The organism is Streptomyces sp. CLV115, from assembly GCF_038448545.1.
Lineage (GTDB): Bacteria > Actinomycetota > Actinomycetes > Streptomycetales > Streptomycetaceae > Streptomyces > Streptomyces sanglieri.
In genome coordinates, this window is record NZ_JBCEWQ010000066.1 from 1 (window position 1) to 44,820 (window position 44,820).

A 44,820-nucleotide genomic window follows, 5' to 3' on the forward strand; every position below is an offset into this window, starting at 1 on the left:
GTGACTGAGGGGGCAGGGCGGGCCCGGGGGCACCCGCTGGTCAGCGGCGTGTGGGCCATTCACACGTTCGGGGGAGCCCTGCCCCGTTCCGGCGGTGACGCCGGAGCGTCCCGCGAGGCTCAGCGGTGTGAGAGAACCGGTCAGCGTCGACCCCGAGGCCCCCGAACCTCGGTGGGCGGTTCCGCCCGTGGGCGGCTGGACCGCCGATGACCTGGACACACTCCCGAATCTGCCTCCGCACACGGAACTGATCGACGCGCGCCTGGTCTTCCAGTGTCCGCAGACCTTGTTCCACTCACGGGCGATCAGCTTCTTCAGCGGGCGGCTGCAGTCGCTGGTGCCGCATGGCCTTGAGGTGGCGGCCCGGTTCACCATCGACATCGACCGCTGCAACCGGCCCGAGCCCGATGTGATCGTCGTGGGCGGCGAGGTCGTCCGGAACCTGGATCAGACCCGCTTCCCCGCCCGGTCCGTACAGCTGGCCATCGAGGTCGTCTCCCCGGAATCCCTCACCCGGGACCGGGAGACCAAGCCCGTGAAGTACGCGCGGGCGAGGATCCCGCACTACTGGCGGGTGGAGAACCACGACGGCCGGGCGGTGGTCTACGTCTTCGAGCTGGAGCCGTCGACCGGGGCCTACACCTCCACCGGGATCTTCCACGACCGGATGAAGGTCTCCGTCCCCTTCCCGGTCGATCTCGATCTCGCCGCGATCACCGCGCGCCGCCGGGCGGCGGACCCGCAGTAGGTCCGGCCGCCCGGTCCGCGCTCACTCGTACTCGGGCGGCTCCTCGTCCCAGCCGAACTCGGGGTCGGCTTCGGGGGCCGCCGGAGACGGTACGACTTTCAGGGCCGGAGCCGGGGCCGGGGCCGGGGCTCCCGTCTCCCCGAGCGAGGCCAGCACCTCCAGTACTCCCTCCCCGTACGTCGCCAGCTTCTTCTCGCCCAGGCCGCTGATCCCGCCCAGCGCGGACACGGAGTCCGGCCGCACCGTGGCGATCTCGCGCAGGGTCGCGTCGTGGAAGATGACGTACGCCGGGACGCCCTGCTCCTTCGCCCGGGCGCCGCGCCAGGCCCGCAGCGCCTCGAAGACCGGGACGGCCTCGGGGGCCAGCTCGGCGGCGGCCGCCTGCGACTTCGGCTTGCGGTCGGCCTTCGTGGAACGCGAGGCGGGCTTCGGTGCCTCCTTGCGCAGCAGCACCTCGCGCTGCCGGCCGAGCACGGAGCCGCTCTCCTCGGTGAGCACCAGCGTGCCGTACTCGCCCTCCACCGCGATCAGTCCCTGGGCGAGCAACTGCCGTACGACACCCCGCCATTCGGCCTCGGCCAGCTCCTCGCCGATGCCGAAGACCGAGAGCTGGTCGTGGTCGAACTGGATGACCTTGGCCGTCTTGCGGCCGAGCAGGATGTCGATGATCTGGCCCGCGCCGAACTTCTGCCCGCGCTCCCGCTTCAGCCGCACCACGGTCGACAGCAGCTTCTGCGCGACCACCGTGCCGTCCCAGCTCTCGGGCGGCGTGAGGCAGGTGTCGCAGTTGCCGCAGTCCGCGGTGGCGGGCTCCTGTCCGAAGTACGTCAGAAGCTGGGCGCGGCGGCAGCGCACCGTCTCGCACAGGGCGAGCATCGAGTCGAGGTGGGAGGCGGCGCGGCGGCGGAACTGCTCGTCGCCCTCGCCGCCCTGGATGAGCTTGCGCTGCTGGACGACGTCCTGAAGGCCGTACGCCATCCAGGCCGTGGACGGCTGTCCGTCACGGCCTGCGCGGCCGGTCTCCTGGTAGTAGCCCTCGACGGACTTCGGCAGGTCGAGGTGGGCGACGAAGCGCACGTCGGGCTTGTCGATGCCCATGCCGAAGGCGATGGTCGCGACGACGACCAGGCCCTCCTCGCGCAGGAACCGGGACTGGTGGACGGCGCGCGTGCCCGCGTCGAGCCCCGCGTGGTACGGGACGGCCTCGATGCCGTTGCGGCAGAGGTATTCGGCGGTCTTCTCGGTCGAATTGCGCGAGAGGCAGTAGACGATGCCCGCGTCCCCGGCGTGCTCGTCCTTGAGGAAGGAGAGCAGCTGCTTCTTCGGGTCGGCCTTCGGCACGATCCGGTACTGGATGTTGGGCCGGTCGAAGCTGGCGACGAAGTGCTTGGCGTCGGGCATGCCCAGACGCTGGGTGATCTCCTGGTGCGTGGCGTCGGTCGCGGTCGCCGTCAGGGCGATGCGCGGCACCTCGGGCCAGCGCTCGCCGAGGACGGAGAGGGTCAGATAGTCCGGGCGGAAGTCGTGCCCCCACTGGGCGACACAGTGCGCCTCGTCGATCGCGAAGACGGAGATCTCGCCGCGCGAGAGCAGCGCGAGGGTGGAGTCCAGGCGGAGCCGCTCCGGGGCCAGGTAGAGCAGGTCGAGCTCACCGGCGACGAACTGGGCCTCCATCGAGCGGCGCTCGTCGAAGTCCTGCGTGGAGTTGATGAAGCCGGCCCGCACGCCGAGCGCCCGCAACGCGTCCACCTGGTCCTGCATCAGGGCGATCAGGGGCGAGACGACGATGCCCGTACCCGCTCTGACCAGGGCGGGGATCTGGTAGCAGAGGGACTTGCCACCACCGGTCGGCATGAGCACGACAGCATCGCCGCCGGCCACCACATGGTCGACGATCGCTTCCTGCTCGCCGCGGAACGCGTCGTACCCGAATACCTTGTGCAGCGTCCGCCGTGCGTCGCTCTCGGTCACATCCATGGTCCCGCCCGTCGTGCCCATCGCTCTGTCCCCCGGGTCCGTCCCGCTCTGGTCCGTGTTGCCGCCGTCCCCTGCCACGATAGGCGCCGCGTACGACAACGCCGGACGGGCTTGACTTCTCAAGCCCGTCCGGCGGCGGTCGCTGCTGTGCGTCGGTGCGCTACCTCACGAAGACTCCCGCCTGGCTCGCCAGGTCCAGGAAGTACTGCGGGGCCAGGCCCAGCACCAGCGTGACCGCGACTCCCACCGCGATCGTCGTCATCGTCAGCGGGGACGGGACGGCGACCGTGGGGCCGTCCGCCTTCGGCTCGCTGAAGAACATCAGCACGATGACCCGGATGTAGAAGAACGCGGCGATCGCCGAGGAGATCACACCGACCACGACCAGTCCGCCCGCGCCGCCGTCCGCCGCCGCCTTGAACACGGCGAACTTTCCGGAGAACCCGGAGGTGAGCGGAATACCGGCGAAGGCCAGCAGGAACACCGCGAAGACCGCGGCGACCAGCGGAGAGCGCCGGCCGAGCCCGGCCCACTTCGACAGGTGCGTCGCCTCGCCGCCCGCGTCGCGGACCAGGGTGACGACGGCGAACGCGCCGACCGTCACGAAGGAGTACGCGCCGAGGTAGAAGAGGACCGACGAGATGCCGTCCGGGGTCGTGGCGATCACACCGGCGAGGATGAATCCGGCGTGGGCGATCGAGGAGTAGGCCAGCAGCCGCTTGATGTCGGTCTGGGTGATGGCGACGATCGCGCCGCCCAGCATCGTGACGATCGCGACGGCCCACATGACCGGACGCCAGTCCCAGGCGAGGCCCGGCAGCACCACGTACAGCAGGCGCAGCAGCGCGCCGAACGCGGCGACCTTGGTGGCCGCGGCCATGAAGCCGGTGACCGGGGTCGGGGCGCCCTGGTAGACGTCCGGGGTCCACATGTGGAACGGGACGGCGCCGACCTTGAAGAGCAGCCCGGTCAGGATCATCGCGCCGCCGATCAGCAGCAGCGCGTCGTTGCCCATGGTGTCGGCGAGCGCGGGGTCGATCTTGGTGACGGCACCGTCGACCACGTCGGCGATGGCCGCGTACGAGACGGAGCCCGCGTACCCGTAGAGCAGGGCGATCCCGAAGAGCAGGAACGCCGAGGAGAACGCGCCGAGCAGGAAGTACTTCACCGCGGCCTCCTGCGACATCAGCCGCTTGCGGCGGGCGACGGCGCACAGGAGGTAGAGCGGGAGGGAGAAGACTTCCAGGGCCACGAAGAGCGTCAGCAGATCGTTGGCCGCCGGGAAGACCAGCATCCCGGCCACCGAGAAGAGGACCAGCGGGAAGACCTCGGTGGTGGTGAATCCGGCCTTGACCGCGGCCTTCTCGCTGTCGCTGCCGGGGACCGAGGCGGCCTGGGCGGCGAAGGAGTCCACGTGCCTGCCGTGTGCGGCGGGGTCGAGCCGCCGCTCGGCGAAGGTGAAGACGGCGACCAGCGAGGTCAGCAGGATGGTGCCCTGCAGGAAGAGCGTCGGCCCGTCGATCGCGATGGCGCCCATCGCGGCGATGTGCGCCTTCGTCGTGCCGTACCCGCCGGCCGCCAGTCCGACGACCGCGGCGAACGCGGCGGCCAGGGCGACGACCGTGAGGAAGGCCTGCGTGTAATAGCGGGCCCGGCGCGGCACGAAGGCCTCGACGAGTACGCCCACGACGGCGACACCGATCACAATGAGGACCGGGGTCAGCTGGGTGTACTCGATGACCGGGGCCTTGAACTTCTCGACCGGGGCGGCCGATGTCACCCCGCCCGCCGTCGTCCACAGGCTGTGGACAGCTGTTGCGCTCACTTGGCGGCCTCCACCTCAGGCTGGGGGTCCTTCTTCTGGACGTCCGACATGGTGTGCTGCACCGCCGGGTTGACGATCTCCGTCAGCGGCTTCGGATAGACACCCAGGAAGAGCAGCAGCGCGATCAGCGGCAGGACCACCGCCAGCTCCCGGACCTTGAGGTCCGCCATGCCCTGGACCTCGGCCTTCACCGGGCCGGTCATCGTCCGCTGGTAGAGGACGAGGACGTAGAGCGCGGCGAGCACGATGCCGGTCGTGGCGACGATGCCCGCCGCCGGGTACGCGCTGAACGCGCCGACCAGGACCAGGAACTCACTGACGAACGGGGCGAGTCCGGGCAGCGACAGGGTGGCCAGCCCACCGATCAGGAAGGTGCCGGCCAGGATCGGCGCCACCTTCTGCACCCCGCCGTAGTCGGCGATGAGCCGCGAACCGCGCCGGGTGATCAGGAAGCCCGCGACCAGCATCAGCGCGGCGGTCGAGATCCCGTGGTTGACCATGTACAGCGTGGCGCCGGACTGGCCCTGGCTGGTCATCGCGAAGATGCCCAGGATGATGAAGCCGAAGTGCGAGATCGACGCGTAGGCGATCAGGCGCTTGATGTCGCGCTGGCCGACGGCGAGCAGCGCCCCGTACACGATGCTGATCAGCGCCAGGACGATGATCACCGGCGTCGCCCACTTGCTGGCCTCCGGGAAGAGCTGGAGGCAGAAGCGGAGCATCGCGAAGGTGCCGACCTTGTCGACGACCGCGGTGATCAGGACGGCGACCGGGGAGGTCGCCTCGCCCATCGCGTTGGGCAGCCAGGTGTGCAGCGGCCACAGCGGGGCCTTCACCGCGAAGGCGAAGAAGAACCCGAGGAAGAGCCAGCGCTCGGTGCCGGTCGCCATGGAGAGCGAGCCGTTGGCGCGGGCCTCGGCGATCTCGGAGAGCGAGAACGTCCCCGCGACCACGTAGAGCCCGATCACGGCGGCCAGCATGATGAGCCCGCCGACCAGGTTGTAGAGCAGGAACTTCACCGCGGCGTAGGAGCGTTGGGCCGCCGCGTTCTCGTCGCTGCCGGTGTGCGCCCGGTCCCCGAAGCCGCCGATGAGGAAGTACATCGGGATGAGCATGGCTTCGAAGAGGATGTAGAAGAGGAAGACGTCGGTGGCCTCGAAGGAGAGGATCACCATCGCTTCGACCATCAGGATCAGGGCGAAGAAGCCCTGGGTGGGGCGCCAGCGCGAGGACTTGGTCTCCAGGGGGTCGGCGTCGTGCCAGCCGGCCAGGATGACGAAGGGGATCAGCAGGGCGGTGAGCGCCATGAGCGCCACCCCGATGCCGTCCACGCCCAGTTCGTACCGGACGCCGAAGTCCTTGATCCAGGCGTGCGATTCGGTGAGCTGGTAGCGGTCGCCGCCGGGCTCGAAGCGGGCGAGCGCGATGCCCGCCAGGACGAGGGTGGCCAGCGAGAAGACCAGCGCCAGCCATTTGGCGGTGGTGCGCCGGGCGGCCGGGACGGCGGCGGTGGCGACCGCGCCGATCGCCGGGAGCGCCGCCGTCGCTGTCAGGAGGGGAAAGGACATGGTGATCAGACCGCCCTCATCAGCAGGGTCGCGGCGATGAGAACCGCCGTACCGCCGAACATCGAGACCGCGTAGGTGCGGGCGTAGCCGTTCTGCAGCTTGCGCAGCCGGCCGGAGAGCCCGCCCATCGAGGCCGCCGTGCCGTTGACGACGCCGTCGACCAGGGTGTGGTCGACGTACACCAGGGAGCGGGTGAGGTGCTCGCCGCCGCGGACCAGGACCACATGGTTGAAGTCGTCCTGGAGGAGGTCGCGGCGGGCGGCCCGGGTGAGCAGCGAGCCGCGCGGGGCGACGACCGGTACGGGCTTGCGTCCGTACATCGCCCAGGCGATGGCGACGCCGATGACGAGCACCACCATGGTGGCGGCGGTGACGGTCGTGGCGCTGACCGGGGCGTGGCCGTGGCTGTGGCCGGTGACCGGCTCCAGCCAGTTCAGGAAGCGGTCGCCGATGGAGAAGAAGCCTCCGGCGAAGACCGAGCCGAACGCCAGGACGATCATGGGGATGGTCATCGACTTCGGCGACTCGTGCGGATGCGGCTCGTGGCCCTCCGCGTCGGGCTGCCAGCGCTTCTCGCCGAAGAACGTCAGCAGCATCACGCGCGTCATGTAGAACGCGGTGATCGCGGCGCCCAGCAGGGCCACCGAGCCGAGGATCCAGCCCTCGGTGCCGCCCTTGGCGAAGGCCGCCTCGATGATCTTGTCCTTGGAGAAGAAGCCGGACAGACCGGGGAAGCCGATGATCGCCAGATAGCCGAGGCCGAAGGTGATGAAGGTGACCGGCATGTACTTCCGCAGGCCGCCGAACTTCCGCATGTCGACCTCGTCGTTCATGCCGTGCATGACCGAACCGGCGCCGAGGAAGAGCCCGGCCTTGAAGAAGCCGTGGGTCACCAGGTGCATGATCGCGAAGACGTAGCCGATCGGGCCGAGCCCGGCGGCCAGGATCATGTAGCCGATCTGCGACATCGTCGACCCGGCGAGGGCCTTCTTGATGTCGTCCTTCGCGCAACCGACGATCGCACCGAAGAGCAGCGTGACCGCTCCGACGACCACGACGACCAGTTGTGCGTCCGGCGCGGCGTTGAAGATCGCGCCGGAGCGGACGATCAGATAGACACCGGCGGTGACCATGGTCGCGGCGTGGATGAGGGCCGAGACCGGGGTCGGGCCCTCCATCGCGTCACCGAGCCAGGACTGCAGCGGAACCTGGGCCGACTTGCCGCAGGCCGCGAGCAGCAGCATCAGGCCGATCGCCGTCAGCTTGCCCTCACCGGTCTCCCCCGTCGCTTCGAGGACGGGGCCGAAGGCGAAGGTGCCGAAGGTGGTGAACATCAGCATGATCGCGATCGACAGGCCCATGTCGCCGACGCGGTTGACCAGGAAGGCCTTCTTGGCGGCGGTGGCCGCGCTGGGCTTGTGCTGCCAGAAGCCGATGAGCAGGTACGACGCCAGACCGACGCCCTCCCACCCGACGTACAGCAACAGGTAGTTGTCGGCGATGACCAGGATCAGCATCGCCGCGAGGAACAGGTTCAGATAGCCGAAGAAGCGGCGCCGGCGCTCGTCGTGCTCCATGTAGCCGATCGAGTAGATGTGGATCAGGGTGCCCACACCGGTGATCAGCAGCACGAACGTCATCGACAACTGGTCGAGCTGGAAGGCCACATCGGCCTGGAAGCCCTCGACCGGGATCCAGCTGAACAGCTTCTGGTGCAGCGCCCGGTCCTCCGCGCCCTTCCCCAGCATGTCGAGGAAGAGCACGACACCGACGACGAACGACGCTGCGGCGAGCAGGGTGCCGATCCAGTGTCCGGCGCGGTCCAGCCGTCGGCCGCCGCAGAGCAGGACCGCCGCTCCGAGCAGGGGCGCCGCGACGAGCAGCGCGATCAGGTTCTCCACGATTCAACGTCCCCTTACAGCTTCATCAGGCTGGCGTCGTCGACCGAGGCCGAGTGGCGGGAACGGAACACCGACACGATGATCGCGAGCCCGACCACGACCTCGGCGGCGGCGACGACCATCGTGAAGAAGGCGATGATCTGGCCGTCGAGATTGCCGTGCATCCGCGAGAAGGTCACGAACGCGAGGTTGCAGGCGTTGAGCATCAGCTCCACGCACATGAACACCACGATCGCGTTCCGCCGGATCAGCACCCCGGCCGCACCGATGGTGAACAGCAGGGCTGCGAGATAGAGGTAGTTGACCGGATTCACTTGGCGACCTCCTCTTCTTCGTTGTCACGGCCGAGCCGTTCCCCGGAGCGCTGCTCCAGCGCCTTGAGCTGGTCCAGCGACTCGTTCGAGACGTCGCGGATCTGGCCGCGGTTGCGCAGCGTCTGCATGACGGTGAGCTCGGAGGGCGTGCCGTCCGGGAGCAGGCCCGGGATGTCCACGGCGTTGTGCCGGGCGTAGACACCGGGGGCGGGCAGCGGCGGGAGCTGCTTGCCGCGTACGCGCTCCTCGGACATCTCCCGCTGGTTCTTGGCCCGTTCGGTGCGCTCCCGGTGGGTGAGCACCATCGCGCCGACCGTCGCCGTGATCAGCAGGGCGCCGGTGATCTCGAAGGCGAAGACGTACTTGGTGAAGATGAGGCTGGCCAGCCCCTCCACGTTTCCGCCGTGCTCGGTGTTGGCGGTACCGAGTCCGTTGAAGCTGTTCAGCGAGGCGTTGCCGATGCCCGCGATCAGCAGGACACCGAAGCCGAGCCCGCAGCCCGCGGCCAGCCAGCGCTGGCCCTTCAGGGTCTCCTTCAGCGAATCGGCCGCGGTGACGCCGACGAGCATGACCACGAAGAGAAACAGCATCATGATCGCGCCGGTGTAGACGACGATCTGGACGATGCCCAGGAAGTAGGCGCCGTTGGCGAGGTAGAACACCGCCAGGACGATCATGGTCCCGGCGAGGCTCAGCGCGCTGTGCACGGCCTTCTTCATCAGTACGGTCGACAGCGCGCCGAGCACGGCGACGATGCCGAGCAGCCAGAACTGGACGGCCTCGCCGGTCGAGGTCTGGGAGGCCGCGGCGGCCAGGCCGGTCATGCGCCCACCTCCTGCGCCGAGCCGTTGTTCTCGCTGTGCCCGTCGGCCGGCTTCTCGCCCTTGGAGACGGCGACCTGGGGCTCCGTACCGGGCGCCGCCTCGGTGACGAGGCCCCGGTAGTAGTCCTGTTCGTCCATCCCGGGGAAGATCGCGTGCGGGGTGTCGACCATGCCCTCCTCCAGGCCCGCGAGCAGCTCGTCCTTGGTGTAGATGAGGCTCTCGCGGGTGGTGTTGGCGAGCTCGAACTCATTGGTCATCGTCAGCGCCCGGGTCGGGCAGGCCTCGATGCACAGTCCGCAGAGAATGCAGCGCGCGTAGTTGATCTGGTAGACGCGGCCGTAGCGCTCCCCCGGGGAGTAGCGCTCCTCCTCGGTGTTGTCCGCGCCCTCCACGTAGATCGCGTCCGCCGGGCAGGCCCAGGCGCACAGCTCGCAGCCGACGCACTTCTCCAGACCGTCCGGGTGACGGTTGAGCTGGTGCCGGCCGTGGAAGCGCGGCGCCGTCACCTTCGGCGTTTCCGGATACTGCTCGGTCAGCCGCTTCTTGAACATGGCCTTGAAGGTCACGCCGAAGCCGGCGACGGGGTTCTGGAACTTCTCCTCGGAGGACCCCGAGGACCCCGAGGCTCCCGAAGTCCCCGAGGACTCTGGTGACTCAGACACCGTCGGCCTCCTTTCCGTCACTCGAATTTCCGTCACTCTGAGTATCCGGCCCGCCACTGACAACGAGCTCCCGCTCGCCCCGCGGCCTGCGGCGCGGCACCGGCGGCAGGGTCTGTCCGGGCAGCGGCGGCACCGGGAATCCGCCCGCCATCGGGTCGAACGCCGGCTCCGGTCCGGCCTCCGCCTCGGCGGCCCGGCCCTTCTTGTCGCGGAAGATGTCGACGACGAAGGAGATCAGCAGGATCGCGATCACGGCCCCGGCCACGTACAGCACGATCTTCGAGAAGTCGTAGCCCTCGTTGCGCAGCGCCCGCACCGTCGCGACCAGCATCAGCCAGACCACGGAGACCGGGATCAGGACCTTCCAGCCGAGCTTCATCAGCTGGTCGTAGCGGACCCGGGGCAGCGTGCCGCGCAGCCAGATGAAGAAGAACAGCAGCAGCTGGACCTTGACGACGAACCAGAGCATCGGCCACCAGCCGTGGTTCGCGCCCTCCCAGAAGGTGCTGATCGGCCACGGGGCCCGCCAGCCGCCCAGGAACAGGGTCGTGGCGACCGCGGAGACGGTGACCATGTTGACGTACTCGGCGAGCATGAACATCGCGAACTTGATCGAGGAGTACTCGGTGTTGAAGCCGCCGACCAGGTCGCCCTCGGACTCGGGCATGTCGAACGGGGCGCGGTTGGTCTCGCCGACCATCGTGACGATGTAGATGATGAACGAGACCGGCAGCAGCAGGATGAACCAGCGGTCCTGCTGCGCCTCCACGATCTTCGAGGTCGACATCGACCCGGAGTAGAGGAAGACCGAGGCGAACGCGGCGCCCATCGCGATCTCGTAGCTGATCATCTGCGCGCAGGAGCGCAGACCGCCCAGGAGCGGGTACGTCGATCCGGACGACCAGCCGGCCAGCACGATGCCGTAGATCCCGACCGAGGCGACCGCGAGGATGTAGAGCATCGCGATCGGCAGGTCGGTGAGCTGCATCGAGGTGCGGTGGCCGAAGATCGAGACCTCGTTGCCGGACGGGCCGAACGGGATCACGGCGATCGCCATGAACGCCGGGATGGCGGCGACGATCGGCGCGAGCACGTACACGACCTTGTCGGCCCGCTTGACGATGACGTCTTCCTTCAGCATCAGCTTGATGCCGTCGGCGAGCGACTGGAGCATGCCCCAGGGACCGTGCCGGTTGGGGCCGATGCGCAGCTGCATCCAGGCGACGACCTTGCGCTCCCACACGATGGAGAAGAGCACGGTCACCATCAGGAAGGCGAAGCAGAACACCGCCTTGATGACGACGAGCCACCACGGGTCGGTGCCGAACATCGACAGATCCTCGGCGGCGAGTACGGCACTGTGCGGTGCCGCGGCCAGTTGAGCGAAGGCACTCACGCCCCCACCTCCGGTGTGACGTCGGGAGTACCCGGTGCGGCGGGGCCGATCCGGACCAGGCCGCCGGGCCGGGCACCGGTGTCGGCCGGAACGCCCCGCCCGGCGGAGTTCAGCGGCACCCAGACCACCCGGTCCGGCATGTCGGTGACCTTCAGCGGGAACGCGACACTGCCCGCCGGGCCGGTGACGGCCAGCAGATCGCCGTCCTTCACGCCCGTCTCGGCGGCGGTGGCCGCGGAGAGCCGGGCGACCGCGGCGTGCCGGGTACCGGCCAGCGCCTCGTCGCCCTCCTGGAGCCGCCCCAGGTCGAGCAGCATCCGGTGGCCCGCGAGGACCGCCTCGCCGTCGCCGGGCCTGGGCAGCGGCTGCGCCGGCTCGTTCGGGTCGGTGGCGTGCGTGCCGCTCCAGCCGCCGAGCCGGTCCAGTTCGCGTCGTACGGACTTCAGGTCCGGCAGCGCGAAGTGGACGTCGAGGGCGTCGGCCAGCATGTGCAGCACCCGGGCGTCGCCCGGCGCGAGCGCGCGCGTCATCTGCTCCGGCTTCAGCGCGGCCTCGAACATCCGCGCCCTGCCCTCCCAGTTGAGGAAGGTGCCGGACTTCTCGGCCACCGCGGCGACCGGGAAGACCACGTCGGCGCGGTCGGTGATCTCGTTGGGCCGCTGCTCCAGCGAGACCAGGAAGCCGACCTGGTCCAGGGCCTCCAGGGCCCGTGCCGGGTTCGGCAGGTCCACGGTCTGGACCCCGGCGACGACCAGCGCGGCCAGTTCGCCGGTGGCCGCGGCCTCGACGATCTGGTCGGTGTCGCGGCCGAAGCGGGACGGGAGTTCGGCGACGCCCCAGACGGCCGCCACCTCGTCCCTGGCCCGCGGGTCGGTCGCCGGGCGGCCGCCGGGCAGCAGCGACGGGAGCGCGCCCGCCTCCACCGCGCCGCGCTCGCCGGCCCGGCGCGGGATCCACACCAGCGCGGCCCCGGTCGCGGTGGCCGTGCGCACCGCGGCGGTGAGCCCGCCCGGTACCGCGGCCAGCCGCTCACCGACCACGATCACGGCGCCCTCGGCCCGCAGCGCCTCGGCCGCCGCGGCTCCGTCGCCGTCGAGGCCGACGCCGCCCGCGATCGCGTCCAGCCACTCGGTCTCGGTGCCGGGGGCGGCGGGCAGCAGCGTGCCGCCCGCCTTGTCGAGACCGCGGGTGGCGTGCGAGGCGACGGCGTAGGTGCGCTGTCCGTGCTTGCGGTTGGCCTTGCGCAGCCGCAGGAAGACGCCGGGCGCCTCCTCCTCCGACTCGAACCCGACCAGCAGTACCGTCGGGGCCTTCTCCAGCGAGGTGTACGTGATCCCGCTGCCGTCCAGGTCGCGTCCGCGCCCGGCCACGCGGGCGGCCAGGAAGTCGGCCTCCTCGCTGCTGTGGACCCGGGCCCGGAAGTCGATGTCGTTGGTGTCCAGCGCGATCCGGGCGAACTTGCTGTACGCGTAGGCGTCCTCGACGGTCAGCCGGCCGCCGGTGAGCACCCCGGTCCGGCCGCGCGCGGCCAAGAGGCCGGCGGCCGCGGCGGCCAGCGCCTCGGGCCAGCCCGCGGGTTCCAGGACGCCGTCCGCGTTGCGTACCAGCGGAGTGGTGAGCCGGTCCCGCTGCTGCGCGTAGCGGAAGCCGAAGCGGCCCTTGTCGCAGACCCACTCCTCGTTGACCTCGGGGTCGTCGGCGGCGAGCCGTCGCATGACCTTGCCGCGCCGGTGGTCGGTGCGGGTCGCGCAGCCGCCCGCGCAGTGTTCGCAGACCGACGGCGAGGAGACCAGGTCGAAGGGGCGGGAGCGGAATCGGTACGCCGCCGAGGTCAGCGCCCCGACCGGGCAGATCTGGATGGTGTTCCCGGAGAAGTACGACTCGAACGGGTCGCCCTCGCCGGTGCCGACCTGCTGGAGCGCGCCGCGCTCGATCAGCTCGATCATCGGGTCGCCCGCCACCTGGTTGGAGAACCGGGTGCAGCGTGCGCAGAGCACGCAGCGCTCGCGGTCCAGCAGCACCTGGGTGGAGATCGGGACGGGCTTCTCGTACGTCCGCTTCTTGCCGTCGAAGCGGGAGTCCGCGTCGCCGTGCGACATCGCCTGGTTCTGCAGCGGGCACTCGCCGCCCTTGTCGCAGACCGGGCAGTCCAGCGGGTGGTTGATGAGCAGCAGCTCCATCACACCCTTCTGGGCCTTCTCGGCGACCGGCGAGGTGAGCTGCGACCTGACGACCATGCCGTCGGTGCAGGTGATGGTGCAGGACGCCATCGGCTTGCGCTGGCCCTCGACCTCGACGATGCACTGGCGGCAGGCACCGGCCGGGTCGAGGAGCGGGTGGTCGCAGAAGCGCGGGATCTCGATGCCGAGGAGTTCGGCGGCCCGGATGACCAGGGTGCCCTTGGGCACGCTGATCTCGATGCCGTCGATGGTCAGCGTGACCAGGTCCTCGGGCGGGACGGCCGCCTCGCCGCCCCCGGAGGGCGCACTCGTGGTGACTGTCATGCGTTCACCTCCTGGTGAGCGTTCTTGTCGTCGGCCCAGACGGTCGACCTGGCGGGATCGAAGGGGCAGCCCTTGCCCGTGATGTGCTGCTCGTACTCCTCGCGGAAGTACTTCAGCGAGGAGAAGATCGGCGAGGCGGCGCCGTCGCCGAGGGCGCAGAAGGACTTGCCGTTGATGTTGTCGGCGATGTCGTTCAGCTTGTCGAGGTCGGCCATCTGTCCCTTGCCGGCCTCGATGTCGCGGAGCAGCTGGACGAGCCAGTAGGTGCCTTCACGGCAGGGCGTGCACTTGCCGCAGGACTCGTGGGCGTAGAACTCGGTCCAGCGGGTGACGGCCCGCACCACGCAGGTGGTCTCGTCGAAGCACTGGAGCGCCTTGGTGCCGAGCATGGATCCGGCGGCGCCGACGCCCTCGTAGTCGAGCGGTACGTCGAGGTGCTCGTCGGTGAACATCGGGGTCGACGAGCCGCCCGGGGTCCAGAACTTCAGCCGGTGGCCGGGGCGCATGCCGCCGCTCATGTCGAGCAGCTGGCGCAGGGTGATGCCGAGCGGGGCCTCGTACTGGCCGGGGCCCGCGACGTGCCCGCTGAGCGAGTACAGCGTGAAGCCCGGGGACTTCTCGCTGCCCATCGACTTGAACCACTCCTTGCCCCGGTTCAGGATCGCGGGAACCGAGGCGATGGACTCGACGTTGTTCACCACAGTGGGGCAGGCGTACAGACCGGCGACCGCGGGGAAGGGAGGTCGCAGCCGGGGCTGGCCACGCCGTCCTTCGAGAGAGTCGAGCAGCGCGGTTTCCTCACCACAGATGTACGCGCCGGCACCGGCGTGCACCGTGAGTTCCAGATCGAGCCCCGAGCCCAGGATGTTCGTCCCCAGATAGCCCGCCTCGTACGCCTCTCGTACGGCCTCGTGCAGACGTCGCAGCACGGGGACGACCTCACCGCGCAAGTAGATGAACGCGTGCGACGAACGGATCGCGTAACAGGCGATCACGATGCCCTCGATGAGGCTGTGCGGGTTGGCGAACAGGAGCGGGATGTCCTTGCAGGTGCCCGGTTCCGATTCGTCGGCGTTGACGACCAGGTAGTGCGGCTTGCCGTCGCCCTGCGGGATGAACTGCCACTTCATCCCGGTCGGGAATCCCGCGCCGCCGCGGCCGCGGAGGCCGGAGTCCTTGACGTAGGCGATGAGGTCGTCCGGCGCCATGGCGAGGGCCTTGCGCAGGCCCTCGTATCCGTCGTGGCGGCGGTAGGTGTCCAGGGTCCAGGATTCCGGCTCGTCCCAGAAGGCGGAGAGGACGGGGGCGAGCAGCTTCTCGGGGCTGCCCCCGTTCCCGTTGCCGCCTCCGTTGTCGTTGATCTCGGTCGCCAACGTCATCACTCCCCCTCCTCGGCTGTCGGGCCGGCCGGGTGGTCCGGGTCGGAGGCCGAGGTCTGCTGCGGTGCGTCGTGCGAGCTGAGGTGCTCGGACGGCGACGGGTCGTGGGGCTGGGCGCCGCCGGGGCGCTCGCCGCGCGGGGCGACGACGCGCGGGTGCGGCTCCTCGCCCTTGGCGAGGCGGAGGCCGATCAGCGAGGCGGGGCCCGCGCCGCCGGACGCCTCGACGGCGCCGGGGCGCTCGTCGGGGAAGCCGGCCAGGATCCGGGCGGTCTCCTTGTACGAGCAGATCGGGGCGCCGCGGGTGGGTTCGACGGTGCGCCCGGCGATCAGGTCGTCGACCAGGCGGGTCGCGCTCTCGGGCGTCTGGTTGTCGAAGAACTCCCAGTTGACCATCACCACGGGGGCGAAGTCGCAGGCCGCGTTGCACTCGATGTGTTCGAGGGTGACCTTGCCGTCCTCGGTCGTCTCGTCGTTGCCGACGCCGAGGTGCTCCTTGAGCCGGTCGAAGATCGCGTCGCCGCCCATCACCGCGCAGAGCGTGTTGGTGCAGACGCCGACCTGGTAGTCACCGCTCGGCTTGCGCCGGTACATCGTGTAGAAGGTGGCGACCGCGGTGACCTCGGCGGTGGTGAGGCCGAGCAGCTCGGCGCAGAACGCCATGCCCGTACGGGACACGTAGCCCTCCTCGGACTGCACCAGGTGCAGCAGGGGAAGCAGGGCGGAGCGGCTGCCGGGGTAGCGGGCGATCACCTCCTTCGCGTCCGCTTCGAGCCTGGCGCGCACCTCGGCCGGGTAGGCGGGGGCGGGGAGCTGCGGCATCCCCAGACTGACTTCCTGACGTGCTTCGGTCACCGGTCGACGCCTCCCATCACGGGGTCGATGGACGCGACGGCGACGATGACGTCGGCGACCTGGCCGCCCTCGCACATCGCCGCCATGGCCTGGAGGTTGGTGAAGGACGGGTCACGGAAGTGGACCCGGTAGGGGCGGGTGCCGCCGTCCGAGACGACGTGCACGCCGAGTTCGCCCTTGGGCGATTCGACGGCGGTGTACGCCTGCCCGGCCGGGACGCGGAAGCCCTCGGTCACCAGCTTGAAGTGGTGGATCAGGGCCTCCATGGAGGTGCCCATGATCTTCTTGATGTGGTCGAGCGAGTTGCCGAGTCCGTCCGGGCCGAGCGCGAGCTGGGCCGGCCAGGCGATCTTCTTGTCGGCGACCATCACGGGCCCGGGGGCGAGCCGGTCGATGCACTGCTCGACGATCCGCAGCGACTGGCGCATCTCTTCCAGGCGGATGAGGAAGCGGCCGTAGGCGTCGCAGGTGTCGGCAGTGGGGACGTCGAAGTCGTAGGTCTCGTACCCGCAGTAGGGGTCGGTCTTGCGCAGGTCGTGCGGGAGTCCGGCGGAGCGCAGGATCGGGCCGGTGGCGCCGAGCGCCATGCAGCCGGTCAGGTCGAGGTAGCCGACGTCCTGCATGCGGGCCTTGAAGATGGGGTTGCCGGTGGCGAGCTTGTCGTACTCCGGCAGGTTCTTCTTCATGGTCTTCACGAACTCGCGGAGCTGGTCGATCGCGCCGGGCGGCAGGTCCTGGGCGAGTCCGCCGGGGCGGATGAACGCGTGGTTCATGCGCAGGCCGGTGATCAGCTCGAAGAGGTCGAGAACCAGTTCACGATCGCGGAAGCCGTAGATCATGATCGTGGTGGCGCCGAGCTCCATGCCGCCGGTGGCGATGCACACCAGGTGCGAGGAGAGCCGGTTGAGCTCCATCAGGAGCACGCGCAGGATGGTGGCCCGGTCGGGGATCTGGTCCTCGATGCCGAGGAGCTTCTCGACGCCCAGGCAGTACGCCGCCTCGTTGAAGAACGGCGTCAGGTAGTCCATGCGCGTGACGAAGGTGGTGCCCTGCGTCCAGTTCCGGTATTCGAGGTTCTTCTCGATGCCGGTGTGGAGGTAGCCGATGCCGCAGCGGGCCTCGGTGACGGTCTCGCCGTCGATCTCCAGGATCAGCCGCAGAACACCGTGCGTGGACGGGTGCTGGGGGCCCATATTGACAATGATGCGCTCGTCGTCGGACTTGACGGCGGACTCGACGACCTCGTCCCAGTCGCCGCCGGTGACTGTATATACAGTCCCCTCGGTCGTGGCCCGGGGCGTTGCGTGGGGAGTAGACATCAGGAGTACGACCTCCGCTGGTCCGGAGCCGGGATCTGGGCGCCCTTGTACTCGACGGCGATGCCGCCGAGCGGGTAGTCCTTGCGCTGCGGGAAGCCCTGCCAGTCGTCCGGCATCATGATCCGGGTGAGGGCGGGGTGCCCGTCGAAGACGAGCCCGAAGAAGTCGTAGGTCTCGCGCTCGTGCCAGTCGTTGGTCGGGTAGACCTCGACGAGGGACGGGACGTGCGGATCGCTGTCCGGGGCCGACACCTCCAGCCGGATGAGCCGGCCGTGCGTGATCGAGCGCAGGTGGTAGACGGCGTGCAGCTCGCGGCCCTTGTCGCCGAGGAAGTGGACGCCGCTCACCCCCGTGCAGAGCTCGAAGCGCAGCGCCGGGTCGTCGCGCAGGGTCCGGGCGACCAGGACGAGGTGTTCGCGGGCGATGTGGAAGGTGAGCTCGCCGCGGTCGACGACGGTCTTCTCGATGGCGTTCGCGGGAAGCAGGTCCTGCTCCTCCAGGGCACCTTCGAGCTCGTCGGCGACTTCGTCGAACCAGCCGCCGTACGGGCGGGAGGTGGCGCCCGGCAGGGTCACGGTGCGGACGAGGCCGCCGTAGCCGGAGGTGTCGCCGCCGTTGCCGGCGCCGAACATGCCCTTGCGTACGCCGATGACCTCGCCGGTGTCCGCGCGCGGGGCGGGCACACCGTCGTTGTTGCTCTGTTCGTCGTGGTTGTCGTTCCCGCTCATCGCAGCAGCCCCTTCATCTCGATCAGGGGCAGCGCCTTGAGTGCCGCGTCCTCCGCCTCGCGGGCGGCCTCCTCCGCGTTGACCCCGAGCTTGGAGCCCTGGATCTTCTGGTGGAGCTTGAGGATCGCGTCCATCAGCATCTCGGGCCGCGGCGGACAGCCGGGCAAATAGATGTCAACCGGAACAATGTGATCAACACCCTGCACAATGGCGTAATTGTTGAACATTCCGCCCGATGATGCGCAAACCCCCATGGAGATCACCCACTTGGGATTGGGCATCTGGTCGTAGACCTGACGCAGGACGGGAGCCATCTTCTGGCTGACCCGTCCTGCGACGATCATCAGATCCGCCTGTCGCGGCGATCCGCGGAAGACCTCCATGCCGAAACGGGCCAGGTCGTAACGCCCGGCCCCGGTCGTCATCATTTCGATGGCGCAACAGGCGAGGCCGAAGGTGGCGGGGAAGACGGAGGACTTCCGTACCCAGCCGGCGGCCTGCTCGACAGTGGTCAGCACGAAGCCGCTGGGCAGCTTCTCTTCGAGTCCCATGGTGTGCCCCTCAGCCCCTCAGTCCCATTCCAGGCCGCCGCGACGCCACACATACGCGTAGGCCACGAAGACGGTGAGCACGAAGAGCAGCATCTCCACGAGCCCGAAGATCCCCAGGGCGTCGAAGGTGACCGCCCAGGGATAGAGGAAGACGATCTCGATGTCGAAGACGATGAAGAGCATCGCCGTCAGGTAGTACTTGATGGGGAAGCGGCCGCCTCCGGCCGGCGTGGGTGTGGGTTCGATACCGCACTCGTACGCTTCGAGCTTTGCCCGGTTGTAGCGCTTGGGGCCGATAAGCGTGGCCATGACCACGGAGAAGATCGCAAACCCTGCCCCGAGGGCGCCGAGCACGAGGATGGGCGCGTAGGCATTCACGCTCCTCGCTCCTTCCAGTCGTCCTTGACCGTTGGACCGCATCGGGCGACCGGCTCACCGCCTCACCAAGATCGTGCACATGTGAGGCAGTTCACAAGCCCGACTGCCCCGCATCCTATGCCCGCCGTCCTGTGATCTGCGACACGGGGTACGACAACGCCTTTGTGATCTCCACCACCTGACGAAGGATCATGAAGTCGGATGAGCGGTGATCTTCACACGCGAAGCGGCCGAGTGATCACGAGACGTGACATCTGATGCTGTTACCGCTGGTCAAACGGCTGCCGCCCTATCAAGAGTTGGTCGCACCAAGCAAATTGGCGATGGACGGCACGGGGTGATAGAGGGATCTGCGCGATCTTGATCCCTCCAGGCCGGTTCCACGCGGATCCCACCCCTCCGCCGACGGACCCGCACCCTCCCGGTCGCCCGAACCTCACCCGGGAGAGCGAGTCGAGGGGATCAAAGTGGACGCAAGGTCCTATTTCTGATCTTCGGCGCGAACAGGACATCTCCCTGCGCCCGGCGCCACCTTGGGCGCGTGGCGCATATCCGCCCCTCGCCCTGTGATCACCCTGTGACCTGCGTCACTCCGTCAAGGCCCCGACAAAAGCGGGCTTGGCCATCGGTGTGAACGGATGGTAGGTGGCGGGCAATTCGGGCGTATTGCCGAAAGCCCGTGATCACAGCCATGATCACTCATGCCCGCTTTGCCCGTTACGGCGTCAATAAGGGCCCGCGGAAAGCGGATTCACAGATTCCGTACGTAACTGTGTCGCAACACACGTTTCTTGATGGGAGCCCCGAGGCCCTGATAGCGCTAGTACCCATGTCCCACACCGCTCACATACCCAGCCACCGGAAGCCCCGCCGAAACGCCTCGAAGACGGCGCTGCGGGCCGGAGTTGCCGGTGGCGTCCTCAGCACCATCGCGGTCGCAGGCGCCGCCGGTCCGGCCCAGGCCGAGCCGGTGACCCAGACCATCGAGATGCCCACCATCACCTCCGGGCTCTCCACCGCCGTCGCCGCGTCCGCCCAGGCCACGCAGCAGGTCGCCCAGGACCTGCAGACGCAGGCCCAGGAGGACGCCGCAGCCGCCACCGCGGCGAAGACCGCCAAGAAGGCCAAGGCCGAGGCGGTCCGCAAGGCAGAGGCCAAGAAGAAGGCGGAGGCGGCCGCCAAGGCCAAGGCGGAGGCCGCCGAGCGCGCCTCCCGCTCCACCGTCCGCACGACGCTCAGCGCGACCTCCGGCTCCAGCACCGCTACCGCCGCGTCCACGTCCTCCTCTTCTTCCTCCTCCACGTCGTCGAACGCGACCGGCTCCGCCGCCGCGGTCATCGCCTTCGCGCAGGCCCAGGTCGGCGACGCGTACGTGTCCGGCGGCACCGGCCCCAGCTCGTGGGACTGCTCCGGTCTCGTCCAGGCCGCGTTCCGCTCGGTCAACATCGACCTGCCGCGCGTCTCGCAGGCCCAGTCCACCGCCGGCACCCAGGTCTCGCTGAGCAACCTCCAGCCGGGCGACATCCTGTACTGGGGCGGCGCGGGCAGCGCGTACCACGTCGGGATCTACGTGGGCAACGGCCAGTTCGTCGGCGCGCAGAACTCCAGCACCGGTGTGGTGCAGCGTCCGCTGTCCTACGACCCGCCGTCGGGCGCGGTCCGCGTTCTCTGATTCGTCGCGACCCTCCGGGTTCACGGATTCACAAGCGCCTTTCCGGCGCGCGGTGAAGGGCCGTCACTCCCCCGCTCGGGAGCGACGGCCTTTCGCCGTTTCCGGTCCTCCGGCGAGAAGTGTCCGGCCTCCGGCGAAAAACCGACGTCGACCCCGGCCTTCGGCGTTGACGTCGCGAACCTGCCGGACACCGTCCACCGCCGCTTGTGAACTGGGGCGAACAGCCCTCGCGTCACCGAGCACAGGACGGCATCCGCCATGACCTCCACCGCGGCCACCACCCCCTCCGGCCCCGTCGCCCTCCCGGCCCGCACCCCGTTACGCGGCCGGCTCGCCGTCCTCTCCGTCATGCTGGGCATCTTCTCGATCGTCACCACCGAGATCCTGCCCATCGGCCTGCTCACATCGATCGGGTCCGACTTCGCCGTCTCGGACGGCACGGCGGGCCTGATGATGACCGTGCCCGGACTCCTCGCCGCCGTCTCCGCGCCCCTGGTCACGGTGGCGACGGCACGCGTCGACCGGCGCCTGATGCTCGGTGCCTTCATGCTCCTGCTGGCCCTGGCCGACTTTCTCCTCGCCGCGGCGAGCGACTACCGCCTCGTCCTGGTCTCCCGCGTGCTGGTCGGGATCACCATCGGCGGCTTCTGGTCCGTCGGGGCCGGACTGGCCGGCCGGCTGGTCCGCCCGTCGTCGGCCGCCCGGGCGACAGCCGTGATCTTCTCGGCCGTCCCGCTGGGCTCCGTACTCGGTGTCCCCGCCGGTACGTTCATCGGCGGCCTGGCCGGCTGGCGGACGGCGTTCGTGGTCGTGGGGGCGCTGAGCGTGGGCGTACTGGCCCTGATGCTCCTGGTGGTTCCGCCGCTGCCGCCGGACCGGGTCACCCGCGCGAGCCTGCTGCGCGCCGTGCTCGCCCGGCCCGGCACCCGTTTCGCCCTGCTCCTCACCTTCTTCATGGTTCTGTCCCACTTCGCGACGTACACCTATGTCTCCCCCTTCCTGGAACGGGTCACGCACGCCGGTCCGGCGCTGATCACGGTGTTCCTGCTGATCTACGGCGCTGCCGGGATCGTCGGCAACTTCGCCGGCGGCGCACTGGTGACGCGCCGCCCGCGCGCGGCGGTCTGCCTCGCCGCGGGACTCATCGCCACCGCGACCGCGCTGCTCCCGGTCCTGGGCAGGTGGGAGGCCGGAGCCGTCGCGCTGCTGATCGTCTGGGGTGTCGCCTACGGCGCGGTGCCGGTCTGCTCGCAGACCTGGTTCGCCAGGGCCGCCCCCGACGCACCCGAAGCGGCTTCCGTCCTGTTCACCGCGTCCTTCCAGGCGACCTTCGCCCTCGGCGCGCTGTCGGGCGGAGCCGTCCTCGACCGCGTGTCCGTGTCGGCGGTCATGGTGCTCGGCGGCGCGGTCGCGGCTCTGGTGGTGGCGGTGGCCGTGGCGGGACCTCGCTCCGGGAGCCCCGGTGCCGGGGAGCGGCGATGAACCGCACCGTCCTCAAGTGGAGGCCGCGCCCCGTACGTGGTGGGGAGAACCCCACCACCGCGTGCGGTGCTGGCACCCCGGTGGATTCGGGGGACCGCTTTACTGTGCGTATTACCTGCTGACGTCACGATGTTCCTATGCTGCAAACCCACGCTCATTCGCCCGGTCGCGGTCGCGATTCGTTCATAGACGTCATCAGAGCGCTGTGCGTGCTGGCCGTGATTTCCCAGCACTGGCTCATGCCCGTACTGGCCTATGACCATGGGCATTTGAGCACCGGGAATGCGCTCGCGAGCCCCGGCTGGTGGATTGTCACATGGCTGACGCAGGTCATGCCCATGGTGTTCTTCGCCGGTGGAGCCGCCAATTTCTTCTCGTTCCGATCCGTGAAATCGGTGAATACCTGGCTCCGGAGCAGAATCGCGCGTCTCCTGGTGCCGGTCGTGCCCCTGGCGGCCGTGTGGCTGCTGTTGCCCCACGCGTTGATCGGCGCGGGGGTGCCCGAGCAGCCGGTGCTGATGGCGGGCAAGATCGCCGGGCAGCTGCTCTGGTTCCTCGCCGTCTACGTACTCGTGGTCGCGCTCACGCCGGTGATGTTCTCGCTCTACCGCCGGTTCGGCTGGCGGGTGATCGGCGTACTCGCGGTCTGCGCCCTGGCCGTCGACGTGCTGCGCTTCGAGTTCAGCCCCGCGATCGGTTTCCTGAACGCCCTGTTCGTCTGGCTGGCGGCCCACCAGTTCGGCTTCCACTACGCCGACGGCGGCCTGCGCATGCGGAGCGGGTGGGTTTCGGCGGGTGTGGCCGCGGTCGGCTTCGGACTCACCGCGGCGGCCGTGTTCTTCGGCCCCTACCCGGCGTCCATGATCGGAATGCCCGGGGCCCCGGTCTCCAACATGAGCCCTCCGACCGCGCTGATGCTGTCGCTGACCGTCGGCCAGCTCGGACTCTGGCTGACGCTCAAGCCGTTGATCACGCGATTCGCCGAACGCCCCATGACCACCGCCGTACTTCAGTGGTGCGGAGCCCGCTTCATGACGCTGTATCTCTGGCACATGCCCGCGCTCGTGATGACGGCGGGAATCGCCACGGTCGGACTCGGATTCGCGACACCGACGCCCGGCAGCCCCATGTGGTTCGCGGTGGCACCGCTGTGGGTCGGCGTTTCTGGATTCTTCCTGGTGTGCTTCACCCGAATTTTCGGCCGATTCGAATTCGGTCGCCGTTCCGGTGCGGCATCGGAGATGAGTCTCGGCAAGGTAATCGTCGCGGCGGTGCTTTCCGCCGGCGGCCTCCTCGGACTCGCCGCGCAGGGTTTCATTTCCCCCGGAAACCCGCTCGGCCCGGTGCTCTGGGTGGCGCTGGTGGTGGCCGGACTGCTCGTCGTACGCGAGAAGAGCGCTCCGAAGGCCGCCGCCACGCAGCGGATTCGCACCGTGCCCGTTCAGCCGGTGGTCCGCCGAGGTTCCCGGGTTCTCTCCTGGCAGGGCGGCTGACGAGGGGGGAGCCACCCCGCGTACGGCGTGGGAGCCACCCCGCGGACGGCGGCCGCTCGCCCCGTACGCGGGGTGGCTCCCCCTCGTCAGGTGGTTCCCGCGCCTCTGCGTCTCATGAGCCGTCGGCCGCGAGCTGCTGCCGGACCAGGCCGACCAGTCCCTCGATGAGGGGGCCGGGCTCGACGGACGGGTCGAGCGACCGCTGGAGCAGGTATCCGTCGATCGCCGCCGTGAGCGTCACCGCGACGGTGAGCGGACGCGCGACCCCCCGCTCCGCGAACCAGTCGCACAGCCGCCGCCGCAACTCGGCCAGCAGGCCGGCGATCTCGGCACGCAGCTGGTCGTCCCGGCTCGCGGCGACGAGGGACTCGTACAGCAGCAGCAGCTCCGGATCACGGGGATCGTTGGCGGACAGCGCACGGAGCATGGTTTCCACGGCTGCGGCCGGATCCTCCTGCGTCAGGGCCTCACCGATCCGGTCGAGGAAGAACGTCCGGATCTTCCGTACCGCGGCGATGCGCCGGAGTTCGCCGATGCTCCCCACGTGGTAGTGGATCACTCCGGTGTTCACACCCGCGCGCTCCGCCACCCGCCGACTGCTCACATCGCCCCAGCCAAGCTCGGGAATGAGGGAGGCCGCGGCTTCGATGATCTTCTCGCGCGTGTCCGTCCGGCGCGAGGGGCCCGTCGACTCGCTCATCACAGTCGCACCCCCTGGATCGCGAGCACGGCGATCACACCGGCCGAGGCCAGTGCGATCGCTTCGAGGACGAGCAGCTGCACCGGCAGGGGGTCGGGCACGACGGGGAAGACCGCGCCGAGGTCGGCCGCGAAGACCGCGATGTAGCCGAGGCTCAGCACCAGTGCCGCAACGAAGGCCCAGTGCTGGCCGGCCATGGCGAACCCGGCCACCACGAAGCTGGCGAGTCCGAGAGAGGTCAGATACACGTTGAAGCTGTTGTACTGCCACCGCGGAAGCGGCGAGAAGTCCCTCGTGTCGATCAGCTTCCCCGGGACCATGGGAATCAGCAGGAGCGCCTCCCAGACCAGGAGTGCCGCGATCGCGGTCGCCAGCAAGGATTGGTTCATCACACTCTCCGATACGTGTACGTGTGGGAGCCGGCCGTCTGTTTGGACGATAGTCCTGGACGGTCGTCCAAATCAAATGGAGGGGTGAACCGCGCTCGCGGCGGAGAGGGTGAACCACACCGTCTTCGAATGCGGCGACCGCGCCCCGTACGCGGTGGCCCCCCACCGGGCGGCGAGACCGTTCACGAGGCACACACGGAGCCGGGCGTCGTCGACGAGGCGCGGGTGCCCCGCGGCCCACAGCACCGTCGCCACGAAGTCCCGCACGCTCTTGGGGGTGGTGGGAGCGTTCGGCGCGACGGCCGGTATCGCTCGCCGCGCCGGGGGAGGCAGGGGCGGGTGCTGGAGTTGACCGCACCCCGTGAGTGTTCAACTCGCTTACGGGAAACCTGACTTCGAACCCGATCAACTTTGGGCTCGACAGCACTGGACGCCAGGGACCAACAGTGGGACGGCGCAACAGTGTGACGGCCCTAGCACCCATACAAGTGGACCGGTGGCACGGTCGGGCGGCACACTCGTACCCGCATGAACGGGAGGGACATGCCACCGAAGAGCTGTCCGACCGCCAGGCAGAAGCGGCCGGGTGCGGAACTTTGCAGGCTGCGCGAGCATGCGGGGATGTCCGGGAGCCAGGCTGCCGCGTACATGGGCGGCGAGCGAGCCCAGATCGGTCACATCGAGTCCGGTCGGTACGGAGTGAGCAGTGTGCGGGTCCGCCAGCTCGCTGCCCACTGCTCGGCGACCGACAAGCACCTGGTCGACGCCCTGGCCGAGGAACGCCCGCGTCGAGCACCGCACCAGGCGGCGCAACATTTTCGGCCGCCCCAGGCCGACCCCGTTCGAGGCATTCGTCCACGAGGCCGCGTTGCGCCGCCATCCCGGCACTCGACACCGTCCAGCTGGACAGCACGTTCGCCGCGGGCTTCCTGGACTCCGAGGCCCAATTGGCGCGCTATCGAGCCCTACTCGACTCCATCGAGTCCATTTCTCTCGACATGAAGGAGTCCGCACAATTCATTCAACGCATCGCACAAGAAATGTGAGCCCACCCGCATGACCGACGCAATCAACTGGCAGAAGTCCTCCTTCTCCGGAGCAGACAACAATCAGAGCTGCATCGAGCTGGCCCCCGTCGACGGCTCGATCAAGGTGCGCGAGAGCGACGACCCCGATGTCGTCGTCACCACCAGCGTCGCCAAGTTGCGCGCCTTCGTGCTCGGAGTGAAGGCCGGGGAGTTCGACCACCTGATCTGAGCCCGAGCCAAGAACCGGGGCACGACCTCGTCCACGGATCACGATGTCGTTCACGGATCCGCCCTGGCCCGGAGCAGCCAGCACGGTGGCCTTTTCAGCCACTCCCGCACCACCAGGGCCCTGGACCCGCTGCCGGACTGCACGCTCCGGTACCTGCTCCGGTACCTGCCCCGTTGAGCGACGAGGTCAGTGCTTGTTTCTGAGCCAGAAACCGCTTGGGGTGGATCGCGGGTCGGCCCAACTCTGTGGAACGCTGGGTCGATGACCACCAGTGCACCGGAAGGCGCGGAATCACTTGCCGTCGGGGCCCTTGAGTGGCTGCTGAAGGCGGCACGGGACGTCGACGGCGGTTTGGCCTGGCCCGGCACTCCCGCCGACGACCAGGTCACGCCGGAGCTGTACAGCGGGACTTCGGGGGTGCTGCTGGCCCTCCTCGACGCGTGGCGGTACTTCGCCGACGACCGGTACGCGGACGCGGCCCTGCGCGGTGCCCGCAGCGTCGCTGACGCGGTCGACGGCTGGGAGGACTGTGGCCTCTACACAGGGGTGGCCGGGATGGCTGTCGCTCTGCGGGGCGCGCACCGCGTGCTCGGCGACACCGCGGCGGGGGCGTCCGCCGACCATGCTCTGGACGTCCTACGGGCCCGCTACAACGGCGCAGGGTGGAACGACCGCTTCGAACTGATCGTCGGCAACGCCGGAATAGCGCTCGCCGCGCTGGAATGCGGCGACCTCGACCTCGCCCAACTGGCCGTCAACCGCTACGCGCGCGCTGCCGAGCCCACCGCCGCCGGCGTTCAGTGGGAAACCCGGGCCGGCTCGGTACCCCGCCTGCACCACATGTCGCACGGCACCCTCGGCATCGTCTACGCGCTCGCCGCAGTCGGCCGGGCCTCCGACCGCCCCGACCTCGTCGACCTCGCAGTGGCCGGGGCCGCCGACGTCGTCTCCCGCGACGAAGCCGGCCCGGACGGCTTCCTCGTCGCGCACTCCGACCCGCAGCAGCAGCACGAGAAGATCGAACGCCACAGCTACGGCTGGTGCCACGGCTCAGCCGGCGACGCCCAGGCGTTCCGCCTGCTGGCCCACGTCCTGCCCGACGATCCCGCCTGGCCCATCCTCGCCGACCGCTGCTGGCACACCATCGTCGACTCCGGTCTCCCACGACGTGTCCGCCCCGGATTCTGGGACAACAACGGCCGCTGTTGCGGCACCGCCGGCGTCCTCGCACTCGCCTGCGACCGCCAAGTCGAACGCGGCGACGGCCGCGACTTCGCCGACATCCTCGTCGCCGACCTCGCAGCCCGCGCGACAACCGACGCCGACGGCGTCCGCTGGTCCAATTTCGAGCACCGGGAGACGCCCAGCGTCCTCGCCCCCGCCACCGGCTGGTCCATGGGCAACGCGGGCATCATCCGTGAGCTCCTGCGCCACGCCCGCATCACCGCAAACCGCGACCCGCGGTACGCGGTCCCCTTCCCGGACCATCCGCCCACGGCCTGAGTACCAGTTGCGGCTCCATATGCACGTGTGACGTGCGGACCCGCATCGAAGGCCGCCTGACGCGGGACGACGTGATGGGCCGCTGACGCGGGACTGGTGTCCTGGAAGTGCTTACGGGCTTGCCGACCGCGTTCGACCTGGGCCTGGTTGGCCTGCAGGCGGACGATGCCGTCTCTCACCGCACAACAACCGAACGCGCAAGCCCACCAGTACCGAGGCCGGTTCTCTTCCGGCAGCGCAGCGGGTGTCGGCCTCGCACCCTGCGTGCGGGTCCGACCGCCTCAGCGTCCGGCGGCGGAGAGGGTGAACCACACCGTCTTCGAGTGCGGCGACCGCGCCCCGTACGCGGTGGTCCCCCACCGGGCGGCGAGCGCTTCGACGAGGAACAGCCCCCGCCCGCCCTCGTCCGCGCCGGGGGTGCGCGGGGGCGGGGGCACGGGCAGCCGATCGGGTTCGTCGTCCGTCACGTACACCGTCACCTGCCGGCGATTGACGGTGACCTCCACCCGGACCTGGGGTGAGTCCGTATGGCAGTACGTGTTGGAGACGACCTCGCTCACACAGAGCCGGGCGTCGTCGACGAGTGGGGCATGTCCGGCGGCCCACAGCACCGCCGCCAAGAAGTCCCGCACGACCCTGGGGGCGGTGGGGGCGTTCGGTGCGACGAGCCGGTAGCGCTCGCCGCGCTGGGGGAGGTAGGGGGCGGATGCCGGAGGAACGGTTACGGGGGTCATGGCGCGGTCTCCCTGCGTGAGGCGGTCTCCGGGGCGTCGTGCGGTGGGCGTGGTCCGTGGCGTTGGCCGACCCAGGGGCGTTCAACTCGCTTGCGGGTGGCTGCACTTCGGACGATGACGCCTTCGAGCGTCGCCCACTGGGACCATAGGGCGCCAGAATGCCCCGTAGCAAGGTTGCCCCTGTCGCTTCACGCGATCGGGTGGACCGGGGCAGCCGCACCGCGCAAGACTGCGCGGGGACGAAGGATGGTGACATGCCACCGAGGGACAATCCGACCGCACGCCAGGCACGCCTGGGATGCGAGCTGAGGAAGCTGCGGGAGCAGGCCGGCCGAACGGCGCGCGAGGCCGCCGGACTCATCTCGACCGATCAGTCGAAGATCAGCCATATGGAAGCGGGCCGCATCGGCATCAGCGAGGCGCGAATCCGCCGCCTGGCCAGCTTCTACGCATGCGACGACACCGTATTGATCGAGGCGCTGTGCGCCATATCCCGGGAACACCGGGGCCAGTTCTGGTGGGACGAGTACCGCGGCGTGCTGGCACCCGGCTTCCTCGACATCGCGGAGCTGGAGCACCACGCGAGCCATATGCGTTGCCTCCAGTCCGTGACACTGCCCGGACTGATCCAGACGCCGCAGTACGCGCGGGCGCTGTTCGAGGGAGTGCTGCCCAAGCTGCCCGAGGACGAGGTGGAGGCAAGAGTCGAGCACCGCATGCGCAGGCAGGCCGTGCTCGACCGCGACAGGCCACCGAAGTTCGACGTCATCGTCCACGAGGCCGGTCTCCGCATGCGGGTCGGCGGACGCGAGGTCGCGCGCGGCCAGCTGTTGCACCTCCTGGAGGCAGCCGACCGGCCGGACGTGACGGTGCGCGTGATCCCGTTCGCCAGCGAGAAGTTCGTCGAGGTGACGCAGACCGTGCTGTACGCGGGCGGCGTGGCGCCACAGCTGGACACCGTCCACATCGACACCCCGTTCAAAGGGGCCTACCTGGACGCTGCGGCCGATCTGAACCGGTACCGCATGCAGCTCGACTTCGCCCAGCGGGTCAGCCTCGGGCCCGAGGAGTCGCGGAGCTTCGTTCACCACCTCGCACGGGACCTGTGATAATCCGCAGCATGAGCGCAGACATCGAGTGGCAGAAGTCTTCGTTCTCCGGCGGCGGAGAACAGTGTGTCGAGGTGGCGCGGCAGGCCGAGGAGATCCTGGTGCGCGAGAGCGACGACCCGCGCGTGGTGACCAGGACGAGCCGCAGCAAGTTCGCCGCGTTTATCCAGGGCGTCAAGGCAGGCGAGTTCGACCACTTCGTCCAGTAGCGCCGTCGCGCCTGCCGCAGGAGAGCCCCCGTCCGTGCCGGACGGGGGCTCTCCTGCTATCCGGGCGCAACCATGCCCCGGAGCATGGTTGCGCCCCATGCTTCCGTAACGCTACCGTCGCTCTGCGTCGCCGCGCCGCCGGGGTCAACCGATCCCACCCGCCGCGCCGCGCCCCAACCACCCCTGCCCGAAGGCCATTTGGCGTGCCCGCTTGCGATCGGACGGTCGACGATGCGTACGTCCCTCACCCCCCTTGCGACCAGCCGTCGAGCACGGCTACCGGTTCGAGGCCCTCCGCTACGGCCCCGCCACCGGCTTCGTCCCCGAGCCGGTCGACCTGCGCATCGTGGCCACGCCCCAGGAGGCCGTCCGCGCCGTCCGCGTACAGCTCCGGGCGAACCATCTCTTCGGCCTCACCCCGCGCGAACTGATCCGCGCCCACCACTGGACGGACTTGGGCGGCTGGGTGCAGGCCCTGGGGGCGCTCCAACGCGGCGAACCCTGCGGGTTCACGCTCCTGCTGCGGGGTGGCCGGCACATCGAATGGCACATCCGCCCGCTGACGTACGTATCACTCGACGCCCGCGCCCACCACCGCCCCGCCCCACGCCCCGTCGCACAGAAATCCGCATGAGTTAGGCTCGCCGGGGCGCAGCGAAGGCATCGATCGGGCTCAGGTATCGGCCCGCTGGGCCGGAATGTGAGGCCGCCCGTGCGGGACTACTTGCTCATGCTGTTCGTCACGGCGGCCGTGACCCATGTCCTGACCGGCCCCGTACGGAAGTTCGCCATCGCCTTCGGGGTGGTCCCCGAGGTCCGGGCGCGCGACGTCCACCGCGAGCCCACTCCGCGTCTGGGTGGCATGGCCATGTTCGGCGGGCTGCTGGCCGGACTGCTGGTCGCCTCCCATCTGCCGCACCTGGAAGAGATCTTCACCGAGAGCTCGACGCCACGGGCGTTGCTGTCCGGCGCGGCACTGATCTGTCTGCTCGGTGTGCTCGACGACAAATGGGGCGTCGACGCGCTGGTCAAGCTCGGCGGGCAGGTGCTCGCCGCCGGGGTGATGGTGTTCCAGGGGCTGACGATCCTCTGGCTCCCGGTGCCGGGCACCGACGGGATCTACCTCTCCGACTGGCAGGGCACGCTGCTGACCGTGGGGCTGATCGTCGTCTCCATCAACGCGGTCAACTTCGTCGACGGGCTCGACGGGCTGGCCGCCGGCACGGTGGGCATCGCGGCGTCGGCGTTCTTCCTGTACGCGTACCGGCTCTGGTACGGCTACGGGATCGAGGCCGCCGCGTCCACCACGCTGATCTCGGCGATCCTGGCGGGCATGTGCCTGGGCTTCCTGGTCCACAACTCCCACCCGGCCCGGATCTTCATGGGGGACTCGGGCTCGATGCTGCTCGGTCTGCTCATCGCCGGGTGCGCGGTCTCGGTGACGGGCGAGGTCGACCCGAGCCTCCTCAACCAGTCGATGGACGGCAGGTCCGGTTCGGCCGCGATGGTGCCGGTCTACATTCCGCTGCTGCTGCCGCTGTCCGTCATCGCGCTGCCGGTCGCGGACCTGGTACTGGCCGTCATCAGGCGTACCTGGAACGGAATGTCCCCCTTCGCCCCCGACAAGGGCCACCTCCACCACCGTCTGCTCCAGCTCGGCCACTCGCACCGCCGGGCCGTGCTCCTCATGTACTTCTGGTCGGCGCTGTTCTCGTTCGGGATCGTGGCCTATTCGGCTCGGGGCGCCAAGTCCTGGATGCTCTTCGGCGTCGCGGCCGTCTGCGCGGTGGGCCTGGTCCTGCTGCTCCAGCCCCGCTACGAGTCCGGCCTCACCCGCCGTCTGCTGCCGCGCGGGTCCAGGGGCCGGGTGGTCGCCTCCGGCGGCAGGCGCGCCGAGGCCGACGAGAAACGCCGGATACCGACCGGGTGACCGGGGGCTCCGCGTGCCGCCCGGGCGAAACTCCCTGGCGGGCGGGGCACTTGGCGGCGAGCATGGGGCACATGAATGACCAACCCGCACGATGGACCCGGGCCACTGTCTACCCCGACATGTGGGCCGACCCGGCCGACGACCCCCGCAACAGCGAAGGAGCCGGTCCGGACGGTGAGCTCGCGACGCTCCAGGGCTTCCTGACGGACTACCGCCTGACCCTGCGGATGAAGTGCGAGGGTCTGGACCCGGAGCAACTGGCCCGCCGTTCGGTTCCGCCGTCGACGATGTCACTGCTCGGCCTGGTCCGGCACCTCGCCATGGCGGAACGGGACTGGCGCAACTGGATCAGCGAGGACGAGCCGCTGCCGAGGCTGTACGGCAGGCGTGACGCGGACTTCGACGGAGCGGTCGCCGATCAGGCCGTGGTCGATTCCGCGTACGCCGACCTGGAGCGCGAGCAGGCGGCGACCGACGCCGCGCTGGCCGAGCACCCGGACCTGGGCACGCGTCTCGGGAAGGACCGGACCTCGGTCCGGGAGCTGATGGTGCACCGGATCGAGGAGTACGCCCGCCACTGCGGCCACGCCGACCTGCTGCGCGAGTGCGTCGACGGACGAGTGGGCCAGTGACGCACCCGGGACTCCCGCGGTGGACGGGGCGCGGACCCGGTCCGTCGACCTAAGTCGCTTTTCCGGGCGCGTGGTTCATCCCTTGGTCACGCGCCCGGAGACTTTCGGCGGACGTCCGCAACCGCACCCGCTCGGCAGACTGGCGGCGACACGTGAACCGCCGATCATCCGGGGAGTCAGAGTGCATCGCGACGTACGCAGTGAGGGAATCAGCCGGGCTGGGTTCCTGGCCGGGGCGGGGGCGATCGGGGCCGCGGCGGCCGCCGGACCGCTCCTGACCGGCGCCCCCGCCTCGGCGGCCACGGCCGGCCGGCGGGGCGGGCGCGGGAACCACAAGGGGCTGACGCACCGAGGGGTCTGCTACACGATCGGCGCGGGCGAGACTCCCGGCACCGCGTGGAGCACCGCCCGTATGCGCAAGGACCTCCGCGCCATCAAGAACGACATGCACGCCACGTCGATCGAGGTGACGGGCGACGGCGTCGACCGCCTCAACGCCACCGCGTCCGAGGCCGCCGAGCTCGGCCTGCACATCTGGCTCCAGCCGACCCTGGGCGACCGGCCCCCGGCGGAGATCCTCGACCATCTCGCGGAGACCGGGCGGCACCTGGAGCGGCTCCGCCGCCAGGGCGCGCGGGCCGACCTGAGCGTGGGGTGCGAGTTCTGGCTGTTCGTGCCGGGCATCGTGCCCGGCGCCGACGCCCAGGAGCGGATCCGCAACCTGATGGAGGGCAACTTCGACCCGGAGCAGATGATGCGCCGCCTGTCCGCGGTCACGGCACGGGCCGCCGCGGTCGGACGGTCGGTCTTCGGCGGCAATCTGTCGTACGCGGCCGCCCAGGACGACGAGGTCGACTGGAACCTCTTCGACATCGTGGGCATCGACTACTACTCGTACTTCCCCGACCGCGCGGACTATGTGCGCGAGCTGCGCTCGTACCTGCGCTGGGGCAAGCCGCTGGCGATCACCGAGTTCGGCACGTGCACGTATGCGGGGGCGCCCGAGCAGGGCGGCATGGGGTGGGACACCATCGACTACACCAAGCAGCCGCCGGAGATCAAGGGCGACCTGGTCCGCAGCGAGCGGACCCAGGCCGCCTATCTCACCGAACTCCTGGGCGTCTTCGAGGAGATGGGCCTGTACGCCGCGATGGCCTTCGAGTTCGTCACCGCCGACGCCCCGCACTCCCCCGTCCCTCGCTACGACCTGGACATGGCGAGCTACGCGGTCGTGAAGCCGATCAAGGACCGGTTCGACGACCCGGAGTCCGACTGGCACTGGGAGCCGAAGCAGGCCTTCCACGCGCTGGCGCGGTGCTACGGGCGGGCGGGGCGCCGCTGAGGGGCGTCGGCAGGAGGGACGACCTGGCGACGGATCACGTCCGGGAAGAGGGAGCGCTCTTCGCGGACCAGAAATCCGACTTGACGTCAGGGATGGGGGTCATTCTTCCGGAATAGTCCGGGCCGACTGTCTCCGCTTTCGGCGGAGACACCTCGGAAACTTTCACACAAGGCGTCGCAACCTCAAAAAAGGCCTGCCCTGCACCGCCGATGAGAACGCGCACATTGAATTGGTCGGGCGTTCTGTAGTACATGGCCGACATATCCGAGTTGTTCACCGAGAGCTGCTTGTATCCCTTCCCCTCCCAGTGGCGCTCGATCAACCCCAGAAAGCTCCCCCGCCGTTCCTCCGAGATGATCGTCATGACCGCCCGGCGCCTCTGCACGTCACAGTTTCCCTCAGTCGACCGCTCGTGCGTCCAGTGCACCTCCGGCTTAATGGCGGCAAATGTGCCGTCGAGGATCTCATCAGCCCGGACCGCCGCCTCCTGCATGTTCATCTTTACCTCCTGTTCAGCCGGATCACCCGATTCACTGCATCCAGCCAGGAGCAGGGCTCCAGCCATCAGCACCATGGCCCTCGAAACCCTCATCGAGGCGTCTCCAACTTGATCTCCTCAGACTTCCCGGCCACAATATTGGCAATATTGTCGGCCGATTCCTGGTCTTCGTCCGGGTTGAAATAATTCGAATGCGCCGTCATCTTTCCACGGTCTTCGATGATGGTTGCGCCGTCGTCCACCATGAACCGTGTGGCTCCGAAACTCTCGCTTGCAGGGTCGGTGCCGAACCAATGCTCGCTGGGATCGGTTTGTGCGTCTTGCGCGTTGTAGCCGGCGACACCTCCGACGACGGCTCCGGCAACGCCGCCGAAAAGCGCTCCCGGCGGGCCGGCCATGCCGGCTCCCAGAACAAATCCGGCCGACCCTCCACCGGCCGCTCCGGAAGCCATTCCGGAGGCTTCCGCATGGTTCGGGAGTTTGGTGACGATGTCGTTGTCGGCTGCGCCCACATACACGTGACCCCTACCCACATTGAGGTCCTGAGCGTTGTCCGCGCCGGTGCCGGGGCTTCCGACCAGGATGATGTCATCGGCGCCGGGAATGCCGCCTTTCTCCTGCGCAGCGAGCCCGACCGTGAGGGATCCGTAGGAGTGTCCAATGGCGGTGACGTGCGGGTCGCCGCCCTCGTGCGTTGCGGAGATCCCCGCCATGAACGCGTTGTAGTCAGGGGCTCCCGCCTCGGCATCGTTCGTGAACATCACGCTCTTGCCGCTGGCCAGATCGCCAGGTGTCGTCTGCGGCGCATCGTATCCGAGCCACACGATCGACGAGGTTCTGCTGGACTGATCGACATGGTGCGCGCCGAGAGCTGTCTGCAATGCGCGGTTCACTGTTCCACCGGCGAAGTCCGCATCCAGCTTGGTGCCGAGCCCAGGGACGTACGCCGAGACGTTGTCGGCGGTATCGGGGTTGCCGTAGGCGATGATCGCGCGGCCGTTTCCCTCATCGCCGATGCCCAGTAAGTACATCGGCGGCTCGCCGCCCTCCTTCAGCTTCGCCTGGATCCCCTTCAGACCACCCAGCATCTCTTGGGAAGCGTCATCATGCTTCACACCGAGTTGCGCGATGAGCAGCTGAAGATTCTCGCGGTTCGCCTCGTCGCGCGCCGTCGCCGGAATCCCGTCCAGGTTCCCGATCACCCCTGGAAACGCAGACAGATACTCCTCACGCCGCTCCTGACTCAGGTGGTCCCACCACTCCTTCCGTTCCGCAGGAGACTTGTCGAGCGGAAGCTGTTTCTCCAGGTATTTCTGGGCGGCCCGGCTCACCGCGTCGGCATCCGATCCCACGTCCGCCCACGTCCTGGTGTCGACCGTGAGGCCCGGGGCCGCCTTGAGCTTGTGGAGTGCCGAGCTGTACCGGGCGTCGATCTCGTGTGCTTCCCGCATGGCATGGGCGAGGCGGTCGGCGACGTCCTGGGCCTTGGCGCGGTGCGGGTTGGGACTCTTCAGCGCGGGTGCGCCCGGAGCCAGTGCGGGGTCCAACATGCCGTTGGCGTCGCGGTACAGCCCCGGATTCCCGGCACCGATGAGGCCGTTGTTGCCCACCACGGAGCCGCCGGGGTGCGGGTCGCCGGTCAGGTCGTTCCTACCGCCGGCTGGGTAGTCGATGCTGCCGCTGTCGTTGACGGTGTATCCGAGCGAGGCAGCGTCGTCGAGGGCGTCGTGCAACCGGCGCTGTGGGGCGCCGAGTTCCGTGGCGAGCCCGTCGAGGGTGCCTCGGACGAGGCCCGTCTCGGTGTGGATGTAGTGGTAGTTCTCGCTCAGCCGCTTCAGCCTCTTGACCGCTGCTCGGGCGGACTCGCTGTCCTGGGTCTTGGTGAGCCTGCCGCTCATGTCGCCGTCGACCCGTTCGCGAGCGGCATCGGCGAACGCGGATGCGGCACGCCAGCCGTCGGCGGCATCGGTAAGTTCCGACAGCTTGAGGTCGCGGAACCGCTGCCATGTCAGCCCGGGTTCTGTGGCCATGGTCTACTCGCCCCTCCTCGTGCCCGGCACCACGACCGCCTTCGTTCTCTCCCCCACCTCGGCATCCACTTCGGCGAAGTCCGCAGCCACCTGTCGCAGCTTCGGCTCCAGAGAACTGCACTCTGCACGGACACGACCGAGGCGTTCGTCCCACGAGGTGAGAACGGACTTGAGTGCCCCGAGGCTGGACAACCCGGCCAGACCGCCGGAAATGCCGTCATGAGCCTTGCGCAGGTCAACCTTCGCAGTGATCGTGCCGGTCTGGAGGCCATCCGCCGTGCCGGCCGCTTTCGTCCACGGGCCGCCCTTGTGCCTGAGCGTTCCGGTACTGCCCCCGCCACCGGACGGATCGGCCTGGCCGCCCTCCCCCGGAAGGCTGTTGAGCTGTAACCGGGCGGTGTGCCGCTCGGCCACCTGTGCCTTTACCTGTTCCCACTCGTCCCATGCCATGCGCACACTCTCCCCGCGACCCGGGCCACCGCCCGGGTGAATTCTCCGGCCGTGTCTGCTGTACTCGCCGGAGGTGGTCGCCACAGAGGTTAGCTACAAAGCGCTCACAACCACGTCCGTACAGTCACCTACGCGGGCTCTGAGTATCCGTACCCACCCGCCACAGCTACGGAGCGCCACTGACGCGGCACCGCACTCATCCCCCCTCACACCAGGGGTTGTTGGGGCTTCCACAGGATATTGAACAATGATTCAATCTTTGCTGAGCCGGTTGGAGCGCCACCCAGAAGTCGCGGCAGGACCGCGCTTCGTCGAGCCACGGCCGCGACCGTGAGTGGAGAATCCTGCAGTGAACCTGACGTGGATGCTGGAAAGATCGGCTCGCACCTGCGCGGCGAAGCCCGCCGTGGTCTCCGATCTGGGCTCGATGACCTACGCCGAGCTGCTCTCGGCCTCGAAGCGCGCGGCCGGCGTACTGCGTGACCGGGGTGTGCGGCCGGGCGACCGGGTGGGCGTGATGATGTACAACACGCCCGCTTTCGCCGTGGCGGCGTTCGGCATCTGGCGGGCCGGTGCGGCGCTGGTGCCCATCAACCACAAGCTCACCGCGCACGAGGTGGCGTACGTCGTCGGGCACGCGAAGGTGCGCCTGGCGGTCGTGGCGGAGGAAGTGGCCGGACGCGTGGGCGAAGCGGCCCCCGATGTCGTCGCTCTCACCACGAACGACACCGGCAGCGGCGAGTTCGACCTGTGCGTCGCGCAGGCACAGGAGTGGCACGGCGTGGAGGTCGGGCCCGACGCCGTCGCGCAGGTGCTCTACACCTCCGGAACAACCAGTGCGCCCAAGGGATGTCTCCACTCGCACCGCGGCCTGTCCAGTGTGCCCGCGTACACCACCGCGGCCACGGGTCTGCGCCGGGACGACCGGTTCCTCATCGCGATGCCGATCTGGCACGCGGCGCCCCTGAACAACTGGTTCCTGTCCATGATCTACCTGGGCGGCACCGTGGTCCTGCTCAAGGAGTACCAGCCCCTCGCCTTCCTCGAAGCCGCCCAGAAGCACCGGGCGACCGCGTTCTTCGGTGCCCCCATCGCCTATCTCGCCCCGCTGAAGACACTGGAGGCGGCGGGGCGCGACCTGTCCGGCTTCGATCTTTCGCACATGCGGCTGTGGGCCTACGGCGGCGCACCGCTGGGAGCACAGACCGTACGGATGCTGCAGGCCGCCTACGGATCCGACCGCTTCTACCAGGTGTACGGGATGACCGAGATGGGCCCGGTCGGCTCCGCCCTCTACCCCGAGGAGCAGGTCACCAAGGCGGGGTCGATCGGTGCGGGGGGAATGCCCGGCGTGGACATCCGTGTGGTCGGGCCCGACGGCTCCGACGCCCGCGCCGGCCAGACCGGGGAGCTGTGGCTGCGCTCGGGCACGCGGATGATCGGCTACCTCGACGACCCGTCGGCGACGGAGCGCGCGTTCGACGGCGACTGGTACAGGTCCGGGGATCTGGCCCGCGTCGACGAGGACGGTTACCTGTTCATCGTCGACCGCCTCAAGGATGTGGTCATCACCGGTGGCGAGAACGTCTTCTCGCCCGAGGTGGAGGAGGCGCTGCGCCAGCATCCGGCGGTCCAGGACTGCGCCGTCATCGGCCGGCCGCACGAGGAGTGGGGAGAGACCGTCGTGGCCGTCGTGGAGGCGAACGCGGCCGTGACGCTTGAGGAGTTGCGCCGCTTCCTCGCCACGACGCTGGCCAAGTACAAGATCCCCCGGGAACTGGTGGTCCTGCCGTCCCTTCCCCGTACTCCCTCCGGCAAGGTGATGAAGCACGTCCTGCGTGAGCAGACGCTGCCGGGTGAGCACTGACCCACACGGGTGAACAGGGGCGGCCCCTGACGCGAGGACGGGTGTCCTCTCGCCAGGGGCCGGGGGACGGCGGCGGGCAACCGTCAGTCGCCGGTCGTCCTGCGCCGGGGGACGACGGTGGGCAGCCGTCCCCCGCCTCCGTCAGTCCTCCTGCGCCGGGCGCCCGCCCGCCGTCACGATCGTCCCTTGCGCCACGGCGACCAGGCGCTCGTCCCCCTCCGGGGACGCGACGTAGATGGAGCACTGGCACACGGCCTGCCGCCGGGTGGTGGCCGTTGCCTGCGCGCGGGCGATGACGGTGTCACCGACCGCCGGCTTGATGTAGTTGATCTTGTACTCGGCGGTGAGCGCGTCGCCTCCCAGGGCGAGCCCTCCCGCGAACGTCAGCGAGTTGTCCGCCAGGTAGCTGAGGACCCCTCCGTGCACGAAGCCGTGCTGCTGCTGGATCTCGGGCCGGTTGGCGATGCGGATCTCGGCCGATCCGGGCCCCACCGAGGTGAGTTCGGCGCCCAGGAACATGCTGAAGGGCTGGGCCTTGAAGATGCCGTGCGCGAAATCGCTGAGTTCCGTGGTCATGAGTGCTGTCCTGTCGTCGCGTGGGTGGTGGACGAAGCGCCGGCCGTCTCGCCCGGACCGGTGAGCCGCTCATCTATGTTGTTCTGGAATATGGAGAGCAGGCCTTCCGCGAGCCCCAGGACATGGTGATCGCTGCCGCCGTGGAGGAGGTGGCGCTGCACGTCCTCGGCGATGGCGAAGTCCTCCTGGTCGAACACGGTGTCGTTGGTGAACCGGAACCGCTTCTCCAGGGAACTCTGCCCGGCGGAACCGGCGAAGTCCTCGGCCCGGTAGAGCATCTCGTGCGTCCAGATCGTCCGGTCGGGACTCAGCGGCCAGAACGTGTTGATGGACACGTAGTCGGGATGCAGGATGAAAAAGGTGTTGGGGAAGAGCGTGTAGTACACGGAGGCGTAGTCGAGGATGCGCCACTCCTCCTCCGGCTTGAGGGCGCACTCGCCGATGTTGGTGCGCGCCGCGGACAGCCGGATGTGCGGGCCGTCGCTGTCGTGGGCGATCACGCCCCTCTTGAAGGCCGCCGCGAGCGTCTCCCGGTGGAGGTAGGGGACGTGGTAGCCCTCCAGGTACGTCTTGATCAGCAGCTTCCAGTTGGCTTCCTTGACGACCTTCGTCTTCTTGTACTGGATCAGCGAGGCCACGTCGAAGTTCACGAGGTCCTCGAAGAACGTCCCCAGGAAGCCGGGGATGTCGAGCTCCGCCCCGGGCGTCCGGCCCACCCAGACCAGACCTCCCGCCTCCGTGGCCGGCAGCTCCACCAGCCCGTAGTCGCACGGGTTCACGCCCGGGAAGTCATGTGCCCGGGTGATGCCCTTCAGGGCGCCGTCGAGCCCGTAGACCCAGCCGTGGAAGGGGCAGACGAAGTTCTTCACCGTGCCGGCGGGCGCCTCGGCGATCCGGGCACCGCGATGGCGGCACTGGTTGTAGAAGGCACGGATCCGGCCATCCTCGCCCCTGACCACGAAGTACGGGAACTGGTCCCAGTCGCTGGTCAGATAGGCCCCTGGTTCGGCCAGCGTCGACGCGTGACCCGCGATCAGCGGGTACTGCGAGAAGGCCGAGGCGATCTCCTGCTCCAGGAGCCCCTCGTCCGTGTACTTGGTGATCGGAAGCCTGACGACCTCATCGAGCATCTTCTCGTCGCGGCGCGTCTCGCGCAGCGCGAGAAGGCGCTTGAGCATGTCTACCTGTTCCCCGTGTTGCATCTGTCCCCCACGTCCAGATCAAGCCATGAACCTTTGTTCAATTTATGGTACGGACGATGCAGGAGCGGGGCAATGATCCTCCGAAGCAGGTCCGGGCGGTCCGTCCGGCGTGTAACCCAGCGCCCGGAAGCAGAAGTTGCGGATTTCTGCCACCAACTGCACATCCGGAAGATCCGCCCCTGTCCCGCCGGAGACGACCGGCGAGAGCCGCCCGATCAGTGCTTCAGCGATGGCGCCGATCGCCGCCGAGGCCGCGACGTAGGCGTTCTGCTGTGCGAACACCTTCGCCGCGACACCTTCGCCGATGACGCTCTCCCCCAGCGCGACGTACTCCCGCCGGTAGCGGAGCCGCTCCGCCTCGACCAACGGGGAGACCGGCTCGAAGAGCAATGACCAGGCCAGCCGACGCCCCAGCAGGGCCCGCCGCGTGAAGGTACTGATGAGCGCGTCCAGACGCGCCGGCGCAGCGGCAGGGGCCTCGGACACCGCGGCACGTACGGCGGCGAGCTCACGGTCGGCAGCCCGCCGGAAGACCCGGGCGAGCAGTTCGTCCCGGCTGCCGAAGTACGAGTAGAGGGATCCTGCACTCGCTCCGCACGCACCGGCCACGGCGGTCACTTTCGCCCCGGCGAAGCCGTGGCGGGCCACCAGGTCGTGCGCCGCGCGCAGGAACGCCTCCTCCTTCTCCTGGGCATTGCGCCTCGTACGTTCCGTATGCCGATACACCATCGCTGCAGCCCCGGGCCTTCCCATGTCCTGGTCGAACACCACTCAGTCAACCAGGACCACGGGCCCCCACCACGCCGATGACGACGTTCGGGGGGGCAGAAGGGCGACCGCGGGCCGGGGGCGGCCGGGCGGCCGGGCGGCCGGGGCGAAGGATCAGGCCCGCGGGGCCACCTTCGACAGTCCGTTGATGATGCGGTCCATCGCGTCGCCGCCCGTGGGGTCGGATTCGAGTCGAACCACGGCCTCTTGCAGGCATCAGTGCGCGGCGGAGAGGTCGGTTCCTTCGGGGGCTCTGTAGCAGCGAGAGCCGACATCGATACTGATCAACTGCTTCAGTTCGCCGGACCTGTTCTTGACCCACTCGATCGTCACGGTGTGATGACTCTTGGTGTCGACAGCCACAATCTCAGGATTCTTCGCCATCGACTTCGTCTCACCGTCCCTCGTGATCTTCCAGCCCATTCTGGGAAGTTCATCCCGCAGGTTCTGCATAGCCTCTTCGAACGTCCCCTTCTTGAGGTCGTGGATCGACCAGGGGTGGGCCACCGTGTAGTAATTCCTCATGTCGGGATCGACGGCTTCGCACTGAGCGATCATGGCTCCCGACCCCTCGGTCCTGCCCTTGACGTTCATCGCGTCGAGCAGCCTGCTGGAAATGTCGTTCACCTCCTGCTCCGCCGCCTCGACGTCCAGCACCTGGGGCTTGTATCCGAGCTCCTCGTTGTCAGTCTTCACGGATGAACAACCTGCCAGAGGGAGCGCGAGGGTAACTGCGCACAGGAGCAAAGGAACCCGTCGGAGGTGCGACAGCGACGTCGATCGAGCGATAGTCAAGCGTCACACTTCCGTCGACGTTCGCCGGCAATGACACGTGCCTGATTCTTCAGGCCGGCCGACGGCTTCGAGCCGTCGTCGCTGCCGTTCCAGTACGCGCCGTGGCCAGTATCGGGCGACGCACTGTTGATCTGCATGTTCGTGGTGTGACGCTGGACCGCGTCGGCTTTCAGCTGTTCCCACTCGTCCCATGCCATGTGCGATCGTCCTCCCCCGTGTCCCGAGCCTGGCCCGGGAAAGCCTGTGCAGCTTCCGGTTGCGCTACGTGATCCTGCCGTGACAGACGTTACGAGAACAGTGCGACAGTGGCGTCCGCGAAGCTGTTTGGATCGGCTTGAATCCGAGTGCCTGACCCGCTGTGTCCGAACCCGACGCGAGGCCCGGCCTGAAGCGATCGCCCGATACTCTGCGGATTCTGGCCCGGTGCACCGAACATTGCCGAGGAATCAGGCGAGCCATAGCCCGGGGGTGGTACGGAAATTGGCTTGAAGCGCCGGTGGGCGCGGGCGGCGTTGCTGCATCTCGGCGTCACCGTGGTGAACGCCTCATCGCTTTCCGCAGCGGCAAGCTCGTCGGTCTGCGGCAGCCGTGCGGGGATGGTCACATGCGATGACTCGGACAGGCCGTAGCAACGCTGCGGGGTACCCCCGGACGCAACGTGCCGGCGGAACAACGCTTGTTGTTCCGCGGGCACGAGTATGTCGGTGCTGGTCGGCTCAGCGGAGCAGGACCAGGGGCAGGGGCAGGACTGCTTGGGGGCATCAGGCCCGCGGGGCCACCTTCGACAGTCCGTTGATGATGCGGTCCATCGCGTCGCCGCCCGTGGGGTCGGTGAGGTTGGCGAGCATCTTGAGGGTGAACTTCATCAGCAGCGGGTGCGTCAGGCCGCGCTGGGTGGCGACCTTCATGACCTTCGGGTTGCCGATCAGCTTCACGAAGGCGCGGCCCATCGTGTAGTAGCCGCCGTAGGTCTCCTTGAGCACCTTCGGGTAGTTGTTCAGGGCCAGTTCGCGCTGGGCGGGGGTCGCGCGGGCGTGGGCCTGGACGATGACGTCGGCGGCGATCTGGCCCGACTCCATGGCGTAGGCGATGCCCTCGCCGTTGAACGGGTTGACCATGCCGCCCGCGTCACCGACGAGCAGCAGGCCCTTGGTGTAGTGCGGCTGGCGGTTGAAGGCCATCGGGAGGGCGGCGCCGCGGATCGGCATCGTCATGTTCTCGGGGGTGTAGCCCCAGTCCTCCGGCATCGAGGCGCACCACGCCTTGAGGACCTCGCGCCAGTCCAGCTCCTTGAACGCGGAGGAGGAGTTGAGGATGCCGAGGCCGACGTTGGACGTGCCGTCGCCCATGCCGAAGATCCAGCCGTAGCCGGGCAGCAGCCGGTCCTGGGGGCCGCGGCGGTCCCACAGCTCCAGCCAGGACTCCAGGTAGTCGTCGTCGTGGCGGGGCGAGGTGAAGTACGTACGGACGGCGACGCCCATCGGGCGGTCCTCGCGGCGGTGCAGGCCCATGGCGAGCGACAGCCGGGTGGAGTTGCCGTCGGCGGCGACGACGAGGGGTGCGTGGAAGGTGACTTCGCGCTTCTCCTCGCCGAGCTTCGCGTTGACGCCGGTGATGCGGCCGGTGCGGTCGTCGACGATCGGGGCGCCGACGTTGCAGCGCTCGTACAGCCGCGCGCCCGCCTTCTGCGCCTGACGGGCCAGCTGCTCGTCGAAGTCGTCGCGCTTGCGGACCAGTCCGTAGTCGGGGTACGAGGCGAGGTCGGGCCAGTCCAGCTGGAGGCGGACGCCGCCGCCGATGATGCGCAGGCCCTTGTTGCGCAGCCAGCCGGCCTCTTCGGAGATGTCGATGCCCATGGAGACGAGCTGCTTGGTCGCGCGCGGGGTGAGGCCGTCGCCGCAGACCTTCTCGCGGGGGAAGGCCGTCTTCTCCAGCAGCAGGACGTCCAGTCCGGCCTTGGCCAGGTAGTACGCCGTCGTGGAGCCGGCCGGGCCTGCCCCGACGACGATCACATCCGCGCTGTGTTCGGAGAGGGGCTGCTCGGTCACGGTCGGATCTCCCGAAGACTCGAAATCACGTGCCGCGCGGCACCTGTCCCGTGCAGTCTATGGGGGTCCGCCGATCAACATTCCGAAGGGCTCCCAGATGTCGACCGTGCTCCCCGGTGCTCCCTCCGTACAGCTGCGCGTCCCGACCGACGAGGACGCGCTGTCCTGGCATCGCGCGTTCGACGATCCCGAGGTGATGGAGTTCTTCGGCGGCGCGTCGGAGGAACTCTCGATGTACGAGGAGTGGACCGCCCGCCAGCGCAGGCTCGACGCCGAACTCGGCTACTGCCTGTGGACGGTGCTGGGCGCGGACGGCGAGGTGGCCGGCTTCACGGGCGCCCAGCCGTGGCCGCGGGCCGATCACGGGCCGGTCGGCGAGATCGAGATCGGGTGGCGGCTGGCCCGGTCGGCCTGGGGCCGGGGTTACGCCACCGCCGCCGCGCGCCTCACGCTGGAGCGGCTGCGCGCCGCCGGGGTGGAGCGGGTGGTGGCGACGATCGACGCAGGGAACGAGCGGTCCCTGGCCGTGGCCCGGCGGCTGGGGATGGAGCGGGCGGAGAGCTTCACGGCGCCGGGGACGGGCCGGAAAGTGGTCTGCTTCCGCCTGGTCCTGTGACCCCCGCGCCGGGGACGGCCGGGAAGCGGTCTACTTCCGCCTGGGCCTGTGACCCCCGCGCCGGGGACGGCCGGGAAATGGTCTGCTTCCGCCTGTCCCTGTGACCCCGGCGCCTTGAATGCGGGCCTCAGTCGGTGTCGTTGAGCATCCAGGTGGACAGGGCGGTGTCGAAGATCCGCCGGGCACCGGGCCATTCGGTGTCGCGTTCGGTGGTGTAGACGGCGTACTCGGTTCCGTCGTCCGCGATGTAGCTCTGGTCGATCGCGTGGATCGTCTCGCCGCTCTCCCGGTCCTCGTACGTGTACTCCCAGATCGCACCGGGCCGCCCCTGGAAGGTGTTGGCCGTCAGCCCGATGCGGCGGTAGTTCTTCTGGTTGGTGTCGGCGGTCCGCTCCAGCGCCACGAAGTTGCCGTACGAGGTGTACGGGGCGTTGCGGATGACGCCGACCTTGAGCGCGGCCCGTCCGGTGGAACCCGCGTAGGTGATCTGGTGGTTCTTCTCGCTCTGCCGGTCCCAGACGGTGGGGACCGCGAAGGAGAAACCGGCGGTGTCGGAGACGAGCCGGAAGCCCTCGGGGACGGTGGGGGC

At 69.0% G+C, this 44,820-nt stretch carries 43 protein-coding genes and 2 pseudogenes; 16 read left to right on the forward strand and 29 right to left on the reverse strand.

The annotated features are described in order from the left end of the window. The first annotated feature begins 127 nt into the window (after window positions 1-127). On the forward strand, window positions 128-748 hold the full coding sequence (locus AADR41_RS22525) for a Uma2 family endonuclease (RefSeq protein WP_342283193.1): 621 nt from the start codon (window positions 128-130) through the stop codon (window positions 746-748). A gap of 21 nt (window positions 749-769) precedes the next feature. Here the strand turns inward: AADR41_RS22525 and recQ are convergent, their stop codons facing one another. The 15 genes from recQ to AADR41_RS22600 form a co-directional block, all read right to left on the reverse strand. Continuing rightward, a complete protein-coding gene (recQ, locus tag AADR41_RS22530) occupies window positions 770-2,746 on the reverse strand; it encodes a DNA helicase RecQ (RefSeq protein ID WP_446751095.1) in 1,977 nt (658 codons plus the stop codon). 139 nt (window positions 2,747-2,885) lie between these two features. Next, window positions 2,886-4,550, reverse strand: coding sequence for an NADH-quinone oxidoreductase subunit NuoN (gene nuoN / locus AADR41_RS22535; RefSeq protein ID WP_342283194.1), 1,665 nt, complete (start codon window positions 4,548-4,550; stop codon window positions 2,886-2,888). Then, window positions 4,547-6,118 (reverse strand): NADH-quinone oxidoreductase subunit M, encoded by a 1,572-nt coding sequence (locus AADR41_RS22540; RefSeq protein ID WP_259928611.1) that lies wholly within the window; start codon window positions 6,116-6,118, stop codon window positions 4,547-4,549. The genes nuoN and AADR41_RS22540 overlap by 4 nt, the downstream gene beginning before the upstream one ends. Window positions 6,119-6,123: 5 nt before the next feature. Next, window positions 6,124-8,019 (reverse strand): NADH-quinone oxidoreductase subunit L, encoded by a 1,896-nt coding sequence (gene nuoL, locus AADR41_RS22545; protein ID WP_342283195.1) that lies wholly within the window; start codon window positions 8,017-8,019, stop codon window positions 6,124-6,126. Window positions 8,020-8,033: 14 nt separating this feature from the next. Beyond that, window positions 8,034-8,333 (reverse strand): NADH-quinone oxidoreductase subunit NuoK, encoded by a 300-nt coding sequence (gene nuoK, locus AADR41_RS22550; RefSeq protein WP_093543641.1) that lies wholly within the window; start codon window positions 8,331-8,333, stop codon window positions 8,034-8,036. Further along, the gene (locus AADR41_RS22555; RefSeq protein WP_342283196.1) at window positions 8,330-9,157 is read right to left on the reverse strand and encodes an NADH-quinone oxidoreductase subunit J; all 828 of its coding nucleotides are present in this window, start codon (window positions 9,155-9,157) and stop codon (window positions 8,330-8,332) included. Before AADR41_RS22555 ends, nuoK begins: the two co-directional genes overlap by 4 nt. Beyond that, window positions 9,154-9,819 (reverse strand): NADH-quinone oxidoreductase subunit NuoI, encoded by a 666-nt coding sequence (gene nuoI / locus AADR41_RS22560; RefSeq protein ID WP_259928613.1) that lies wholly within the window; start codon window positions 9,817-9,819, stop codon window positions 9,154-9,156. The genes AADR41_RS22555 and nuoI overlap by 4 nt, the downstream gene beginning before the upstream one ends. Then, window positions 9,812-11,215 (reverse strand): NADH-quinone oxidoreductase subunit NuoH, encoded by a 1,404-nt coding sequence (gene nuoH, locus AADR41_RS22565; protein WP_446751096.1) that lies wholly within the window; start codon window positions 11,213-11,215, stop codon window positions 9,812-9,814. The genes nuoI and nuoH overlap by 8 nt, the downstream gene beginning before the upstream one ends. Then, window positions 11,212-13,719, reverse strand: a complete 2,508-nt coding sequence (locus AADR41_RS22570; RefSeq protein WP_342283197.1) for an NADH-quinone oxidoreductase subunit G — start codon at window positions 13,717-13,719, stop codon at window positions 11,212-11,214. Before AADR41_RS22570 ends, nuoH begins: the two co-directional genes overlap by 4 nt. Further along, on the reverse strand, window positions 13,716-15,101 hold the full coding sequence (nuoF, locus tag AADR41_RS22575; protein WP_446751097.1) for an NADH-quinone oxidoreductase subunit NuoF: 1,386 nt from the start codon (window positions 15,099-15,101) through the stop codon (window positions 13,716-13,718). Before nuoF ends, AADR41_RS22570 begins: the two co-directional genes overlap by 4 nt. Next, complete coding sequence (nuoE, locus tag AADR41_RS22580; protein ID WP_342283229.1) at window positions 15,098-15,919, reverse strand: NADH-quinone oxidoreductase subunit NuoE; 822 nt, start codon at window positions 15,917-15,919, stop codon at window positions 15,098-15,100. The genes nuoF and nuoE overlap by 4 nt, the downstream gene beginning before the upstream one ends. 29 nt (window positions 15,920-15,948) lie before the next feature. Continuing rightward, the gene (locus AADR41_RS22585; protein WP_342283199.1) at window positions 15,949-17,271 is read right to left on the reverse strand and encodes an NADH-quinone oxidoreductase subunit D; all 1,323 of its coding nucleotides are present in this window, start codon (window positions 17,269-17,271) and stop codon (window positions 15,949-15,951) included. Then, a complete protein-coding gene (locus AADR41_RS22590) occupies window positions 17,271-17,999 on the reverse strand; it encodes an NADH-quinone oxidoreductase subunit C (protein WP_342283200.1) in 729 nt (242 codons plus the stop codon). Before AADR41_RS22590 ends, AADR41_RS22585 begins: the two co-directional genes overlap by 1 nt. Further along, window positions 17,996-18,550: a NuoB/complex I 20 kDa subunit family protein gene (locus AADR41_RS22595; RefSeq protein WP_030926341.1), complete on the reverse strand. Its 555-nt coding sequence runs from the start codon at window positions 18,548-18,550 to the stop codon at window positions 17,996-17,998. Before AADR41_RS22595 ends, AADR41_RS22590 begins: the two co-directional genes overlap by 4 nt. Before the next feature lie 18 nt (window positions 18,551-18,568). Further along, a complete protein-coding gene (locus AADR41_RS22600; RefSeq protein WP_003992243.1) occupies window positions 18,569-18,928 on the reverse strand; it encodes an NADH-quinone oxidoreductase subunit A in 360 nt (119 codons plus the stop codon). An 829-nt stretch (window positions 18,929-19,757) separates the two neighbouring features. Here AADR41_RS22600 and AADR41_RS22605 point away from each other — a divergent pair. The 3 genes from AADR41_RS22605 (at window position 19,758) to AADR41_RS22615 (ending at window position 23,575) form a co-directional block, all read left to right on the forward strand. Beyond that, window positions 19,758-20,600, forward strand: a complete 843-nt coding sequence (locus AADR41_RS22605) for a C40 family peptidase (RefSeq protein WP_342283201.1) — start codon at window positions 19,758-19,760, stop codon at window positions 20,598-20,600. A gap of 258 nt (window positions 20,601-20,858) precedes the next feature. After that, window positions 20,859-22,082, forward strand: coding sequence for an MFS transporter (locus tag AADR41_RS22610; RefSeq protein WP_342283202.1), 1,224 nt, complete (start codon window positions 20,859-20,861; stop codon window positions 22,080-22,082). Window positions 22,083-22,219: 137 nt separating this feature from the next. After that, window positions 22,220-23,575: an acyltransferase family protein gene (locus tag AADR41_RS22615; protein WP_342283203.1), complete on the forward strand. Its 1,356-nt coding sequence runs from the start codon at window positions 22,220-22,222 to the stop codon at window positions 23,573-23,575. Between the two features lie 112 nt (window positions 23,576-23,687). On the opposite strand, the gene AADR41_RS22620 is transcribed toward AADR41_RS22615, so the two are convergent. From AADR41_RS22620 to AADR41_RS22630, 3 genes are all read right to left on the reverse strand, one after another. Then, a complete protein-coding gene (locus tag AADR41_RS22620) occupies window positions 23,688-24,275 on the reverse strand; it encodes a TetR/AcrR family transcriptional regulator (protein WP_342283204.1) in 588 nt (195 codons plus the stop codon). Further along, window positions 24,275-24,664, reverse strand: a complete 390-nt coding sequence (locus AADR41_RS22625; RefSeq protein WP_342283205.1) for a hypothetical protein — start codon at window positions 24,662-24,664, stop codon at window positions 24,275-24,277. Before AADR41_RS22625 ends, AADR41_RS22620 begins: the two co-directional genes overlap by 1 nt. 72 nt (window positions 24,665-24,736) lie before the next feature. Continuing rightward, complete coding sequence (locus AADR41_RS22630; RefSeq protein WP_342283206.1) at window positions 24,737-24,931, reverse strand: hypothetical protein; 195 nt, start codon at window positions 24,929-24,931, stop codon at window positions 24,737-24,739. A 354-nt stretch (window positions 24,932-25,285) separates the two neighbouring features. Here AADR41_RS22630 and AADR41_RS22635 point away from each other — a divergent pair. The 4 genes and pseudogenes from AADR41_RS22635 to AADR41_RS22650 all read left to right on the forward strand — a co-directional run. After that, window positions 25,286-25,375: pseudogene (locus tag AADR41_RS22635) on the forward strand (transcriptional regulator); the annotation flags it as partial. Next, window positions 25,371-25,724, forward strand: coding sequence for a Scr1 family TA system antitoxin-like transcriptional regulator (locus tag AADR41_RS22640; RefSeq protein ID WP_446751099.1), 354 nt, complete (start codon window positions 25,371-25,373; stop codon window positions 25,722-25,724). The pseudogene AADR41_RS22635 and the gene AADR41_RS22640, both read left to right, overlap by 5 nt. After that, window positions 25,721-25,921 carry a DUF397 domain-containing protein gene (locus AADR41_RS22645; RefSeq protein WP_342283207.1) on the forward strand — a complete coding sequence of 67 codons (201 nt, stop codon included), beginning with the start codon at window positions 25,721-25,723 and terminating at the stop codon, window positions 25,919-25,921. Before AADR41_RS22640 ends, AADR41_RS22645 begins: the two co-directional genes overlap by 4 nt. 261 nt (window positions 25,922-26,182) lie before the next feature. Beyond that, window positions 26,183-27,424, forward strand: a complete 1,242-nt coding sequence (locus AADR41_RS22650; RefSeq protein ID WP_342283208.1) for a lanthionine synthetase LanC family protein — start codon at window positions 26,183-26,185, stop codon at window positions 27,422-27,424. Between the two features lie 281 nt (window positions 27,425-27,705). On the opposite strand, the gene AADR41_RS22655 is transcribed toward AADR41_RS22650, so the two are convergent. Continuing rightward, window positions 27,706-28,158, reverse strand: coding sequence for an ATP-binding protein (locus AADR41_RS22655; protein ID WP_342283209.1), 453 nt, complete (start codon window positions 28,156-28,158; stop codon window positions 27,706-27,708). A 254-nt stretch (window positions 28,159-28,412) separates the two neighbouring features. Here AADR41_RS22655 and AADR41_RS22660 point away from each other — a divergent pair, with 254 nt between their 5' ends. The 6 genes from AADR41_RS22660 to AADR41_RS22685 all read left to right on the forward strand — a co-directional run bounded on the left by AADR41_RS22660 (window position 28,413) and on the right by AADR41_RS22685 (window position 33,380). Then, entirely contained in the window at window positions 28,413-29,267 is an 855-nt protein-coding gene (locus tag AADR41_RS22660; protein WP_342283210.1) for a helix-turn-helix domain-containing protein, read from the forward strand. Between the two features lie 11 nt (window positions 29,268-29,278). Beyond that, complete coding sequence (locus AADR41_RS22665; protein ID WP_342283211.1) at window positions 29,279-29,476, forward strand: DUF397 domain-containing protein; 198 nt, start codon at window positions 29,279-29,281, stop codon at window positions 29,474-29,476. A 253-nt stretch (window positions 29,477-29,729) separates the two neighbouring features. After that, window positions 29,730-30,110, forward strand: a complete 381-nt coding sequence (locus AADR41_RS22670; protein ID WP_342283212.1) for a hypothetical protein — start codon at window positions 29,730-29,732, stop codon at window positions 30,108-30,110. A 78-nt stretch (window positions 30,111-30,188) separates the two neighbouring features. Beyond that, complete coding sequence (locus AADR41_RS22675) at window positions 30,189-31,406, forward strand: MraY family glycosyltransferase (protein ID WP_446751098.1); 1,218 nt, start codon at window positions 30,189-30,191, stop codon at window positions 31,404-31,406. 71 nt (window positions 31,407-31,477) lie between these two features. Further along, the gene (locus tag AADR41_RS22680; protein WP_342283214.1) at window positions 31,478-32,038 is read left to right on the forward strand and encodes a DinB family protein; all 561 of its coding nucleotides are present in this window, start codon (window positions 31,478-31,480) and stop codon (window positions 32,036-32,038) included. A 181-nt stretch (window positions 32,039-32,219) separates the two neighbouring features. Further along, a complete protein-coding gene (locus tag AADR41_RS22685) occupies window positions 32,220-33,380 on the forward strand; it encodes an abortive phage infection protein (RefSeq protein WP_342283215.1) in 1,161 nt (386 codons plus the stop codon). Window positions 33,381-33,414: 34 nt separating this feature from the next. Here AADR41_RS22685 and AADR41_RS22690 read toward each other — a convergent pair whose 3' ends face one another. From AADR41_RS22690 to AADR41_RS22700, 3 genes are read right to left on the reverse strand one after another with little or no spacing between them, the layout of a single operon-like run. Next, window positions 33,415-33,972: a hypothetical protein gene (locus AADR41_RS22690; RefSeq protein ID WP_342283216.1), complete on the reverse strand. Its 558-nt coding sequence runs from the start codon at window positions 33,970-33,972 to the stop codon at window positions 33,415-33,417. After that, the gene (locus AADR41_RS22695; protein ID WP_342283217.1) at window positions 33,969-35,909 is read right to left on the reverse strand and encodes an alpha/beta hydrolase; all 1,941 of its coding nucleotides are present in this window, start codon (window positions 35,907-35,909) and stop codon (window positions 33,969-33,971) included. The genes AADR41_RS22690 and AADR41_RS22695 overlap by 4 nt, the downstream gene beginning before the upstream one ends. 3 nt (window positions 35,910-35,912) lie before the next feature. Further along, entirely contained in the window at window positions 35,913-36,359 is a 447-nt protein-coding gene (locus AADR41_RS22700; RefSeq protein ID WP_342283218.1) for an amino acid ABC transporter permease, read from the reverse strand. Window positions 36,360-36,723: 364 nt separating this feature from the next. Between AADR41_RS22700 and AADR41_RS22705 the strand changes: the two genes are divergently transcribed. After that, on the forward strand, window positions 36,724-38,226 hold the full coding sequence (locus AADR41_RS22705) for a class I adenylate-forming enzyme family protein (protein ID WP_342283219.1): 1,503 nt from the start codon (window positions 36,724-36,726) through the stop codon (window positions 38,224-38,226). Between the two features lie 141 nt (window positions 38,227-38,367). On the opposite strand, the gene AADR41_RS22710 is transcribed toward AADR41_RS22705, so the two are convergent. The 6 genes from AADR41_RS22710 to AADR41_RS22735 form a co-directional block, all read right to left on the reverse strand. After that, window positions 38,368-38,802 (reverse strand): PaaI family thioesterase, encoded by a 435-nt coding sequence (locus AADR41_RS22710; RefSeq protein WP_342283220.1) that lies wholly within the window; start codon window positions 38,800-38,802, stop codon window positions 38,368-38,370. Continuing rightward, window positions 38,799-39,980 carry an aromatic ring-hydroxylating oxygenase subunit alpha gene (locus AADR41_RS22715; RefSeq protein WP_342283221.1) on the reverse strand — a complete coding sequence of 394 codons (1,182 nt, stop codon included), beginning with the start codon at window positions 39,978-39,980 and terminating at the stop codon, window positions 38,799-38,801. Before AADR41_RS22715 ends, AADR41_RS22710 begins: the two co-directional genes overlap by 4 nt. 66 nt (window positions 39,981-40,046) lie before the next feature. Then, window positions 40,047-40,733: a TetR/AcrR family transcriptional regulator gene (locus tag AADR41_RS22720; RefSeq protein ID WP_342283222.1), complete on the reverse strand. Its 687-nt coding sequence runs from the start codon at window positions 40,731-40,733 to the stop codon at window positions 40,047-40,049. A gap of 255 nt (window positions 40,734-40,988) precedes the next feature. Then, the gene (locus AADR41_RS22725) at window positions 40,989-41,468 is read right to left on the reverse strand and encodes a hypothetical protein (protein ID WP_342283223.1); all 480 of its coding nucleotides are present in this window, start codon (window positions 41,466-41,468) and stop codon (window positions 40,989-40,991) included. Window positions 41,469-41,563: 95 nt separating this feature from the next. Then, window positions 41,564-41,764: a hypothetical protein gene (locus AADR41_RS22730; protein WP_342283224.1), complete on the reverse strand. Its 201-nt coding sequence runs from the start codon at window positions 41,762-41,764 to the stop codon at window positions 41,564-41,566. 564 nt (window positions 41,765-42,328) lie between these two features. Then, complete coding sequence (locus tag AADR41_RS22735) at window positions 42,329-43,615, reverse strand: geranylgeranyl reductase family protein (protein WP_342283225.1); 1,287 nt, start codon at window positions 43,613-43,615, stop codon at window positions 42,329-42,331. A 97-nt stretch (window positions 43,616-43,712) separates the two neighbouring features. Between AADR41_RS22735 and AADR41_RS22740 the strand changes: the two genes are divergently transcribed. Next, entirely contained in the window at window positions 43,713-44,231 is a 519-nt protein-coding gene (locus AADR41_RS22740) for a GNAT family N-acetyltransferase (RefSeq protein ID WP_342283226.1), read from the forward strand. Window positions 44,232-44,358: 127 nt separating this feature from the next. Here AADR41_RS22740 and AADR41_RS22745 read toward each other — a convergent pair. Continuing rightward, a pseudogene (locus AADR41_RS22745) lies at window positions 44,359-44,820 on the reverse strand (hypothetical protein); the annotation flags it as partial.

Excerpts from the sequence above, each read along its gene's own strand:
- recQ (WP_446751095.1), bottom strand. The coding sequence starts at position 2,746 with ATGGGCACGACGGGCGGGACCATGGATGTGACCGAGAGCGACGCACGG.
- AADR41_RS22540 (WP_259928611.1), bottom strand. The coding sequence starts at position 6,118 with ATGTCCTTTCCCCTCCTGACAGCGACGGCGGCGCTCCCGGCGATCGGC.
- AADR41_RS22555 (WP_342283196.1), bottom strand. The coding sequence starts at position 9,157 with ATGACCGGCCTGGCCGCCGCGGCCTCCCAGACCTCGACCGGCGAGGCC.
- AADR41_RS22570 (WP_342283197.1), bottom strand. The coding sequence starts at position 13,719 with ATGACAGTCACCACGAGTGCGCCCTCCGGGGGCGGCGAGGCGGCCGTC.
- nuoE (WP_342283229.1), bottom strand. The coding sequence starts at position 15,919 with ATGCCGCAGCTCCCCGCCCCCGCCTACCCGGCCGAGGTGCGCGCCAGG.
- AADR41_RS22585 (WP_342283199.1), bottom strand. The coding sequence starts at position 17,271 with ATGTCTACTCCCCACGCAACGCCCCGGGCCACGACCGAGGGGACTGTA.
- AADR41_RS22590 (WP_342283200.1), bottom strand. The coding sequence starts at position 17,999 with ATGAGCGGGAACGACAACCACGACGAACAGAGCAACAACGACGGTGTG.
- AADR41_RS22595 (WP_030926341.1), bottom strand. The coding sequence starts at position 18,550 with ATGGGACTCGAAGAGAAGCTGCCCAGCGGCTTCGTGCTGACCACTGTC.
- AADR41_RS22605 (WP_342283201.1), top strand. The coding sequence starts at position 19,758 with ATGTCCCACACCGCTCACATACCCAGCCACCGGAAGCCCCGCCGAAAC.
- AADR41_RS22610 (WP_342283202.1), top strand. The coding sequence starts at position 20,859 with ATGACCTCCACCGCGGCCACCACCCCCTCCGGCCCCGTCGCCCTCCCG.
- AADR41_RS22615 (WP_342283203.1), top strand. The coding sequence starts at position 22,220 with ATGCTGCAAACCCACGCTCATTCGCCCGGTCGCGGTCGCGATTCGTTC.
- AADR41_RS22620 (WP_342283204.1), bottom strand. The coding sequence starts at position 24,275 with ATGAGCGAGTCGACGGGCCCCTCGCGCCGGACGGACACGCGCGAGAAG.
- AADR41_RS22625 (WP_342283205.1), bottom strand. The coding sequence starts at position 24,664 with ATGAACCAATCCTTGCTGGCGACCGCGATCGCGGCACTCCTGGTCTGG.
- AADR41_RS22645 (WP_342283207.1), top strand. The coding sequence starts at position 25,721 with ATGACCGACGCAATCAACTGGCAGAAGTCCTCCTTCTCCGGAGCAGAC.
- AADR41_RS22650 (WP_342283208.1), top strand. The coding sequence starts at position 26,183 with ATGACCACCAGTGCACCGGAAGGCGCGGAATCACTTGCCGTCGGGGCC.
- AADR41_RS22655 (WP_342283209.1), bottom strand. The coding sequence starts at position 28,158 with ATGACCCCCGTAACCGTTCCTCCGGCATCCGCCCCCTACCTCCCCCAG.
- AADR41_RS22660 (WP_342283210.1), top strand. The coding sequence starts at position 28,413 with ATGCCACCGAGGGACAATCCGACCGCACGCCAGGCACGCCTGGGATGC.
- AADR41_RS22665 (WP_342283211.1), top strand. The coding sequence starts at position 29,279 with ATGAGCGCAGACATCGAGTGGCAGAAGTCTTCGTTCTCCGGCGGCGGA.
- AADR41_RS22680 (WP_342283214.1), top strand. The coding sequence starts at position 31,478 with ATGAATGACCAACCCGCACGATGGACCCGGGCCACTGTCTACCCCGAC.
- AADR41_RS22690 (WP_342283216.1), bottom strand. The coding sequence starts at position 33,972 with ATGAGGGTTTCGAGGGCCATGGTGCTGATGGCTGGAGCCCTGCTCCTG.
- AADR41_RS22695 (WP_342283217.1), bottom strand. The coding sequence starts at position 35,909 with ATGGCCACAGAACCCGGGCTGACATGGCAGCGGTTCCGCGACCTCAAG.
- AADR41_RS22700 (WP_342283218.1), bottom strand. The coding sequence starts at position 36,359 with ATGGCATGGGACGAGTGGGAACAGGTAAAGGCACAGGTGGCCGAGCGG.
- AADR41_RS22705 (WP_342283219.1), top strand. The coding sequence starts at position 36,724 with ATGCTGGAAAGATCGGCTCGCACCTGCGCGGCGAAGCCCGCCGTGGTC.
- AADR41_RS22710 (WP_342283220.1), bottom strand. The coding sequence starts at position 38,802 with ATGACCACGGAACTCAGCGATTTCGCGCACGGCATCTTCAAGGCCCAG.
- AADR41_RS22715 (WP_342283221.1), bottom strand. The coding sequence starts at position 39,980 with ATGCTCAAGCGCCTTCTCGCGCTGCGCGAGACGCGCCGCGACGAGAAG.
- AADR41_RS22720 (WP_342283222.1), bottom strand. The coding sequence starts at position 40,733 with ATGGTGTATCGGCATACGGAACGTACGAGGCGCAATGCCCAGGAGAAG.
- AADR41_RS22730 (WP_342283224.1), bottom strand. The coding sequence starts at position 41,764 with ATGGCATGGGACGAGTGGGAACAGCTGAAAGCCGACGCGGTCCAGCGT.
- AADR41_RS22740 (WP_342283226.1), top strand. The coding sequence starts at position 43,713 with ATGTCGACCGTGCTCCCCGGTGCTCCCTCCGTACAGCTGCGCGTCCCG.